Origin of the sequence: Rhodopseudomonas faecalis (assembly GCF_003217325.1) — a bacterium.
Taxonomy (GTDB): domain Bacteria; phylum Pseudomonadota; class Alphaproteobacteria; order Rhizobiales; family Xanthobacteraceae; genus Rhodopseudomonas; species Rhodopseudomonas faecalis.
Genome location: NZ_QJTI01000025.1, coordinates 1 through 56,853, shown reverse-complemented (window position 1 = coordinate 56,853; position 56,853 = coordinate 1). Strand labels below are relative to the sequence as shown.

The 56,853-nt window shown below is 65.4% G+C and carries 51 protein-coding genes, 1 tRNA gene and 1 pseudogene (1 of these 53 only partly in view); 27 read left to right on the top strand and 26 right to left on the bottom strand.

The window, feature by feature from the left end:
* The 3 genes from BJ122_RS16435 to BJ122_RS16425 form a co-directional block, all read right to left on the bottom strand.
* Positions 1-276, bottom strand: the beginning of a protein-coding gene (locus BJ122_RS16435) for a hemolysin family protein (RefSeq protein ID WP_110782281.1). The gene continues 1,077 nt to the left of window position 1, outside the view; the window shows 276 of its 1,353 coding nt (coding positions 1-276); its start codon is at positions 274-276; its stop codon lies off the left edge, out of view.
* Between the two features lie 81 nt (positions 277-357).
* Positions 358-1,503 (bottom strand): 3-dehydroquinate synthase, encoded by a 1,146-nt coding sequence (aroB, locus tag BJ122_RS16430; RefSeq protein WP_110782280.1) that lies wholly within the window; start codon positions 1,501-1,503, stop codon positions 358-360.
* 10 nt (positions 1,504-1,513) lie between these two features.
* Positions 1,514-2,116 (bottom strand): shikimate kinase, encoded by a 603-nt coding sequence (locus BJ122_RS16425; RefSeq protein WP_110782279.1) that lies wholly within the window; start codon positions 2,114-2,116, stop codon positions 1,514-1,516.
* Between the two features lie 203 nt (positions 2,117-2,319).
* Between BJ122_RS16425 and BJ122_RS16420 the strand changes: the two genes are divergently transcribed.
* The 4 genes from BJ122_RS16420 to BJ122_RS16405 all read left to right on the top strand — a co-directional run bounded on the left by BJ122_RS16420 (position 2,320) and on the right by BJ122_RS16405 (position 6,264).
* Entirely contained in the window at positions 2,320-2,466 is a 147-nt protein-coding gene (locus tag BJ122_RS16420; RefSeq protein ID WP_103012058.1) for a histidine kinase, read from the top strand.
* Between the two features lie 4 nt (positions 2,467-2,470).
* The gene (gene xerD / locus BJ122_RS16415) at positions 2,471-3,439 is read left to right on the top strand and encodes a site-specific tyrosine recombinase XerD (RefSeq protein ID WP_110782278.1); all 969 of its coding nucleotides are present in this window, start codon (positions 2,471-2,473) and stop codon (positions 3,437-3,439) included.
* Between the two features lie 137 nt (positions 3,440-3,576).
* Entirely contained in the window at positions 3,577-4,542 is a 966-nt protein-coding gene (locus tag BJ122_RS16410; protein ID WP_110782277.1) for an acetyl-CoA carboxylase carboxyltransferase subunit alpha, read from the top strand.
* 258 nt (positions 4,543-4,800) lie between these two features.
* Positions 4,801-6,264: a L,D-transpeptidase family protein gene (locus tag BJ122_RS16405; protein WP_110782276.1), complete on the top strand. Its 1,464-nt coding sequence runs from the start codon at positions 4,801-4,803 to the stop codon at positions 6,262-6,264.
* A 42-nt stretch (positions 6,265-6,306) separates the two neighbouring features.
* Here BJ122_RS16405 and BJ122_RS16400 read toward each other — a convergent pair whose 3' ends face one another.
* Positions 6,307-6,594 (bottom strand): BolA family protein, encoded by a 288-nt coding sequence (locus BJ122_RS16400; protein WP_110782275.1) that lies wholly within the window; start codon positions 6,592-6,594, stop codon positions 6,307-6,309.
* Between the two features lie 104 nt (positions 6,595-6,698).
* Between BJ122_RS16400 and BJ122_RS16395 the strand changes: the two genes are divergently transcribed.
* The 4 genes from BJ122_RS16395 (at position 6,699) to BJ122_RS16380 (ending at position 11,803) form a co-directional block, all read left to right on the top strand.
* Positions 6,699-7,331 (top strand): J domain-containing protein, encoded by a 633-nt coding sequence (locus BJ122_RS16395; RefSeq protein WP_110782274.1) that lies wholly within the window; start codon positions 6,699-6,701, stop codon positions 7,329-7,331.
* 250 nt (positions 7,332-7,581) lie between these two features.
* On the top strand, positions 7,582-8,577 hold the full coding sequence (cobS, locus tag BJ122_RS16390; RefSeq protein ID WP_110782273.1) for a cobaltochelatase subunit CobS: 996 nt from the start codon (positions 7,582-7,584) through the stop codon (positions 8,575-8,577).
* Positions 8,578-8,816: 239 nt separating this feature from the next.
* Complete coding sequence (cobT, locus tag BJ122_RS16385) at positions 8,817-10,718, top strand: cobaltochelatase subunit CobT (RefSeq protein WP_110782272.1); 1,902 nt, start codon at positions 8,817-8,819, stop codon at positions 10,716-10,718.
* Complete coding sequence (locus tag BJ122_RS16380; RefSeq protein WP_110782271.1) at positions 10,715-11,803, top strand: esterase-like activity of phytase family protein; 1,089 nt, start codon at positions 10,715-10,717, stop codon at positions 11,801-11,803. Before cobT ends, BJ122_RS16380 begins: the two co-directional genes overlap by 4 nt.
* Positions 11,804-12,031: 228 nt before the next feature.
* Here the strand turns inward: BJ122_RS16380 and BJ122_RS16375 are convergent, their stop codons facing one another.
* Together BJ122_RS16375 and rpmB are read right to left on the bottom strand one after the other, a co-directional pair.
* Positions 12,032-15,202, bottom strand: a complete 3,171-nt coding sequence (locus BJ122_RS16375; protein WP_110782270.1) for a PAS domain S-box protein — start codon at positions 15,200-15,202, stop codon at positions 12,032-12,034.
* A 265-nt stretch (positions 15,203-15,467) separates the two neighbouring features.
* Positions 15,468-15,773, bottom strand: a complete 306-nt coding sequence (gene rpmB / locus BJ122_RS16370; RefSeq protein ID WP_103012062.1) for a 50S ribosomal protein L28 — start codon at positions 15,771-15,773, stop codon at positions 15,468-15,470.
* Between the two features lie 401 nt (positions 15,774-16,174).
* Here rpmB and BJ122_RS16365 point away from each other — a divergent pair, with 401 nt between their 5' ends.
* The 4 genes from BJ122_RS16365 (at position 16,175) to fdxA (ending at position 21,366) form a co-directional block, all read left to right on the top strand.
* Positions 16,175-16,984, top strand: a complete 810-nt coding sequence (locus tag BJ122_RS16365; RefSeq protein WP_245407760.1) for a DUF3108 domain-containing protein — start codon at positions 16,175-16,177, stop codon at positions 16,982-16,984.
* 325 nt (positions 16,985-17,309) lie between these two features.
* The gene (locus tag BJ122_RS16360; protein ID WP_110782285.1) at positions 17,310-20,639 is read left to right on the top strand and encodes a helicase-related protein; all 3,330 of its coding nucleotides are present in this window, start codon (positions 17,310-17,312) and stop codon (positions 20,637-20,639) included.
* 46 nt (positions 20,640-20,685) lie between these two features.
* Entirely contained in the window at positions 20,686-20,955 is a 270-nt protein-coding gene (locus BJ122_RS16355; RefSeq protein ID WP_027278678.1) for an RNA-binding S4 domain-containing protein, read from the top strand.
* Between the two features lie 75 nt (positions 20,956-21,030).
* Positions 21,031-21,366, top strand: coding sequence for a ferredoxin FdxA (gene fdxA, locus BJ122_RS16350; RefSeq protein WP_027278677.1), 336 nt, complete (start codon positions 21,031-21,033; stop codon positions 21,364-21,366).
* 63 nt (positions 21,367-21,429) lie between these two features.
* Here the strand turns inward: fdxA and BJ122_RS19845 are convergent, their stop codons facing one another.
* Entirely contained in the window at positions 21,430-21,768 is a 339-nt protein-coding gene (locus BJ122_RS19845) for a hypothetical protein (RefSeq protein ID WP_146227210.1), read from the bottom strand.
* 21 nt (positions 21,769-21,789) lie between these two features.
* The gene (locus tag BJ122_RS19840; RefSeq protein ID WP_027278676.1) at positions 21,790-21,984 is read right to left on the bottom strand and encodes a hypothetical protein; all 195 of its coding nucleotides are present in this window, start codon (positions 21,982-21,984) and stop codon (positions 21,790-21,792) included.
* On the opposite strand from BJ122_RS19840, the gene BJ122_RS16345 reads away from it, so the two are divergent.
* A complete protein-coding gene (locus tag BJ122_RS16345; protein WP_103012066.1) occupies positions 21,950-22,819 on the top strand; it encodes a CarD family transcriptional regulator in 870 nt (289 codons plus the stop codon). The two genes, BJ122_RS19840 and BJ122_RS16345, sit on opposite strands and share 35 nt — an antisense overlap.
* Before the next feature lie 952 nt (positions 22,820-23,771).
* Here the strand turns inward: BJ122_RS16345 and BJ122_RS16340 are convergent.
* Together BJ122_RS16340 and BJ122_RS16335 are read right to left on the bottom strand one after the other, a co-directional pair.
* The gene (locus BJ122_RS16340) at positions 23,772-25,211 is read right to left on the bottom strand and encodes a M48 family metalloprotease (protein ID WP_245407758.1); all 1,440 of its coding nucleotides are present in this window, start codon (positions 25,209-25,211) and stop codon (positions 23,772-23,774) included.
* Between the two features lie 68 nt (positions 25,212-25,279).
* A complete protein-coding gene (locus tag BJ122_RS16335) occupies positions 25,280-26,050 on the bottom strand; it encodes a thermonuclease family protein (RefSeq protein ID WP_110782284.1) in 771 nt (256 codons plus the stop codon).
* Positions 26,051-26,715: 665 nt separating this feature from the next.
* On the opposite strand from BJ122_RS16335, the gene BJ122_RS16330 reads away from it, so the two are divergent.
* Entirely contained in the window at positions 26,716-27,477 is a 762-nt protein-coding gene (locus BJ122_RS16330) for a VOC family protein (RefSeq protein ID WP_110782283.1), read from the top strand.
* Positions 27,478-27,805: 328 nt separating this feature from the next.
* Here the strand turns inward: BJ122_RS16330 and BJ122_RS16325 are convergent, their stop codons facing one another.
* Together BJ122_RS16325 and BJ122_RS19470 are read right to left on the bottom strand one after the other, a co-directional pair.
* The gene (locus BJ122_RS16325; RefSeq protein ID WP_110782268.1) at positions 27,806-28,609 is read right to left on the bottom strand and encodes an enoyl-CoA hydratase/isomerase family protein; all 804 of its coding nucleotides are present in this window, start codon (positions 28,607-28,609) and stop codon (positions 27,806-27,808) included.
* Positions 28,610-28,655: 46 nt separating this feature from the next.
* Entirely contained in the window at positions 28,656-29,126 is a 471-nt protein-coding gene (locus BJ122_RS19470; RefSeq protein WP_210205468.1) for a hypothetical protein, read from the bottom strand.
* Here BJ122_RS19470 and BJ122_RS16320 point away from each other — a divergent pair.
* Complete coding sequence (locus BJ122_RS16320) at positions 29,126-29,908, top strand: SDR family NAD(P)-dependent oxidoreductase (protein WP_110782267.1); 783 nt, start codon at positions 29,126-29,128, stop codon at positions 29,906-29,908. The two genes, BJ122_RS19470 and BJ122_RS16320, sit on opposite strands and share 1 nt — an antisense overlap.
* An 87-nt stretch (positions 29,909-29,995) precedes the next feature.
* Here BJ122_RS16320 and BJ122_RS16315 read toward each other — a convergent pair whose 3' ends face one another.
* Together BJ122_RS16315 and BJ122_RS16310 are read right to left on the bottom strand one after the other, a co-directional pair.
* Positions 29,996-30,280 (bottom strand): GlsB/YeaQ/YmgE family stress response membrane protein, encoded by a 285-nt coding sequence (locus BJ122_RS16315; protein WP_110782266.1) that lies wholly within the window; start codon positions 30,278-30,280, stop codon positions 29,996-29,998.
* 130 nt (positions 30,281-30,410) lie between these two features.
* A complete protein-coding gene (locus tag BJ122_RS16310; RefSeq protein ID WP_110782265.1) occupies positions 30,411-30,998 on the bottom strand; it encodes a YidB family protein in 588 nt (195 codons plus the stop codon).
* Positions 30,999-31,194: 196 nt separating this feature from the next.
* Between BJ122_RS16310 and BJ122_RS16305 the strand changes: the two genes are divergently transcribed.
* Positions 31,195-31,271 (top strand) — tRNA-Arg (locus tag BJ122_RS16305).
* Between the two features lie 58 nt (positions 31,272-31,329).
* Here the strand turns inward: BJ122_RS16305 and BJ122_RS16300 are convergent.
* A complete protein-coding gene (locus BJ122_RS16300; RefSeq protein ID WP_110782264.1) occupies positions 31,330-32,286 on the bottom strand; it encodes an ATP-grasp domain-containing protein in 957 nt (318 codons plus the stop codon).
* 20 nt (positions 32,287-32,306) lie between these two features.
* Entirely contained in the window at positions 32,307-33,119 is an 813-nt protein-coding gene (locus BJ122_RS16295) for a creatininase family protein (protein WP_110782263.1), read from the bottom strand.
* Positions 33,120-33,241: 122 nt separating this feature from the next.
* Here BJ122_RS16295 and BJ122_RS16290 point away from each other — a divergent pair, with 122 nt between their 5' ends.
* Genes BJ122_RS16290 through BJ122_RS16270 form a run of 5 tightly spaced genes read left to right on the top strand, consistent with a single transcriptional unit; the run spans position 33,242 to position 37,580 of the window.
* Entirely contained in the window at positions 33,242-34,261 is a 1,020-nt protein-coding gene (locus BJ122_RS16290) for an ABC transporter substrate-binding protein (RefSeq protein WP_110782262.1), read from the top strand.
* Positions 34,262-34,271: 10 nt separating this feature from the next.
* Positions 34,272-35,087 (top strand): ABC transporter ATP-binding protein, encoded by an 816-nt coding sequence (locus BJ122_RS16285; RefSeq protein WP_110782261.1) that lies wholly within the window; start codon positions 34,272-34,274, stop codon positions 35,085-35,087.
* Positions 35,084-35,869: an ABC transporter permease gene (locus BJ122_RS16280; protein ID WP_110782260.1), complete on the top strand. Its 786-nt coding sequence runs from the start codon at positions 35,084-35,086 to the stop codon at positions 35,867-35,869. Before BJ122_RS16285 ends, BJ122_RS16280 begins: the two co-directional genes overlap by 4 nt.
* Positions 35,869-36,849, top strand: a complete 981-nt coding sequence (locus BJ122_RS16275) for a 2-hydroxyacid dehydrogenase (RefSeq protein WP_110782259.1) — start codon at positions 35,869-35,871, stop codon at positions 36,847-36,849. Before BJ122_RS16280 ends, BJ122_RS16275 begins: the two co-directional genes overlap by 1 nt.
* Positions 36,850-36,863: 14 nt before the next feature.
* Positions 36,864-37,580, top strand: a complete 717-nt coding sequence (locus BJ122_RS16270) for an AprI/Inh family metalloprotease inhibitor (protein ID WP_110782258.1) — start codon at positions 36,864-36,866, stop codon at positions 37,578-37,580.
* A gap of 160 nt (positions 37,581-37,740) precedes the next feature.
* Here the strand turns inward: BJ122_RS16270 and radC are convergent, their stop codons facing one another.
* Together radC and BJ122_RS16260 are read right to left on the bottom strand one after the other, a co-directional pair.
* A complete protein-coding gene (radC, locus tag BJ122_RS16265) occupies positions 37,741-38,457 on the bottom strand; it encodes a RadC family protein (RefSeq protein ID WP_110782257.1) in 717 nt (238 codons plus the stop codon).
* A gap of 74 nt (positions 38,458-38,531) precedes the next feature.
* Entirely contained in the window at positions 38,532-38,798 is a 267-nt protein-coding gene (locus BJ122_RS16260) for a hypothetical protein (RefSeq protein ID WP_110782256.1), read from the bottom strand.
* A gap of 155 nt (positions 38,799-38,953) precedes the next feature.
* On the opposite strand from BJ122_RS16260, the gene ku reads away from it, so the two are divergent.
* A complete protein-coding gene (gene ku / locus BJ122_RS16255; protein ID WP_110782255.1) occupies positions 38,954-39,994 on the top strand; it encodes a non-homologous end joining protein Ku in 1,041 nt (346 codons plus the stop codon).
* Between the two features lie 27 nt (positions 39,995-40,021).
* On the opposite strand, the gene BJ122_RS16250 is transcribed toward ku, so the two are convergent.
* The 5 genes from BJ122_RS16250 to BJ122_RS16230 form a co-directional block, all read right to left on the bottom strand.
* Positions 40,022-40,690 (bottom strand): hypothetical protein, encoded by a 669-nt coding sequence (locus tag BJ122_RS16250; protein ID WP_110782254.1) that lies wholly within the window; start codon positions 40,688-40,690, stop codon positions 40,022-40,024.
* A 12-nt stretch (positions 40,691-40,702) separates the two neighbouring features.
* On the bottom strand, positions 40,703-41,896 hold the full coding sequence (locus tag BJ122_RS16245) for an MFS transporter (protein WP_110782253.1): 1,194 nt from the start codon (positions 41,894-41,896) through the stop codon (positions 40,703-40,705).
* A gap of 24 nt (positions 41,897-41,920) precedes the next feature.
* Positions 41,921-42,310, bottom strand: coding sequence for a MerR family transcriptional regulator (locus BJ122_RS16240; RefSeq protein ID WP_027278655.1), 390 nt, complete (start codon positions 42,308-42,310; stop codon positions 41,921-41,923).
* Positions 42,311-42,740: 430 nt separating this feature from the next.
* Positions 42,741-43,565, bottom strand: coding sequence for a type I methionyl aminopeptidase (gene map, locus BJ122_RS16235; RefSeq protein WP_110782252.1), 825 nt, complete (start codon positions 43,563-43,565; stop codon positions 42,741-42,743).
* A gap of 79 nt (positions 43,566-43,644) precedes the next feature.
* Positions 43,645-44,997, bottom strand: a complete 1,353-nt coding sequence (locus tag BJ122_RS16230) for a mechanosensitive ion channel family protein (RefSeq protein ID WP_110782251.1) — start codon at positions 44,995-44,997, stop codon at positions 43,645-43,647.
* Between the two features lie 171 nt (positions 44,998-45,168).
* On the opposite strand from BJ122_RS16230, the gene BJ122_RS16225 reads away from it, so the two are divergent.
* Positions 45,169-46,965 (top strand): potassium/proton antiporter, encoded by a 1,797-nt coding sequence (locus BJ122_RS16225; RefSeq protein ID WP_110782250.1) that lies wholly within the window; start codon positions 45,169-45,171, stop codon positions 46,963-46,965.
* Between the two features lie 9 nt (positions 46,966-46,974).
* On the opposite strand, the gene mepA is transcribed toward BJ122_RS16225, so the two are convergent.
* On the bottom strand, positions 46,975-47,868 hold the full coding sequence (gene mepA / locus BJ122_RS16220) for a penicillin-insensitive murein endopeptidase (protein WP_181418973.1): 894 nt from the start codon (positions 47,866-47,868) through the stop codon (positions 46,975-46,977).
* Between the two features lie 375 nt (positions 47,869-48,243).
* Here mepA and BJ122_RS16215 point away from each other — a divergent pair, with 375 nt between their 5' ends.
* The gene (locus BJ122_RS16215) at positions 48,244-50,475 is read left to right on the top strand and encodes a putative bifunctional diguanylate cyclase/phosphodiesterase (protein WP_110782249.1); all 2,232 of its coding nucleotides are present in this window, start codon (positions 48,244-48,246) and stop codon (positions 50,473-50,475) included.
* A 70-nt stretch (positions 50,476-50,545) separates the two neighbouring features.
* On the opposite strand, the gene BJ122_RS16210 is transcribed toward BJ122_RS16215, so the two are convergent.
* A complete protein-coding gene (locus BJ122_RS16210) occupies positions 50,546-51,136 on the bottom strand; it encodes a Tll0287-like domain-containing protein (RefSeq protein ID WP_110782248.1) in 591 nt (196 codons plus the stop codon).
* Between the two features lie 298 nt (positions 51,137-51,434).
* Between BJ122_RS16210 and BJ122_RS16205 the strand changes: the two genes are divergently transcribed.
* Genes BJ122_RS16205 through BJ122_RS16195 form a run of 3 tightly spaced genes read left to right on the top strand, consistent with a single transcriptional unit; the run spans position 51,435 to position 56,296 of the window.
* Positions 51,435-53,030: a proton-conducting transporter transmembrane domain-containing protein gene (locus BJ122_RS16205; protein ID WP_110782247.1), complete on the top strand. Its 1,596-nt coding sequence runs from the start codon at positions 51,435-51,437 to the stop codon at positions 53,028-53,030.
* Complete coding sequence (locus tag BJ122_RS16200; RefSeq protein WP_110782246.1) at positions 53,027-55,537, top strand: YbcC family protein; 2,511 nt, start codon at positions 53,027-53,029, stop codon at positions 55,535-55,537. Before BJ122_RS16205 ends, BJ122_RS16200 begins: the two co-directional genes overlap by 4 nt.
* 12 nt (positions 55,538-55,549) lie before the next feature.
* Positions 55,550-56,296: an HAD-IA family hydrolase gene (locus BJ122_RS16195; protein WP_110782245.1), complete on the top strand. Its 747-nt coding sequence runs from the start codon at positions 55,550-55,552 to the stop codon at positions 56,294-56,296.
* A gap of 347 nt (positions 56,297-56,643) precedes the next feature.
* On the opposite strand, the pseudogene BJ122_RS16190 reads toward BJ122_RS16195, so the two are convergent.
* A pseudogene (locus BJ122_RS16190) lies at positions 56,644-56,853 on the bottom strand (IS4 family transposase); the annotation flags it as partial.

The following is a 56,853-nucleotide window of genomic DNA, read 5'->3' as shown; positions in this document are numbered from 1 at the left end:
CACCAGCAGCGGCTCCAGCAGCGCCGACACGGTCGGCTCGCCAACCCAGCCGAGCCCGAGCGAGGCCATGGTGATGCCGAGCTGGCAGCACGCCAGATAGGCTTCGAGATTGCCCATGATCTGCTGCAGCAGCCGCGCGCCGAAGCGGTTCTTCTCGGCCATGGCCTTGATGCGGAAGCCGCGGCTTTTCACCAACGCGAATTCAGCGGCGACGTAGAAGGCGTTGGCTGCCAGCAGCAGCACAGCGATCAAAACACTGGTGGTGGTCGAACTCATCTTGCTCCGGCGGTTGAACTTGGCCGCCCGATCGCCGTCGGCGCAGCCGACTTGGGATCGGGGCTGCGCCTCAAATCGATTTTATCGTTCCGACAATTTACGCTGCAAAAAGTCACGCACCGGCGCGGGATCGACGTCATTGGTAATCACCGCGCGGCCAATCGCTTCCATCAGGATGAAGGTCAGCCGGCCGCGCTTCACTTTCTTGTCCTGGGTCATCAGCGTCAGCAGCGCATCGGCATCGGCCAGGCCCTCCTGGGCGAAGCCGCCGATGTCCTGCATCCTGGTCGGCAAGCCGGCCGCGGCGAGGTGCTTCGCCAGCCGCGCCGCGTCGCTCGCCGGCATCATGCCGCGCTCGGCGGAAAACTCCGCGGCCAGCACCATGCCGATCGCGACGCCTTCGCCATGGAACAGCCGGTCGGAAAAGCCGGTGGCCGCTTCCAGCGCGTGGCCAAAGGTGTGGCCGAGATTGAGCAGCGCGCGCTCGCCGGTCTCGCGCTCGTCGCGCGCCACGATGCCGGCCTTGGCGCGGCAGGAAGTGGCGATCGCGTGTTCGCGGGCGCTGCCGCCATGCGCGATCTCGGCGTGGTTGGCTTCCAGCCAGGCGAAGAACGCTGGATCGCCGAGCGCGCCATATTTCACCACCTCGGCATAGCCGGCGCGGAATTGGCGCGGCGACAGCGTGTCGAGCGCGGCGGTGTCGGCGATCACCAGCACCGGCTGATGAAACACGCCGACCAGATTCTTGCCGTGCGGCGAGTTGATGCCGGTCTTGCCGCCCACCGAGGAATCGACCTGCGCCAAGAGCGAGGTCGGCACCTGCACGAAATCGAGCCCGCGCCGCACCAACGCTGAGGAAAAGCCGGCGAGGTCGCCAATCACGCCGCCGCCGAGCGCGATCACCAGATCGTTGCGTTCGATCTTGGCGGCGATCAGCGCTTCGCAGACCTGCTGTAGCCCGGCATAGCTTTTGGAACTCTCGCCGGGTTCGACCACGATGCAGGCATGGGCGATGCCGGCTTGGTCGAGCGCCGCTTCGGCGCGCGGCAGCCACTGCGCGGCGACGTTGCGGTCGGTGACGATCGCGGTGCGGGCGCCGGGCCGCAGCGCGGCGATGCGCTGCCCGAGCGTGTCGATGCCGCCGCGGCCGATCACGATGTCATAGCTGCGCTCGCCGAGGGCGACCTGCACCGTGATGGGAGCGGAAGAAGGCAACGGTGCGGTCATCGGTACGCGCTCATGGCTGGTGTTGCGGGTCGTGACATAAATAGCCGTGTAGCGCCTCGACGCATTCCTGCACGATCTTGTCGTGCGGCACGTCGCGCGAGGCGATGGTGATGTCGGCGGTCTGGTAGGTCGGGTGACGCTCGTCGATCAGCCGGGCGATGGTGCCCGCCGGATCCGGGGTTTTCAGCAGCGGCCGGTCGGCGCGGCGCTTCACCCGGCGCAGAATCACGTCGGCATCGGCCTGCAGCCACAGCGACACGCCCTGGGCGGCGATCCGCTGCCGGGTTTCGTCGCGCATGAAGGCGCCGCCGCCGGTGGCCAGCACATGGGGGCCACTATCGAGCAGCCGGGCGATCACCCGCGCTTCGCCGTCGCGGAAATGCGGCTCGCCATGGGTCTGGAAAATATCTGGGATCGACATGCCGGCCGCGGCTTCGATCTCGGTGTCGGCATCGACGAACGGCAGATTGAGCCGCACCGCCAGCCGCCGGCCGACCGTGGATTTGCCGGCGCCCATCATGCCCACCAGCACCACCGAGCGCTGTCCGAGCGCGGCGACGATCTCCGCCTCTACAGAGGGGCAGGTCGGGCTGGATGGCGCGCTATCGGACATCAAACATTCCACTTTGCGCCCGGAGCATGGCCTCCGGGGCGCATCGGCCGAAAATACCGCGGTCTGAATGAGCGCGCGGCGCGGTGTCGCGTACCTATACTACCGCGGTTGAGCGCCTTGCCAGAGGCTCTTGCAACCAAGGTGCGAACGTGGTCATCGTCGCTGGCTTCACCCTGCGTTCCACCTCGTTGCCCGAGGCGCCGATGCCCACCCTGTTCCGCTTTCTGACCGTGCTCGCGGTGATCGGCGGCGTGGTGTATGGGACGATTTTCGCCTTGGCCAATTTCGTCGGCCCGCAGACCCGCGATATGTCGGTGACGATCCCGCCCGACCGTTTCCAGAAGCGGTAGCAAAATGCCGCCCGGCAAGGCCAATGATGGCCGCCTGATCGAGCTGTTCCTGGACATGCTGGCGGCCGAGCAGGGCGCCGGCCAAAACACGCTCGACGCCTATCGCAGCGATCTGGAAGACCTCGCCGCGTTTCTAGGCCACGCCCAGACCTCGCTGGCTGGCGCCGATACCCATGTGCTGCGCGCCTATCTGATCGATCTCGATTCGCGCGGCTATAAATCGAGCAGCGTCGCCCGAAAACTGTCGGCGCTGCGCCATCTGTTTCGGTTTCTGCTGGCTGAGCGGATTCGCGCCGATGATCCCGCCGCGATTCTGGCCGGGCCAAAGCGCGGCCGCGGCTTGCCCAAGGTGCTGTCGATCGCCGAGGTCGACCGGCTGCTCACCACCGCCAAGACCATGGCGGACGCGCCGGGCAGCACCGCGCAGCGCATGCGCGCCGCCCGGATCTATTGCCTGCTGGAGGTGCTGTACGCCACCGGGCTGCGGGTGTCCGAGCTGGTGTCGCTGCCGATCGCGGCGGCGCGGCGCGATGCCCGCATGATCGCGGTGCGCGGCAAGGGCAACAAGGAGCGGCTGGTGCCGCTCAACGAATCCGCCAAACAGGCGATGGCGCATTATCTCGCCGCGCTGGCCGCGCATGACGACGGCCGCCAGGGGGAGGCGCCGCGCCGGGCGCCGCCGCCGAAATGGCTGTTTCCCTCGTCCGGGGACAGCGGTCACCTCACCCGTCAGCATTTTGCCCGCGAGCTCAAGGAGTTGGCGGTGGCGGCCGGGCTGTCGCCGCGCCTGATCAGCCCGCACGTGCTGCGTCACGCCTTTGCCAGTCATCTGCTGCATAACGGCGCCGATTTGCGCATTGTGCAGACCCTGCTCGGCCACACCGACATCTCCACCACGCAAATCTATACCCATGTGGTCGAGGAGCGGCTGAAAAGCCTGGTGCGCGATCTGCATCCTTTGGCCGAGAAATAGCGTCATTTCGGGCGATTTTGCCCGTTCTTTCCGCCGGCTCATTTGAATTGCCGCAGTCGCTTGACTTGATGCGACATTTGGCCTGAAAAGCCGCGGTCGCCGCTTCCGGCCCTTTGCCGCAACTCCCCGAAAAGCCCATGCCCGATCCGATGCGCAGCTACCTCGATTTTGAAAAGCCCGTTGCGGAACTCGATTCCAAGATCGACGAGCTGCGTGCGTTGGCCGATGCCGGCAGCAATATTGGCGAAGAGATCGCCAAGATCGAGGAAAAGGCGCAGCAGGCGCTCACCGAACTCTATGCCGCGCTGACGCCCTGGCAGAAAACCCAGGTGGCGCGCCATCCGCAGCGGCCGCACTGCGTCGACTACATTCAGGGGCTGATCACCGAATTCACGCCGCTGGCCGGCGACCGCAAATTCGGCGAAGACGAAGCGCTGATCGCCGGTTTCGGCCGGTTCCGCGGCGAAAGCGTCTGCGTGCTCGGCCAGGAAAAGGGGTTTTCCACCGAGACCCGGCTCAAGCACAATTTCGGCATGGCCCGGCCGGAAGGCTATCGCAAGGCGGTGCGGCTGATGGAAATGGCCGACCGCTTCGGCATTCCGGTGCTGTCGCTGGTCGATACCGCTGGCGCCTATCCCGGCATCGGCGCCGAGGAGCGCGGCCAAGCCGAGGCGATTGCCCGTTCGACCGATGCCTGCCTGCAGCTCGGCGTCATCAATGTCGCCGTGGTGATCGGCGAGGGTGGTTCGGGCGGCGCGATCGCGATCGCCACCGCCAACAAGGTCTTGATGCTCGAACACGCGATTTACAGCGTGATCTCGCCGGAAGCGGCGTCCTCGATCCTGTGGCGCGATTCCGCCAAGGCGCAGGAAGCGGCCACCAGCATGAAGATCACCGCGCAGGACCTGATGAAGTTCGGCATCATCGATCAGATTTTGCCGGAGCCGCGCGGCGGTGCGCATCGTGATCCGGCGATCATGATCACTAAGGCTGGCGACGCGATCGCCAAGGCGTTCGACGATCTGCGCGGCCTCGATGCCGACGAAATCCGCGAGCAGCGCCGCCAGAAGTTCCTGGAAATCGGCCGCAAGCTCGGCGCGTAGCGCGCCGCGCCGCACCCGTATGGCGTGCGGCGCAACGGGGCGCCGTTGCCGCGCTGATCGTGGCTTTTTGACGGCGTTACTTGCTGATTCTGCTCAATAAAAATCTTTAGCTTCTGTTCACCATGGCCGCGCCGGAGCGGGGCCGTGCGGCGGCGTTCAGCTTGCGAGCCATACGGCTTAAGGATAATAATTACTCACCGGCGGCGCATAGAGACGCTTCAATTTGCCTCGGCGTCCCCCTTCGGCTGGAGCTTCACATTGCAGGATCGTCCGCTCGTTCGCGCGTTGCTCACCTCGGTCGTGCTCGCGACCGCAGGCGTGCTCGCTGGCTGCAACAGCGATGAGCTGTCGCTGGCCCGAAACGCCAGGGCGAATAAGCCCATTCCCGAAAAGCTGGTCGCCGAGATGCAGTCCAAGAACATGGACCCGCAATCGCCGATGCTGGTTCGGCTGTTTAAGCAGGAAGCCGAGCTGGAGGTTTGGAAACAGACCCGCGACGGGCAATACGCGCTGCTGAAAACCTATCCGATCTGCCGCTGGTCCGGCGATCTTGGCCCGAAGGTGCGTGAAGGCGATCGTCAGGCGCCGGAAGGATTCTATTCGATCACGCCGGGTCAGATGAACCCGCAGTCGTCGTACTATCTGTCGTTCAACATCGGTTATCCGAATGCGTTCGACCGGGCGCTCGGCCGCACCGGTTCGCAGCTGATGGTGCATGGCGATTGTTCGTCGCGCGGTTGCTACGCGATGACCGACGAGCAGATTTCCGAAATCTATTCGCTCGGCCGCGAATCGTTCTTCGGCGGACAGCGCGCCTTCCAGGTGCAGGCCTATCCGTTCAAGATGACGCCGCTCAACATGGCGCGGCATCGCAACAATCCGAACATGCCGTTCTGGAAGATGATCAAGGAAGGCTATGATCACTTCCAGGTGACGCGCCAGGAGCCGAAGGTCGAGGTCTGCGAGGGCCGCTACGTGTTCAATCCGGCGCCGCCGCCCGGTTCCAACAAATCGCTGACCTTCAATGCCACCGCGAAGTGTCCGACCTATGTGGTGCCTGAGGACATTGCCCAGGCGGTGCGCCAGAAGCAGCACGACGACGAGGTCAAGGTTGCGGACCTGATCGCCAAGGGCACGCCGGTGGCGCAGCGCCGTCCTGATATCGACGGCGGCATGCATAAGGTGTTTGCCTCGAAGATTCCCGATGCGGCGACCGGGCTGTCCGATCCCGACAGCTCAAGCGTCGAAAGCTCGGCGTTCGGCCGCGCGCCGGGCACCATTCCCTCGCACGTCAATCCGCCCAAGGCGGTGGCTTCGCTGGCGCCGGCGCCGGCTGCGATCAATGACGAGCCGTCTGCGGCCGCGAGCGTTGCACTGCCTGGTCCGCGCGTCGCCAATGCGCCGTCGAGCGAGCGCAATTTCCTCAGCAGCCTGGCGCAGCGCGGCAGCGGCACCGATACCACGGCCTCGACGCCGTCGCCCAAGCCGAAGCCGGCAGCAGCCCATCCGGCTGTTGCCAAGCCGGCGGAGACGCCGCGTTCGGTGGTGGCCACGGCCAACGCTAAGCCTGCGGTGCATAAGCCTGCGGACCCGCCGCATGTTGCCACCGTCAAGCCAGCGCCGAAGAACAACGCCGCTGCCACCGCAACCGGCGGCACGCTGTCAGGCGCTGCGCCGGTGGTGTCGGGCTCGTTTGAAAGCCGGTTCTCGGCGATGCGCTGATCCGGATGCGCGGCTGATGCCGCGCGGCTTCGGAACGCAGAGTTAGTTGGAACTCTCGATCTCGATCTCGCTCGGCGCTTGCGCTTTGATTGCCAAAGCGTGAAGACGCCCTGCGAATTCGTCTGCCAGCAGCGCGTTGATCATGCGGTGACGCTCGACGCGGCTCTTGCTCTCGAACGCCTGCGACACGATGTTGATGCGGAAATGCGTCTCGCCGCCGTGCCTGTGTCCGCGGTGGCCCTCGTGCAAATGGGATTCGTCAATCACCTCGAGACGACGGGGCGCGAACGCTTCGTTCAGCTTCCTGGTCATATCGTCCTTGGCGCCCATTGAGCTTCGCCTCTGCTGTTTGTTCGTTGTTGCGTATCAACCTGTCGGGTATTTGCAATGTCAAGACTTGAAGCATTTCGCGCGGCGTTGTCATAGTCCGCGCCATGCCGATCGATTCATCGAAATTCTTCGACAGCATCCGCATCAAGCCGAGAAAAGCCGCGACGCCGCGGCAGGGCCGCGTGCGTGAGGAAGCTGTCGACTGCCAATGGCCGGGCTGTACCGCGCGCGGCTCGCATCGCGCGCCGAAAGGGCGCGGGCTCGAGAAACAGTACTGGCACTTCTGCCTGAACCATGTGCGCGAATACAACCAGAGCTACAACTTCTTCCAGGGCATGGAGCCCGATGCGGTAGCGCGGTTCCAGAAAGATGCGCTCACCGGGCATCGCCCGACCTGGCGGATGGGGGCCAATACCGGGCCGCGCAGCCAATCGACTGCGGATGTCAACGAGGCATTCGATCCGCTCGGCATGTTCAGCGAAATGAACGGCCGCACCTCGTCGCGCCCTGGGCCCGAAGCCCGCGCCGAAGAACGCAAGGTGCTGAATGCCGAGCGCAAGGCGCTGCAGGTGATGGGACTGGAAGCCGGCGCCACGCTGGAAACGGTCAAGGCCAAATACAAGACCCTGGTGAAGCTGCATCATCCCGACGCCAATGGCGGCGACCGCTCCACCGAAGACCGCCTGATCGAGATCATCAAGGCTTACAATTATTTGAAAACGGTGGTGCGCGCCTAAGCGGCACCGCCGCCGGTTCGAGCCATGCGCCTGCGGGTGCCGCGCTGGGCTGATGGCGATCATCCGAAGTGATTCGCTTCTGCCGCCTGGCGAAAAACGTCGCTGCCGCCTATCTTAATGAAATCACATTGGAACTTTGTGGGGTGACGGGCTTCTTCCGGCCGCGGCTCTCTGCTAGGTTCGCAAAACGCACTCAACCGTAGCTAAATGCAAGTCCGGTCCGGGGTGTGCCCTGGGCCACGGAGGATTGATGACCGCCGCCATGACCAATACGCAGGAGTCCGTCGGCCTGCCCGATATGAAAGTGTCGGTTCGCCAGGTCTTCGGTATCGATAGTGACCTTGAAGTTCCGGCTTATTCCGAGGCTGATCCGCATGTGCCGGACGTCGATCCGGATTATCGCTTTGACCGTGCCACCACGCTCGCCATTCTCGCCGGCTTTGCCCGCAATCGCCGTGTGATGGTCACCGGCTATCACGGCACCGGCAAATCGACCCATATCGAGCAGGTTGCGGCTCGGCTCAATTGGCCCTGCGTGCGCGTCAATCTCGACAGCCACATCAGCCGTATCGACCTGGTCGGCAAGGACGCCATCGTGGTGCGCGAAGGCAAGCAGGTCACCGAGTTTCGTGACGGCATTCTGCCCTGGGCTCTGCAGCACAATGTGGCGCTGGTGTTCGACGAATATGACGCCGGCCGTCCGGACGTGATGTTTGTCATTCAGCGCGTGCTGGAAATCTCTGGCCGGCTGACGCTGCTCGATCAGAACAAGGTGATCAAGCCGCATCCGGCGTTCCGCCTGTTCGCGACCGCCAACACCATCGGCCTTGGCGATACGTCGGGCCTCTATCACGGCACCCAGCAGATCAACCAGGGCCAGATGGACCGCTGGTCGATCGTCACCACGCTGAACTACCTGCCGCATGACAACGAGGTCGAGATCGTGCTCGCCAAGGCGGTGCATTATCGCAACCCGCAGGGCCGCGACACCGTCAGCAAGATGGTGCGGCTCGCCGATCTGACCCGTAACGCCTTCGCCAATGGCGATCTGTCGACGGTGATGAGCCCGCGGACCGTGATCACCTGGGCCGAGAACTCGGAGATCTTCGGGGACATCGGCTTTGCGTTCCGCGTCACCTTCCTCAACAAGTGTGACGAGCTGGAGCGGCCGCTGGTGGCCGAGTTCTATCAGCGTTGCTTCAACGCGGAACTGCCGGAGAGCGCGGTCAATATCGCGCTGAGCTGAGCTTTCCCTAACTGACCAGGGAGCGCTCGTGACCGCTGTTCGCCCGCGTGGCGAGCGGCGGCTTGAGCACCCGGAGCGGCGCATCGCGCCGTCCGGGCCAGCTCCGCGGAGGCCGGGGTGGGATTCGGGCACGGCCCTGGCTGGTGCCTGCCGCTCCGGTTTCGCTGCGCTACGCCGGGCCACTCTCCCCTTGCAGGGGGAGGGGCAAGAGGACCGAGGCTGAGAGGTTCGACGCTGCGATGACCACGTCCAATATCAAGTTCAAGGGCAACTCGCGCGAGGCTCCGACCGAGCCGTTCAAGCGCGCGGTGGCCTCCTGTCTGCGCGCCGTTGCCAATGTGCCGGAGCTTGACGTCACTTTCGCCGCCGAGCGCCCGGGCCTCAGCCCGGGCAAGGCGCGGCTGCCGGAGCCGGCGCGCAAGCTGACCAAGCGCGACGCCGCCGTGGTGCGCGGCCACGCCGACTCCATTGCGCTCAAACTCGCCTGTCACGATCCCAAGCTGCATCGCAAGCTGATGCCCGGCAATCCGCAGGCGCGCGGCGTGTTCGAGGCGGTCGAGCAGGCGCGTGTCGAAGCGCTCGGCGCGCGGCGCATGCCGGGTGTGGCCGACAATCTGTCGGCGATGCTCGACGATCATTTCCACCGCGGCAAATTCGACGAAATCACCGACCGTGCCGATGCGCCGCTCGCCGATGCCTTGGCAATGCTGGTGCGCGAGCGTTTGACCGGGCTCGCGCCGCCGGCCGCGGCACGCAAACTGGTCGATCTGTGGCGCCCGGTGCTGGAAACCAAGATCGGGCCGCGGCTCGATCTGCTGGAGCGCTTTGCCGAGGATCAGAACCGCTTTGGCGATGCGATCCACGATCTGTTGGTGGCGCTCGAACTCGGCGAGGATCGCGATTCCGAATCCGAGGAAGAGGACAAGCAGGACGACAACCCGCAGGGCGAGAGCGATCAGTCCGGCGGCGAGGGTAAGCCCGATAGCGAAACCTCGCAGGAGCAGAGCGCCGACCAGGCCGAAGCCAGCTCTGAAGAAGTGTCCGACAGTTCGATGGACGCCGCGCAGAGCACCATGAGCGACGCCTATGACGACGGCGAGCTCGGCGACGACGAAATGCCCGGCGAAACCACGCGGCCCGGCTCCCGCGGCCAGAACGAGCCGCGCGGGCCGGAATATCACGCCTTTGCGCCGAAATTCGACGAGGAAGTCTCTGCCGAAGACCTGTGTGACGGTGAGGAGCTGGAGCGGCTGCGCGCCTATCTCGACAAGCAGCTCGCCCATCTGCAGGGCATCGTCGCGCGCCTGGCCAACCGGCTGCAGCGCCGGCTGATGGCGCAGCAGAACCGTGCCTGGGACTTCGATCTGGAAGAAGGCATTTTGGACCCGGCGCGGCTGTCGCGCGTGGTCACCGACCCGTTCCATCCGCTGTCGTTCATGCACGAGAAGGAAGCCACCTTCCGCGACACCGTGGTGACGCTGCTGCTCGACAATTCCGGCTCGATGCGCGGCCGGCCGATCACGGTGGCGGCGACCTGCGCCGACATTCTGGCGCGCACGCTGGAGCGCTGCGGCGTCAAGGTCGAGATCCTCGGCTTCACCACGCGCGCCTGGAAGGGCGGGCAATCGCGCGAGGCCTGGCTCGCCGCCGGCAAGCCGGCCAATCCGGGCCGGCTCAACGATCTGCGCCACATCGTCTACAAGGCGGCCGATGCGCCCTGGCGGCGCTCGCGCCGCAATCTCGGCCTGATGATGCGCGAGGGCCTGCTCAAGGAGAACATCGACGGCGAGGCGCTCGATTGGGCGCATAAGCGCCTGCTGGCGCGCCCCGAGCAGCGCAAGATCCTGATGATGATCTCGGACGGCGCCCCGGTGGATGACTCCACGCTGTCGGTCAACCCCGGCAATTATCTCGAGCGCCATCTGCGCCATGTGATCGAGGACATCGAGACCCGCTCGCCGGTGGAGCTGATCGCGATCGGCATCGGCCACGACGTCACCCGCTACTATCGGCGCGCGGTGACGATCGTCGATGCCGAGGAACTCGGCGGCGCGATCACTGAAAAGCTCGCCGAGCTGTTCAGCGAGACCCACGCGCCGACGGCGCAGCCCGCGCCGCGTCGCCGGCGACTGCATTCGTGAGCCTCGGCGGCGCCAGCACCCGCCGCGGTTTTCTGGCCGCGGCGGCGTCGATCAGCGCCGCTGCCGGTCTGTCGCTGCTCTCGCCCGCAGCGCAAGCCCAGCTCGGCGTGCAATCACGCCCGCCGCAGCCCGCCGCCGCGGAGCTGCCCGCGGAGCGGCGCGTCGCGATCGAGGTTCATGCGCGGCCGCTGACCTCCTTCGATCTGCGCGACCGGGCGCGCACCCGCTTTGGCGCGCTCCAGTTCCGTAGCGGCCTGGTGCTGACCTCTTCGTTCCGTGGTTTCGGCGGCCTGTCGGCGCTGCGGCTCGACAGCGCCGGCGAGCGTTTTGTGGCGATCAGCGACAAGGCCACCTGGTTCACCGGCAAGATCGTCTATCGCGGCCGCGATATGGTCGGGCTCGCGGATGTTGAAGCCGCCCCGGTGCTCGGCCCCGATGGCCGCTCGATCATGGCGTCGCGGCGCTGGTACGACACCGAGGCGCTGGCCGTTGATGGCGGCACGGCCTATATCGGCCTCGAGCGCGTGCATCAGATTCTGAAATATGATTTCGGCCGCGACGGCGTGCTGGCGCGCGGCGAAGTGCTGGCGGTGCCGCCCGCGCTGCGGCGGCTGCCCTCCAACAAGGGCGTGGAAGCGCTGGTGGCGATTCCGAAAGGCGTACGGCTTGGCGGCACGCTGCTGGCGATCTCCGAGCGCGGCCTTGATGCCAATGGCCATATCATCGGCTTCATGCTCGGCGCCCACACCGGCAGTTTCGCGATCCGCCGCAGCGACGATTATGATATCAGCGATGCCGCGCTGCTGCCGGGCGGCGATCTATTGCTGCTGGAGCGGAAATTCTCGCTGTTCAGGGGCGCCGGCATCCGCATTCGCCGGCTGCCGCTCAACAAGCTTGGCCCCGGCGCGCTGCTCGATGGCGATGAGATCTTTAGCGCCGACCTCGGCTATGAGATCGACAATCTCGAAGGCATTGCCGTGCATCGCGATGCCGAGGGCCACACCATCCTGACCCTGGTGTCGGACGATAATTTCTCGATGATCCAGCGCAACCTGCTGCTGCAATTCGCGCTGATCGAGGATTGATTGCGCGGCCCGCGCGCGGTGAACGCCGTGGACATCGATGCCAACTATCCACGCGTCATGGCCGGGCTTGTCCCGGCCATCCACGTTTTTGCTGCTACACGGGCTGTAAGACGTGGATGCCCGCGACAAGCGCGGGCATGACGGGGGTGAAATTGAGGGCGGTTGCTATCAATCGCGGTTGGTATCAAGCGACACGGTGTCCGCCCAGGATCCCCGCAAATCGGATGATCAAGAACTCTGCGCCTCGGCAGCGCGGCGTTCAGTTGGCGCGGCGGTCGCCAGGGCCAGGCGGATCATGCGCGCCAGTTCGCTGCGGCGATACGGCTTGGTGAGCAGCAAAATATCCGGATCGAGCCGGTTGCCGTGGATCACCGCGTTCTCAGAATAGCCCGAAGTGTACAGCACTTTCAGGCCAGGGCGGCGCTTGGCCATCTCGGCGGCGAGCTGCACGCCATTGACCTTGCCCGGCATCACGATGTCGGTGAACAACAGATCGAACGCCTCGCCGCGGTCGCATAGTTCCAGCGCCGCAGCGGCGTTGGCGGCGGAGATCGTGGTGTATCCAAGCGCTTTCAGCTGCGCGGTCACGTAGTTGCGCACCATGGCGTCGTCTTCGACGATCAAAATGGTTTCGTCGCCGCGCAGATCATTGCCCGCGTACGGTTCGTTGGACTGTAATAGCGGCGCTTCGGATTTGGCGCGCGGCAGATAGATCCGGAACGCTGTGCCATGGTCGACCTCGCTATACAGCGTGATGTGACCGCCCGACTGCTTGATGAAGCCATACACCATGCTGAGCCCAAGCCCGGTGCCCTTGCCGACTTCCTTGGTGGTGAAGAACGGATCGAACACCCGCGCCCTGATCGATTCCGGAATGCCGCAGCCGGTATCGGTCACCGTGATCATCACATAAGGACCAGGCTCGCCCTCGCCATAGCGGCGTGCGAAATCCTGGTCGATCATCACATTGCTGGTTTCCAGCGTCAGCGTGCCGCCTTCGGGCATGGCGTCGCGGGCATTGACCGCAAGATTGACCAGCGCGGCTTCGAGCTGGCCGCGGTCCACGAAGATCGGCCAGACGTCGTCGGCCAGCACCTGCTTCAATTCGATATGCTCGCCGAGCGTCGGCCGCAGCAAAATCTGCAATTCGCTGAGCACCAGATTGGGATCGGTCTCGCAGGGTTGCAGCGGCTGCTTGCGGGCGAAGGCGAGCAGATGGCGGGTCAATTCGGCGCCGCGTTCGGCGGCCTCGCTGATCAGCCGGGTGATCGCCGCGCATTCCGGACGGTCGGCCACCGAGGCTGCCAGAATATCGATGGTGCCGGTGATCACCGTCAGCATGTTGTTGAAGTCGTGCGCAATGCCGCCGGTGAGCTGCCCGATCGACTCCATCTTCTGCGCTTGGCGCAGCTGCTGTTCCGCGATGGTCTTGTCGGACAGGTCGCGGAAGAACGCATTCATCACATAGCCGTCGCTGAGCGGCATCGCGGTCATCGCGACTTCCACCAAAATCGCCGAGCCATCGCGGTGATTGGCTTCGACCTCGATCCGGTAGCCGTCGCCGCCATGGTCGATCGATTCGATGAAGCGCCGGTAGCGTTCGGTGACACTGGGTTGCTTGTCGGAGCTGAAGATCAGCTGAGCGAGATTGTGGCCGATCGCCTGGTCGTGCGGCCAGCCGAACAGCGTCTCGGCCTGCGGGCTCCATTCGGTGATGTTGCCGGCCGGATCGATCTGCACGAATGCGTCGAGCGCGGTGTCGATGATGGCGCGCGCCATCCGCTCGCTCTCGCGCAGTTCGCGCTCGGCCTTCTTGGTTAGCGTGACGTCGTGATAAACCATCACCACGCCCTGCAGCACGCCATTGTCGTCGCGTAGCGGCCGGCCATTGGCGATCAGATAGGCACTGCGATCGGTGTCGTGCGGGCGCACCACGAACTCGAAATTCTCAACGGTCTCGCCGCGAAGCGCGCGCAGCAGCGGCGCTTCGTCAAACGGCAGCGGCGTTACGCCGTCCGGATAGAAACGCGCGAAGCTGCGATAGGCCTGCGGATTGCCGATGTCGGTCGGCGTGCCGAACAGTTTGGTGGCGGCGATATTGGCGAGCACCACCCGGCCATTGGCGTCGGTGATCATCACCGGGTCAGCCATGTTGTGAATGGTGTTGTTCAGCATCTCGGCAATGCGGCTGCGCGCGCCGATTTCATCGTTGAGCGCCGAGGTTTTGCGCTGCGCTTCCGCCGTCATGCGCTGCAAAGCCTCGGTCAGCACCGCGATCTCGCTGCTGCCGCCAGGCCGCACCTTGACCAGTTCGCCGCGTTCAAATCCTTCGAGCGCCCGGGTGATCTCCACCAGCGGCCGGCTCAGCGAGCGCGACAGCACGATCGCCATCAAGATCGCGCACAGAATCGCGGTGGCGCCACCGAGCAGCGTGGACGTACTGACCGCGCTACGCACGCTCATCAACACGTCATAGGAACGCGCCTCGATCACCGCGACCCGCGGGCCGTCGGCGAGCCGGGTCCAGGACCAGCCGAGTCCGAACCGTTCGCCGTTGCTATCGGTCATCACCTGGGCGTTGGCCTGTGCGGTGGCCAGCACCGATGCGAATTGCGGAAAATCATCCTGGATACGCCGGCGCTGGCCGCGCTCAAATCCGAACTCCTTGGATTTGTCGGGATGCACCAGATAGTCGCCGTCCTCATTGACGACGTAGAGTTCGCTGTCGCTATCGACGCTGTCGCGAATCCGGGTGATCGCGGCGCGCAGATCGACATTGATGACCAGCACGCCAAAAGTCTTGCCGTCCTCGGTCTGCAGTGGAGCCGCTGCGCGGATCACCGGGGCAGCCCGCGGCGCCAGCCCGTTATCGGTCCGGCCGACCTCGACCTTGGTGATATGCACGCTATTGGGCGGCGTCGCCATGCCTGCCGAGTAGCAGACCTGATCGCCGCGTCCGGTCAGCTCGGCGCGTGGCACGATCCGGATCGTGCCGCTCGGGCCGAGACGGTCGACCCGGATCAGCTCCGTGCCGTCATTGGTCGCGGCGATGATGCGGATCAGTGCATAGTCCGGTTTGGCGGTGAGCTCCGAGGCGAGCTGATTTTCAATCTGAGCCCGCAGTTCAGCGCTGCCGGTTGGGTCTTCGCCATTTGCGGTGAGCTGATCGCCGAGGCTGCGGATTTCGGGGGAGGACTGCAGGCTGAGCGTCTCGGCACGCAGTCCTTTCAGCGAGGCGTTCAGCACCATCGCGGAGACGCGCGAATGGGTCTCCAGCCGGTCAAGGACCCGCGGTAGCAGCAGCGACATGACGTTGTAGTAGGTGAGAGCTGCCAGCACACCCGTGGTCAGCAGCACCAGCACAACCATCGCTAGCGCCATACGGGTGGAAAGCTTCATGGCAAGATCCTGCCATCAGGTGGCTTGAAGATTCCGGCAGGCCTCTGCCCCGAACCTCGTCAAGCTACGCGATTCGCGCGGCGCTTGCGGCAACTCCCAGCCTAGGAGCATTACGAGGTCAGCACGTGGCCCATGCAGGTCATGATGCATCGGTCATGATGCTGCGGCCTGCTGCGGGACAGCGGGCTGGCGAACACCAAACGAAAACGGCCGGGTGAAGCCCGGCCGTCCCAAATTTATTTGCCTTGAAGGCGAAGCGCTGCGATCAGGCCTGAGCGGCCATCTCGGCGGTCAGCTTCTTCTTCTCGATCTGGCGCTTGATCTCGATCGCCTTCGGCGACAGTTCAGCGTCCTTGGCCTTGAGCAGGAAGCCGTCGAGACCACCGCGGTGATCGACCGACTTCAGCGCATTGGCCGAGACCCGCAGCCGCACCGAGCGACCGAGCGAGTCCGAGATGAAGGTGACGTTGACCAGGTTCGGCAGAAACCGGCGCTTGGTCTTGATATTCGAGTGGCTGACGCTGTGGCCGACTTGGGCACCCTTGGCGGTCAGTTCGCAACGCCGGGACATGGCGAAAATCCTCTGTCATCCCCGCCTCGCCGCGAGGCCGCGGGGGTTGAATATAATGTCCATTTCAGGAACCGCGGACCTATAGGGGGGAAGCCGGCTATCGTCAAGCGCAGCGCGCCAGGAACCTGCAATTTGTGACCGCAAGGCAGGGCGACGGCGCTGCGTTCGGCTTGAACTTCGCTCGGAATTGCAACCATATACACGGCGCGATTGCTTCCGAAACGATTGGCTGCTCACGCGGCCCCCCTCTGCAGGAGTTGTTCAACCGGATGACGCATCATGACGTCAAGCCAACTAGGCTTCCGCGTGAAGCGGTCCGCCCTTCGGTAGCAGCGCTCCTTTGGAAACAGCCCGTGCGCACGGCAAAGTTCAAGGCTCGGTGCAAAACCTGCCTGCTGAGTGTGAGCACGGCCCTGCTGGCGGCGCTCGCCGCCGCGCCGCCGCCGGCCGCGGCGCAGGGAAGGCTTGATGCGCAATATGAAGCCTCGCTGGCCGGCATTCTGATCGGGCGCGGCGCCTGGCGCATCGACATCGCCGACGATCAATATGCCGCCGCCGCCCAGGGCGGCTCCTCGGGAATATTGAAGGCGTTTTCCGGGGGCTCGGGTTCGGGCAGCTCCGCCGGCAAGGTCGTGAACGGCCAGTTGCAGCCGAGCGGCTACACCGCCACCACCTCCACCTCGCGCAAATCCGAGACCATCCGCATCACGCTGGCCGGCGGCGTCATCAAGGATTCCAGCATCACCCCGGAACCGCCCCCGGACAACGACCGCATTCCGATCACGGAAGCTCATCGCCGCGGCGTGGTCGATCCGATGACCGGCTCGATGATGCGCGTGTCCGGCACCGGCGATCTGATGAGCGCCGAAGTCTGCCGCACCGCCACCGCGATTTTTGACGGACGGATGCGCTACGATCTGAAATTCGATTTCAAGCGCATCGAGAACGTCAAGGCCGAGAAGGGCTATCGCGGCCCGGCGCTGGTCTGCGCCGTCTATTTCACGCCGATCTCGGGCTACATCGCCGACCGCGCCGCGATCAAATATCTGATGGCGCAGCGCGACATGGAGGTCTGGCTGGTGCCGATCCCCGGAACGCGGGTGCTGGTGCCGTTCAAGATGAAAATCCCGACGCCGCTCGGCAATGCGGTGCTCGAAGCCACCCAGTTCGTTGCCGCCGCCACGCCGCGCGCGGCGTCCAAAGGGCAGTGACCGGCCTTTGTCGTGGCACGCAACTAACAGGAGGCTGGAATCATGTTGACTCGGCACCGTTGCGGCGCATGGATCAAATTAACGTTTGGGGCCGGGTCGCGGCGCCCGCGAGCCGCGGTAAGGCTCGATCTGGTGGTGGATTTTCAGAGTCGGATCAATATGTTGGGGTGATCGCAGCCAAGGCGGCCGGAGTCAGCGATTCGGCCGCGATTCGTTCCGGACTCGTTCCAAGTCTGAAAAGAGCCGGTCGCTGGCCCGGCAAGCCGGCGTCACATTTTGCGACACATCGGTCTCTGCAGCTCAACCTCCTGACATGATTGGTGCCATGGTAGCTTTCCCGACCACGTTCGCATCGGCGTCGTCCTTCGAACGCGCCGCTGGCGCTGGCGTCACTGCGGTGCTCGGACCGACCAACACCGGCAAGACCCATCTGGCGATCGAGCGGATGCTGGCCCATTCCAGCGGCATGATCGGGCTGCCGCTGCGGCTGCTCGCGCGCGAGGTCTACAACAAGATTGTCGACCGGGTCGGCGCGGACGCGGTGGCGTTGATCACCGGCGAAGAGAAGATCAAGCCGGCCAGACCGCGCTATTGGGTGTCGACCGTCGAGGCGATGCCGCGCGATCTCGACGTGTCCTTCATGGCGGTCGATGAAATCCAGCTCGCGGCCGATCTCGAGCGCGGCCACGTGTTCACCGACCGCATTTTGCAGCGCCGTGGTCGCGATGAGACGCTGCTGCTCGGCGCCGCCACCATGCGGCCGATCATCGAGCGGCTGTTGCCGGGCGCGGCGATCATCACCCGGCCGCGGCTGTCGCAGCTCGAATATGCCGGCGACCGCAAGATCACCCGGCAGCCGCGCCGTACCGCGATCGTGGCGTTCTCCGCCGACGAGGTTTATGCGATCGCCGAGCTGATCCGGCGCCAGCATGGCGGCGCCGCGGTGGTGCTCGGCTCGCTGTCGCCGCGTACCCGCAACGCCCAGGTGGCGATGTATCAATCCGGCGACGTCGATTATCTGGTGGCCACCGACGCGATCGGCATGGGCCTCAATCTCGACGTCGATCACGTCGCGTTCGCGTCCGATCGTAAATTCGATGGATATCAATACCGCCGGCTTAATCCCGCGGAATTTGCCCAGATCGCCGGCCGGGCCGGCCGCGCCACCCGCAACGGCACGTTCGGCACCACCGGCCGCTGCGCGCCGTTTGAGCCGGAACTGGTGAACGCGCTACAAAATCATACCTTTGACAACGTCAAAATGCTGCAATGGCGCAATTCCAGGTTGGATTTTTCCTCGCTGGCCGCCTTGCAGGTGTCGTTGTCGGTGCCGCCGCCCCATGAGGCGCTGACCCGCGCGCCGATCGCCGAAGACCTCCGGGTGCTTGATCACGCCGCCCGCGATGGCGATGTGCGCGATATGGCCCATGGCGCTGCGGCCGTCGAACGTCTATGGGACGCCTGCCAGATTCCAGACTATCGGAAGCTCGCGCCGTCAGCGCACGCCGAATTGGTGATGACGGTGTTCGGCTACTTGATGCGAAAAGGCAGAATTCCTGATGCATGGTTTGCGGCCCAGATCGCCCAGGCGGACCGAACCGATGGTGACATCGACACGTTGTCTGCGCGCATTGCGCAGATCAGAACTTGGACCTTCGTGGCCAACCGGCCTGACTGGTTGCGCGACCCTGATCACTGGCAGGGCATCTCGCGCGAGCTGGAAAATAAATTGTCAGATGCGCTCCACGAACGCCTTACAGAGCGTTTCGTTGATCGTCGTACCAGTGTATTGATGCGCCGCCTGCGGGAAAATGCGATGCTGAATACCGAAATTGGAAAGACCGGCGAAGTGATCGTCGAGGGCCACGCAATCGGTCGGCTCGACGGCTTTACATTCGTTCCGGATGCCGCCGAGGCGGGCTCCGAAGCCAAGGCGCTGCAGGCTGCAGCGCTCAAGGCGCTGGCCGGCGAGATCGAAGCGCGCGCCGGCAAGCTCGCCGCTGCGCCTGACGAACAATTCGTGCTGACCTCGGATGGCACCATTCGCTGGACCGGCGACGCCGTGGCCAAGCTGGTGGCGGCCGACGACGCGATGCAGCCGCGGCTGCGCATCATTGCTGATGACCGGCTGGCCGGCGCGGCGCGCGAGGCGGTGCAGGCCCGGCTGGAACTCTGGCTCAAAACCCATCTGGAAAAGCTGCTCGGTCCGCTGTTCGAGCTGTCGAAGGCCGAAGACGTCAGCGGCATCGCGCGCGGCATCGCTTTTCAGCTGATCGAGGCGCTCGGCGTGCTGGAGCGCTCCAAGATCGCCGCCGAGATGAAGGATCTCGATCAGACTTCGCGCGCCACCCTGCGCAAATACGGCGTGCGTTTTGGCGCCTATCACATCTACTTCCCGTCGCTGCTCAAGCCGGCGGCGCGCTCGCTGGCCTCGCTGCTGTGGGCGCAGAAGCGCGACAATGTCGATCTGTCGGCGCTGTCCAATGCCCAGCATCTGGCGAGCAGCGGCCGCACCTCGTTCCCGGTCGACAAGTCGCTCGATCGCGAGGCCTATCGCACGCTCGGCTATCGGCAGTGCGGCGAACGCGCGGTGCGCGTCGATATTTTGGAGCGGCTCGCCGATCTGATCCGTCCGGCGCTTTCCTGGCGCGAAAACGCGCCGGGCGAAAAGCCGGCTGGTGCGTTTGACGGCCGCGGCTTCACCGTGACCCAGGCGATGACCTCGCTGACCGGCTCGGCCGGTGAGGATTTTGCCTCGATCCTGCGCGCGCTCGGCTATCGCATGGAGAAGCGGCCGCCGCTGCCGGCGCCGGCCGTTACCGCGCCCGCTGCGGAGCAAGCTGCCCCCGCGGAAGCCGTTGCTGCCGAGGGCGCTGCCGACGTCACTGAACTGGTCCAGGAGGCGGTCACCGAAGCGCCGCCTCTCGACGCCGCGACCGAGGCTGCTGAAGCACCTGCCGAGACCCCGGCCGCCGAGACCCCAGCCGCCGAGACGCCCGCTGAAGCGCCGGCTGCTGAAGTGGCTGCTGAGCCGGTGGCTGAAATTGCCGCCGAAGTGCCTGCCACTGAGGCGCCTGCCACTGAGGCGCCTGCCACTGAGGCGCCTGTCACTGAGGCGCCTGCCGCGGATGGCGTTGAGCCGGTCGCCGCCGAGGGCGAGCAGCCCGCGCCGGCTGCCGCCGCTGCGCCCGCTGAGCCGGAATTTGTTGAAGTGTGGCGTCCGGGCGGTCGCTCGGATGACCGGCCGCGCCAGGATCGTCAGCGTCATCGCCATGGCCAGCATGGCCGCGGCGGCGCGGCTGCCGCCGGTGGTGAGGCGGGGGCTGAGGGCGCCGAGGCGCGCGACAAGGGCGAGCGCCATGGTGGCCGCCGCGACCGCGACCGTAAGCCGGAATTCCGTCGTCCGCGCGACGAAGCCGGCGAGGGCGAGGGGCAGAAGGGCCGCGAGGGCCATCGGTTCCAGGGCAAGGGCCGCAAGGATCACAAGGGCCCGAAGGGCGGACGTCAGGGGCGCGAGGGCCGCGAAGGCGGCGATCGCGCGCCGCGGGTGTTCTCGTCGTCGCAGCCGCCGCGTGAACGCGCCGCCGATCCCAATTCGCCGTTCGCCAAACTGGCCGCGCTGAAAGAACAACTGACCGCAACCCGCAAGGATTGAGTTTTGGCGCGGGCCGCGTGCCCGCGCCCGCAACGATTGGTGACCGTTGGAGCGCCAGCGACTCGACAAGTGGCTGTGGCATGCGCGCGTGGTCAAGGCGCGCAGCAGCGCCGCCGCGCTGGTCGAATCCGGACATGTCCGGATCAATGGCGGCCGGCAGACCTCGCCGGGGCACGCGATCAAGATCGGCGACGTGGTGACGATTGCGCTGGATCGTGGCGTGCGGGTGCTGAAGGTGATTGGATTCGCCGACCGCCGCGGCGATGCGGCCTCGGTTACTGGACTTTATGCCGATCTCGGGCTGCCCCCGAAGTAGGCATCTTCACTTGCGGCTGCGGGGCTCCTGCGGTACGCAAACACTCAAAATTTAGAACCGTTCCGGAGCGTTTGGATGACTTACGTCGTCACTGAAAACTGCATCAAGTGCAAATATACCGACTGCGTGGAGGTTTGCCCGGTAGATTGCTTCTACGAGGGCGAGAACATGCTGGTCATCAATCCGGACGAGTGCATCGACTGCGGCGTGTGCGAACCGGAATGCCCGGCCGACGCCATCAAGCCGGACACCGAGCCGGGCCTTGAGAAGTGGCTGTCGCTGAACGCCGAATATTCGAAGACCTGGCCGAATCTCACCCAGAAGAAGGATGCGATGCCGGAAGCGAAGGAATTCGACGGCGCCGCCGACAAGGCCAAGCTGTTCTCGGCGCAGCCGGGTACTGGCGACTGATTTTTGCCGGCTTTCGCCGGTACGGTCGAACCGATTCGATCGCCTGAACTTAACCCTGTTCGATCATCCTGCCGCGTTAGCGGCGGGATGATGTTGCACTTTCGCATAAATCATTGATTTTTGCGGAAAATGTGCTATTTTTAGCGCATTCTTGAGCGGGCTCCAGCCACGCCGTTGTGTCTCGAGGAGTCCGCCGTAACATCGAACAGGGGCGTGGCTGTTCCACGCGCAGGCTGTGCCACAGAAAACGCGTAAGAAGAGTGTTTCTAAGGGTGTGAAAGCCGCTGCGGCCAGCCGCAGTGCCAAAACGTCTCGTTCAGCGGCCACGGCCCGGGCCGCCACCAAGACCAGTTCGAAGCCAAGTTCGGCGGCCGCCGCGAAGGCCAGCCCCAAATCCGTCACCAGTGCCGGTCAAGGTAGCCATCACGGTGCCAAGGCTAGCGCCAAGACCAGTGCGAAGTCCAGTTCCAAGACCAGTTCGAAGACCAGTTCCACACCCACGAAGTCAGGTTCTAAGGCCAGCTCGCATACCAGTACCAAGTCGAGTTCAAACGCGGGTTCAAAGTCGAGCGCCAAGACTGCGGTGAAATCGGCTGCGCCCGCGAAAACGGTTGCCAAAGCTGCTCACGCGGCCCCGGCAGCCACCTCCCCCAAGAACAAAAGAAGTGAAATGCAGAAAACCTCCGTAAAGACCGCTGCGAAGCCATCTGCTGCTGCTGTGAAAGCGCCTGCCAAGCCTGCTGCCGCCGCTCCCGCGGCGACCAAGCCGGCCAGCAAGCCCGCTGTCGCGGCCAAGCCGGCGGCTGCCAGCAAGCCCGTCACGGCCCCTGCTGCAGCGCGCGTTGAGGAGGCGAAGAAGCCGCTGACCCAGCGTCAGGGCTTCAAGACCCATGAATTCGTGGTGTACCCGGCTCATGGCGTCGGCCAGATTCTGGCGATCGAGGAGCAGGAGATTGCGGGGGCTCGTCTGGAGCTGTTCGTCATCAACTTCATCAAGGACAAGATGACGCTGCGGGTGCCGACCGCCAAGGTCGCCAATGTCGGCATGCGCAAGCTGTCGGAGCCGGCGCTGGTCAAGAAGGCGCTGGAAACCCTCAAGGGCCGCGCCCGCGTCAAGCGCACCATGTGGTCGCGCCGCGCCCAGGAATACGAAGCGAAGATCAACTCCGGCGACATCGTTGCGATCGCCGAGGTGGTGCGCGACCTGTATCGCTCGGAATCGCAGCCCGAACAGTCCTACAGCGAACGCCAGCTCTACGAAGCGGCGCTCGACCGGCTGTCGCGCGAAATCGCGGTGGTGCAGCAGATCACCGAGACCGAAGCGGTCAAGGAAGTCGAGGCGCAGCTGGTCAAGAGCCCGCGCCGCGGTTCCAAGGCTGAGGCCGAGTCTGACGCCGAGGGCGACAGCGATGCCGATGCCGATGACGATCTCGCCGCGGACGAAGCGGCGTAAGATCGACCAACGATCGTGCGATTATTGCAAAAGCCCGGCCTTGCGGCCGGGCTTTTTGCTGCGTGGCGGCTGATCAGCGCCTTGGGCTAATCGGTGTTGTCTGCTGAACGGGTCGACTTGCTGACCAGGGCCTTTTGCTGGTCCGTGCCCCCAATTGGGATGGGTTATGCCAGCGGCTCCTACCATTGACACGTCATGCCCGCGCTTGTCGCTGGCATCCACGTCGTGAAAGCGCTGCAAGATCAGAGACGTGGATGGCCGGGACGGAGCCCGGCCATGACGTGCGGCTAGGTCGGTATCAATCACCGTTGGTATTATGCCCTCGCTTGTCGCTGCTTCATGGCCCGGCGAAGCTGCAGGCAAAGACCTGAATGGTCGGGCCGAGCCCGGCCAAGACGGGCAGAGACGTTGGTGTTGCGGCGAGCTTACCGGCTATCGCAACCCAACGATTATCAGCCGCGAATCCTCCCTCCCCCCGCGTAGCGGTGGGGAGGGTCGGCGCGCAGCGCCGGGGTGGGGGGCTCTATCATTGAAGTTTGACTGCTGACGTTCTTGAGGCAATCTGTTTGTCATGGCTCGCGCAGACGCAGCTACCCCCACCCGTCCGGCCTTACGGCCGGCCACCCTCCCCGCAAGGGGACGATACCATCGGGTCGTGTCAATGATCGTCATGCCCGCGCTTGTCGCGGGTATCCACGTCTTAAAATCGCTGCAAGATCAGAGACGTGGATGGCCGGGACGAGCCCGGCCATGACGTGCGGATAGGTCGGTATCAATCGCCGTTGGTATGAGAACGCGTTGAGCGGCCCTGCGGGGCAAATCGCTTGGGTGCGCTTGGTAGCAATGCCAAAGCTGAGCGAACGACCTGATGCCGTAGCGCATTCATCAATGCCGGATGTGTTGCCATCACGAGCAAAGCGCTTTGGCCGCAAAGAGCACAGCTGGCCGTGCGTCAGTCGACGACGATCTTGACCCGTTCGCGCACCTTGACCTCACCGCGCGGCTCGATGCCGTTCAGCACCCGGAACCGCTCGGCCGGGCGATCGACGCCGGCCATGCGATGCGACAGCGATTCCACGGTGTCGCCCGGCTGCACGGTGATGACCTTGATGCGCAGCGGCCGCGCCGCCTGAATCTCTTCCAGTGTCAGCCGCCGGAATGAGCCGACCGTCTCGCGGGCGTTGCGCTCGCTTTCGGTCGATTTGTGTTTGGCCGCGAAGATGAAGCGATAGACGTCGCTGCCGAACCGCAGCGCGTAGGCGCGGAACTGCCATTGATCGCCGCGCGCTTCGACGGTCGCCGCCGGCAGGCCGTTGATGGTCAGCTCCTCGGTGGTGCTGCGATCGACATGGTCCATCCAGCCGGAATTGAGATAGTCGCCGAGCGACTGTTCGGCTGCGACCCGCACCACGTCAAAGCGCATCGCCTGGTTGCCGCCGTCGCGCACGCCGATCACCGCCTGCGCGGTGTTGTCGAGCGTAAATGATTCCGGCGCGGTGAAGGTGAAGCCGAGCTTGGGATGCAGGAAGCGCCGGCCGCGCACAAAACCCTCGCTCGGGTCTTCGCCATAGACGATGCCGTCGATGATCGACAGATAGTCCTCGCGGTCGCGCTCGCCGCCCTCGGGCACGCTATATTGCCGGGCATTGGCCTGCGCGTTCTGCACGCGCTCGGGCGTCGCTGGATGCGACGACACGAAATCCTGCGAGCGCGGATCGGGCGACGACGCCCGTCCGGCCTTCAGTGCGGCATTGCGTTCCATCGAGGCCAGGAACCGCGACGCCCCGAACGGGTCGAACCGCGCGCGCGCCGAAATGCCGACGCCGATGCCGTCCGCTTCCAGTTCCTGCGCGCGCGAAAAGCTCGCCAGCGACAATTTGGTTTTGGCGAGCGCCAGCGCGGTCATGTCGGGATCATTGCCCATGTCGGTGACCACGCGCGTCACCAGCGCCGCCTGCTTGGCCTGGTCCTCGCGAATCGTGGCGTGCCTCGCGAGCACATGCGCCATTTCATGCGACAGCACCGAGGACAGTTCGGAGGTATCGTTGGCGAGCGCCAGCAGGCCGCGCGTCACATAGAGCTGGCCGGTCGGCAGCGCGAACGCATTGACCGCGCCGGAGTTCAGGATCGTGACCCGGTATGCCATTTCCGGCCGATCGGACGCCGCCACCAGCCGGTCGACGGTTTTGCTGATCAGCGCTTCCAGCTTGGGATCGCTATAGCTGCCGCCATAGGTCGCCAAAATGCGCTCATGCTCGCGTTCCGCTGCAGCGGGCGAGGGCGCAGGGCGCGGCGGCTTGGCGGGCGCGGTGGTCGGGGGAGCTGCCGTCTGGAACCGGCTGGCATCGCCGCAGCCACTGAGCGACAGGCATAGCACGGCCGTCGCCGCCAACAGGCCGCGGCTCGTCCTGAATGTCCCCCGCTGTTCCGTCCTCGCCACGTCCTGATTCCCACCGGCGATTACCGATCGCCGATTACTTCGATCTGCCCAACATGGCGGACCGCGATTTGCGGACCGTTCCTGTTTCCGATGAAGCCGCGGACCCGCACCCAACGCTTGTCCAGCGCCTTGGGTAACAACCCCACACTCTCCAAGGCGGTGACTTGCTGCCTTGAAATAGTCACGGCGAAGTCCTGTGTCCAGCGACGGCCAAAATTGACATATACCGTCGCGCCCACGCTGCGCACCGTCAGGACGCGCCCCTCGACCACCGTGAACTGCCCCATCCTCGACATGATGTCGCCAGGGTTTTCCGGGTTTTTTATGGCGGTGGGATCGCTCCAGAACCCGGCGCGGGCTTTTCTCGCCATGTTTTCAGCGCTCAGCAACTGCGCGCGGCAGGCCGAATCATCGAGTTCCCCGGAGGCGACTGCGGCGCCCTGCTGCAACAGCTGCGCCTGCACCGGCACAAGCTCGCCGGCGCGATAGACCAGCGCGCTTTGCCGGCCATAGCGATCGGGGTCAGCAGTGTGGCCGTGCAACGTCACCTCACGCCCGAGCAGTAACTGTGTCAGCGCTGCCTGATCGGCCGCGCGCGGCGGCGGCAATCGCGCGAGGCCGCCCAATTTCACCTCGCTGCCGTCGTGCAGCCGAATGGTGATCGCATCAATGATCGCCGCGACCTGACCCTCGCCAAGCCGCGGTAACTGACAGGCTGCGGCGCTATTAACTGTGAGCGCGGTGGTGGCTGCTGCAATCAGCAGCGCCCACCTGCGACGTTGTTGCGTCATGGCTCTCTTTCGCGCCCCGCTTAGCATCGCCTTCGTCGATCAGTCCGGTCGATTGAGTTGTATCGTAGCAAACATGCGCGCGTCGGCAATGTTTGAGCAACCATCTCGACGTTGCTGCGCTTGCCGAGGTCGGTCGGTTGCGGCATGATCCGACCACAAGATCAGCGCGCATAAGCTGATCACGATCGGAGGGGCCATGGGGAATAACAGCTCGGCGCAACACGCGCCGATGCGGCCGGTATTAGCCATCACCGCGCGATGCGCACTCCGACCAGATCAACGCGGACCAGGCTTCGCTGGTACGACACCGACCATCACCTCATTAGCATCGGGCTTGTCGATCTCGCTGCGATGTTAGTTGCCGCATCGCGACGGTGCCTCACAACGACTGCGCGTCTGCCGCGCGGCTGACACGCAAGCTGATGCCGTTGCGCTCACGATGGCGCGAGCCGCCATCGCGCCGGTGCAACTTTGCGCCGGCTCACAACTTCTGAAATCCTGCGGGCTGCTGCAACAGCGCGCGCGATTATCCGCCATCAATCGATGACTGTTGCTGCCACCGTGCGCCAAGTGAATGAACATCAATGCTCGCTGACGTCCTGTACCCGGTTCCGCCGTATGATCGATATCGCGCGTTCGCGCCGCCGGCACCAGCGGTGGTGGCGATGAGCGACGATCTGTATCTGCGCCAGGTGTGCCTGGCGGTGTCGCACCTCGAACCAACGGTCGGCGATATCGCCGATATCATGGGGCTGAAGGTGTGTTTTCACGATCGCTCGGTGGCGCGCTACGGCCTGGAGAACGCCGTGCTGCCGGTCGGCACCACGCTGCTCGAAGTGGTAGCACCGATCCAAGGCGAAACGGCGGTCGGCCGGTTTCTCGGCCGCAGTGCTGGCCGCGGCGGCTACATGATGATTTTCGGCTGCGACGATCCCGGTGCGCGCGCCAAGCACGCCGAACGGATCGGCGTGCGGGTCGCCGACGTGATTGAGCAGGACGGTTATCATGGCGTGCAGCTGCATCCGCGCGATTGCCGCGGCGCGTTGATCGAATTCAATCATACCGAACACGGTCACGATTTGCGCGGCCCTTATCCACCGGCGGGACCGAACTGGACGCGCGCGATCGATACCAGCGTCACCGAGAGCCTGCAGGCCGTGGAGATTCAAAGTCCCGACGCGCAGGATCTGGCGCAGCATTGGGGCCGGATTCTGCAATGCGAGCTGCGCGGCACCGCGGCGGGCGCCGATATCGAACTGCCGAACTGCACGCTGAATTTTGTCAAAGGCGGCATCGAAGCGTTCACCGCGCTGACGTTCAAAGTCCATGACGTCAACGACGTCTGTCAGAGCGCGCGTGACAAAGGCATCGAAGTCTATGGCAACGCCTTTTTGCTCGGCGGCGTCCATTTTCGCCTGGTCGATTGAGCGGCGTAGCGCTCAGCAATCAGCGCCGGCGCGCATTCGCTGATACCAACGGCGATTGATACCAACCACTCCGCACGTCATGGCCGGGCTCGTCCCGGCCATCCACGTCTTTGATCTCGCACCGATTTTAAGACGTGGATACCCGCGACAAGCGCGGGTATGACGGTTATTGATACGACCCGATGGTATGAGAGGTCATGGCCGGTCTTGTCCCGGCCGTTGCCGTCTCTCGCACTGCTGCTGATACGACAATGCCCGCGACCAGCGCGGGCATTGCGAGTTGGTCGAGCTGACGACGCGGGCCGCAAGATCGCGGCCCGCTTGGTTGTTACCGGCCCTTGAAGTCGGCCAGGCGCCGTTCCTCGGTGGCGCGGATGCCTTCCTTGAAGTCTTCGGTGGCGCGCAGCCGGATCTGCTCGGCCAGCTCGTGCCGGGTCGCCGCCAGCACGCGGTCGGCAAGACCGGCGCGCATGGTCGCGCGGGTGGCCAGCACGCCGAGCGGCGAACATTCGGCGATTTCGCGCGCCAGCTTCAATGCCGCGCCGCGCAATTCGTTGTGCGGCACCAGCACATTGGCAAGCCCTATCTTGTAGGCCTCTTCGCCGGTGACACGCCGGCTGGTGTAGAACATCAGCTCGGCGTTGTTGCGGCCGATCAGTTCCGGCAGCGTCACGGTCAGGCCAAAGCCGGGATGGAAGCCGAGCTTGGTGAAGTTGGCGGCGAACCGCGCGTCCGGGCAGGTGACGCGGAAATCGGCAGCGAGTGCCAGACCAAGACCGCCGCCGATCGCCGCGCCGTGCACCGCAGCCACGATCGGTTTCTTGTTACGGAAGATGCGCACCGCCTCGATGTAGAGATGACTGACATCACCAAGGCTGGCGGACGGGTCGTGCTGCTCGCCCGGTTCGATCGGGGTGCGGGCCGGATCGTTGAAATCGGCACCGGCGCAAAATGCCTTGCCCTGCGCTGCCAGCACCACGGCGCGAATCTGCGGGTTCTCGTCGAACTCGGTCAGCGCGTCGGCGATCTGGTTGATCAGCGAAATGTCGAAATAGTTGTGCGGAGGACGCTGGATCTCGATGGTGGCGACGTAGCCGGTCGTCTCGATTCCAATGTCGGTGTAGCTCGTCATAAGGTCCTCTATCATTGAATCGAATCATCTCTTGTCGGCAACACGCTTAGCGCAGAGCGGCGCACGGCGCGATGACGCTGCGCAACCGCCGGCACCGGCTCCCTGAATTGTGAGACCCGCGGGGCGACGGGCGGCAAACGCTGATCCATAACGGCACGATCAGCACCGGCGGCTGCGATGCAAGCTGCAAATCGGCGGACGGCTTCCAATTGGTGAACGGCGTGCGATCGGTGCGCGAACTCTGGCGGCGGACCACCGATTGCGGGGCGCATCGCCGTCGCAGGGACGATATCGTCGGTTTCCGGCACGGCGCTTCCTCGACCATCGTTACCGTGGCGTCGATCGCCATCGGGCTGTCATTGTAGTTGGTGGCATGATGAGCGTAGCGCGCGGCAATGACAAGCGCGCCGAAGTGCGGGTATCTCCATGCTGCGCCGCAGGTGATGCTTGCCGCGGTTCCGGCAGCGGCTAAGCTTGCGGCACGTAGCCAATAACCAGTCAAATGGGGGAACGCCAATGTCGACCGAAATGCTGAATGCCATTGTCACCGGAGCGTCATCCGGGCTCGGAGCGGCGACCGCGATCCGATTGGCCAAGCCGGGCGCCAAAATCCTGATCAACTATGCTTCCAACCATGCCGATGCCCAAGCCACGGCAGACCAGTGCCGGGCCGCCGGCGCTGACGTGATCGTGATGCAAGGCGATGTGTCCCGCGATGAGGATTGTCGCGCGCTGGCCGCGGCGGCGGCGCCCTGGGGCCATCTCGATGCGCTGATCAACAATGCCGGCACCACCAAGCACGTCGCCCATAGCGATCTCGATGGACTGTCGGCAGAGGATTTTCAGCGGCTCTATGGCATCAACACCATTGGGCCATACCAGATGGTGCGGGCGGCGCGTGCGTTGCTGGAAGCGGGCGCCAAGGCCAAGGGCCGTCCCGCGGCGGTGGTCAATGTGTCGTCGGTCGCCGGGCTGAGCGGTATCGGCTCCTCGGTGGCCTATGCCGCCAGCAAGGGCGCGCTCAACACCATGACGCTGTCGCTGGCGCGCGCGCTGGCGCCGCTGATCCGCGTCAACGCCATTTGTCCGGGCTATATCGATACGCCGTGGTTCACCAAGGGGCGCGGCGCGGAAGCGGCCAAGCAGGTGCGCGATTTCATCACCGCGAAAGTGCCGCTGAAAGTGGCCTCCAGCGCCGATGATATTGCCGCGCTGGTGTGTTTTCTGGCGTCACCGCAATCGGGCCATATGAGCGGCGAGTTGGTGCGGATGGATGCCGGCCTGCACCTCGTTAATTGAGGCACGATCGAACGATCAAGCCGATGCAATGAGATCGAGCGCAGTCAACTCAGCTGAGTGCTGCGCTCGCTCAAGTGCAAACGCACGCTAGTTAGGCCAGCGCCGCTCGTCGGAAATAGCGCGCCGCGCCGCCATCCGGTTCCAGACAAACAGCACCACGATCGCGCCGATCGTTGCGGTGATGAAGCCGGCGCCCTGGTTGGGGCCGTAATGGCCGATCATCTGCCCGATCATGGTGGCGACGAACGCGCCGCCGACGCCGAGCGCGGTGGTCAGCACAAAGCCCTGCGGGTTGTTCGGTCCGGGAGACAGCAATTTGGCAATCACGCCGGCAACGAAACCCACCACAATAATCCAAAATATGCCGCTCATAGCTTGGTCCTCTTCCAGCAGGGTGGCTTGCAGCAATCACCACCCCGGCGCTTACCGAAGCGCCCGTAGGTGACTGAGCCTGGTTCCTGGCACGGAACCGCAGCGGGTAACGCGCCAGAGCCGCGCTGGTTCACACCCAGCGCGACGCTTCGTCGTCGGTCGGCAGGCGGCCGTCCGGCGTCAGCTGATCGACCACATCGGGCAAATAACGGCTCAAGCCATCGAGCAGTTCATCGCGCGACAACCCGGTCTGCGATGACAGCGCGTCGAGCTGATCAGCGCCGAGCGCGCTGGCGAGATCGTTGGGTGAAATCTGCTGGTTCGGGCCGCGCCGCACCCAGGAATCGGCATCGTCGCCATGGCCGCTCTGCTGGAACTGGCGCAGCAGATCATTGAGTCCGCCGCTGAGAATGCTGCCGGCCGCGCCGCCGGCCAGCAGGCCGCCGAGGCCGCCTTTCAGCAAATCGCTGAGGCCGCCAGACGAACCCGTGTTGACCGGACTACCGGAATGCGGAACCGAGGTGCGGTTGCCCTGCTGCGGGTAGGGGGGCGGATAGGGCGGCGGGGCGTCCGGCCGGTCAGTGAGATGCTTGTAGGCCTTGTAGGCCAGCAGAGCGAGGATCGCCATGGTGATCGGCGAGGTGCCGCCCTTGGCTTGCGGATCGGATGGCCCGCGCGGGCCATTCTGCATACCGTTCAGGATATCCATCAGACCCATGGTCGCCTCCCGTCGCGTATCCCTGCAGGGACATAGAGAACCATTTGTCCAATACAAGACGGCAACAAGGCGGCGGTTCAACAGCGGGACGCCGTGCGCCGGCGCTGGGACGGCAGCGCGCCGCCGCCCCGCCGGGGCTGGCGAGCCGCCATCCGCTCTGCTATGAAGCCGCGCGTGCCCGCAATTCGCGGGCTTCGGTCCCGTAGCTCAGCCGGATAGAGCGGCGGTTTCCTAAACCGTAGGTCGGAAGTTCGAGTCTTCCCGGGATCGCCAGCCCGCGCCGCCGCTGCGGCGCCGGGGACCGCATTTTCGAGTGTAGAAAACGTGGCGCCTAGTTCTGGCGGGCTGATGCCGCCAACACCTGATCGAGCGCGGCGCGATACACGGCTTCCACGATGTCCGGATAGCGGCCGTGCAGCGACTCCATCATCACCCCCGAATTGATTTCGAGAATGCGCGGCGCGCCCTGTTCAAAGATCACGTCGACCGCGCCGAACCGCAGTCCGATCGCGGCGGCGGCGCGGCTGGCGAGTTCAACGCTGGCGGTGCGCACCGGGCCGTCGCTGAGCAGTTCGGGCTGCGCGCCGAGATCAAGATTATGGCGCCAGTCGAGCACCAGCTTCTGCCCCTGCGGCAGCACGGCGTCGAGCGCGGTGCCGCTTTGCGCCAGCGCCGGCAGTAGCACGGCAAGCCGTTCCAGCGGCAGCCTGGCGCGTAGCAGCTCCAGCACCGAGCGTTCGCCGTCGCCGGCAATCGTCGGCCGCATCTTTTCGTAAACCACCTGCGGCTGCCGATCGAGCAGCACCACGCGCACCTCGCGCTCAATGTCGAGATAGGGCGCGATCGCCAGATTCTGCTGCACGGCGAAGATCGCGCTGGCGGCCTGTTCCAGCTCAAGCTCGCTGGTGGCTTTGGCGACCAGATAGCCGCAAGTGCCCTCATTGGGTTTCAGCACCACGCCGCTCGGGTGCTCGGCGAGCAGCGCCAGCATCGGCGCCCAGTTGCCTGCGGTCGGCGTGTATTTGAACTGCTTTGGATTCATGAACAGCGTGTGCGGCACGCAGGCGACGCCCTCGGCGCTCAAAAGCTCGGCGGTCGCGGATTTGTCATTGGCGATGCGATGCACCACCGCGCTGTTCAGGCCGATGTCATAGCCATAGACGAAGTGCTTGAACCCGCCGCCATGCAGCACCACCAGCCAGCCGTCGAGCCGCTGCTCGACCTTGATGCCGCGCTGCTGGCAATAATCCTTGATGACCCTGACGATCACGCGCTCAGTGTAAGGCATGGCGAATATTCCGGTGCGGCTCAGACCTGCGGCGCGCGATCGAGCGCTGCAAGATCGAAGCGCGCCACATCTTCAAGCAGTTCGCAAAACGCCCGCGCGCCATGATCGATCAACTGCCGGCCCTTGTCGGCGCTGGCCTCTCTGGCATCGCCGACCGCGCCGCTCTCATGTAGATCCTGAGTCTGCCAGGCCATCGGCGCCGGCCGCTGCGTCGATAGCCAGCGATAGTCCTGCGCCATCGTCTGCCCGGCCGATTGGAAATTATCGATGCGCTCCAGGTCAACGAGCTGCGGCGCATGGGCCAGCATGATCGAGGTCTCGATCGCGCCGCCATGAATGCCGTGGCGCAGTTCGTCGGCGCTGAACAAACCGTCCGGCACGCCGAACCGTGCCCATGAGGTGGTGACCGCCAGCATGCCGTGCCGGGCGCGCAGCTCCTGCGCCGCCAGCGTCATCGCCGCGCTGTTGCCGCCATGGCTGGTGACCAGCACCATCTTGCGCAGGCCCGCGGCGGCGACGCTGTCGCCAATCGCCAGCCAGCTATTGATCACGACATCGGGCGGCAGCGTCAGCGTGCCGGGAAAGTCGCCGTGCTCGCTGGACAGGCCGATGTTTTGCAGCGGCAGGAAACTCGCCGGCACGCTCGGCGCCAAGAGCTGCTTTACCCGCGCCAGATAGGCTTCCGCGATCAGGATATCGGTGCCGAGCGGCAGATGCGGGCCATGCTGCTCGGTGGCGGCGAGCGGCAGCACCGCGATCCAATTGGCGGTGTCGGCGGCGGCGAGGTCCGGCCAGCGCAGCGCGGTCCAGTCGCGAGGGGGAGTTGCGGTCATCGGTCGGCCTGATCTCTGCTGACGTTTGCGGGCACGGCAGCCAGTCCGCTACAATGCCCGCGAAGCGCCAGCAAGCCCATCTTGGGCCGATTGTGGGCGCCCATCATCAATGGAGTGGCAATATGAGTTCGGCAGTCCTGTGGCGCACGCTCACCGCGGGTTGGCTGCTGCTGGCGTCGGTGCTGCCGGGCGCGGCCGACGACAAGCTCGACAAGGTGTCGTTCGGCACCAATTGGGTGGCCGAGGCCGAGCATGGCGGTTTCTTCCAGGCGCTCGCTGACGGCACCTACAAGCGCTATGGCCTGGATGTCACCATCGTGCCCGGTGGGCCGAGCGTCAACAACCGCACGCTGCTGATCGCCGGCAAGCTCGATTTCTTCATGTGCGCCAACACGCTGCAATCGTTCGACGCGGTTGCCAACAACGTGCCGGTGGTGACGGTGGCGGCGATGTTCCAGAAAGACCCGCAGGTGCTGCTCGCGCATCCGGACAGCAATGTCACCAAGCTCGCTGACCTCAAGCCGATGACGCTGTTCATCTCCAAGGAAGGTATCGCCAGCTACTTTCAGTGGCTGAAGTCGGAGCATGGCTTTAGCGCTGAGCGCGTGAAACCCTACACCTTCAATCCGCAGCCGTTCCTCTATGATCGCAACAGCGCGATGCAGGGCTACGTCACGTCCGAGCCGTTCGCGATCGAGAAGCAGGCCGGCTTCAAGCCGACCGTGCTGCTGCTCGCCGATTATGGCTTGAGCGGCTACTCCACCCTGATCGAAACCCGCCGCGAGCTGACCGAAACCAAGCCCGATCTGGTGCAGCGCTTTGTCGATGCCTCGGTGATCGGCTGGTACACGTATCTGTACGGCGACAACAAAGCCGGCAATGACATGATCAAGCAGCTCAATCCGGAAATGACCGATGAGCAGCTCGCCTATTCGATCGACAAGATGAAGCAGCACGGCATCGTCGATTCCGGCGATACGCTGCGCAACGGCATCGGCGCGATGTCGGACACCCGGATTGCCGAGTTCTTCGACAAGATGTCGCGCGCCGGCGCGATTCGCCGCGACCTCGATTTCCGCAAATCCTACACGCTGCAATTCACCAACAAGGCCGTCGGCATCGACCTGCGTCCCCGGCAGTAGGCGGCACGCGATGGCCGGGTCCGCAGCCTCGAACGTGACTGACGATGCGGCGGCCGAGGCTGTGGTGCGGCTCCAGGCCGTTACCAAGCGCTATCGCAATGGCGTGCTGGCGCTCGGGCCGTTCGATCTCACCGTTAAGCGCGGCGAGTTCGTCGCGCTGGTCGGGCCGTCGGGCTGCGGCAAATCGACCGCGCTGCGCCTGGTCGCGGGCCTTGCCGAGCCGAGCAGCGGCACGGTGCGGATCGCGTCCCGCCGTGCGCGTTCCGGCAGCGGCCATGCGATCGGCGTGGTGTTTCAGGAGCCGACCTTGATGCCGTGGGCGAGCGTGCGCGGCAATGTCGGCCTGCCGCTGAAGCTTAGCCATGTGCCGCGCGCGGAGATCGAGCCGCGGGTGATGGCCGTGCTGGCCCAGGTCGGGCTGCGCGATTTTGCGGGGGCCATGCCGCGCGAATTGTCCGGTGGCATGAAGATGCGCGCCGCGCTGGCGCGAGCGCTGGTCACCGATCCCGACATTCTGCTGCTCGATGAGCCATTCGCCGCGCTTGATGAGATCACGCGGTTTCGGCTCAACAACGACCTGCTCATGCTGTGGCGCGAGCTCGGCAAGACCGTGATCTTCGTGACCCACTCGGTCTATGAGTCGGTCTATCTCGCGCAGCGCGTTTTGGTGATGACACCGCGTCCCGGCAAGATCGCCGACGAATTTGGCATCAACGCCGCCGAGCCGCGCGGCGAAGCGTTCCGGATGACGGCGGATTATGCCGCCCATTGCCGCGTGGTCGCTGAGGCGCTGGCCCGCACCGCCGATCCCACGGAGGGCCGATGACCGGGGTGCGGCTGCTGCGGATCGCGCTGCCGGTGGTGGTGTTCGCCGGCGCGATCGCCGCTTGGCATGCGGTCGTGACCATCAACGCCATTCCGCCCTATGTGCTGCCCGGGCCCGGCCTGGTGCTGACGACGCTGGTCAATGATTGGCCGGTGCTGTCGCAATCGCTGGCGGTGACGCTGCTCACCACATTGCAGGGCTTTGTCGCCGCGGCGCTCGGCGGCACGGCGCTGGCGATCCTGTTCAATCAGTCGCGCTGGCTGGAATTCGCGCTATTGCCTTACGCCATCATCTTGCAGGTGACGCCGGTGATCGCGATCGCGCCGCTGTTGCTGATCTATCTGCCGCAGCCGACCGCGGTGGTGGTGTGCGCGTTCATCGTGGCGTTCTTTCCGGTGCTGGCCAATACCACGCTCGGGCTGGCCTCGGTCGATCGCAATCTGGTTGGGCTGTTTCGGCTCTATGGCGCCTCGCGATTGCAGACGCTGCTCTATCTGAAATTGCCGGCCGCGCTGCCGCAGATGCTGGGCGGGCTGCGCATCGCCGGCGGGCTGTCGCTGATCGGCGCGGTGGTGGCCGAGATCGCGGCCGGCTCGGCCGGCGCCGGCTCCGGACTTGCCTACCGCATCGCCGAGTCGAGCTACCGGCTCAACATTCCGCGGATGTTCGCCGCCTTGCTGTTGCTCTCGGCCGCGGGCATTGTCATTTATGCGGGTCTCGCCTGGGCGTCGCATTTGGCGCTGCGACGCTGGCATGAGAGCGCGTTGGGGAAAGACAATTGATGGCAATTGGACCATCGCAGAAAACCGATCTGCTGCTGTTCGGCCCGCGCAAGCGGCTGATTGAGAATGGATTTTCAGACAGTTTCCGGCTGCACAGCGCGGTCGATGACACGTCGCTGGCGCAGTTGCCGGCCGAGGTCGCCGAGCGTGTGCGCGGCATCGGCGTCACCAGCCTGGTACCACTGCGCGCGGCGCAGCTGGCGCGCTTTCCGCGGCTGGAAATCATCGCCACCTTCGGGGTCGGCTACGACCATATCGACCTTGGCTATGCGCGCGAACATCGCATCGTGGTCACCAACACCCCGGACGTGCTGACCGAAGAGGTCGCCGATACCGCGCTCGGGCTGTTGATCGCCACGCTGCGCGAATTCATCCAGGCCGACCGCTATGTGCGCTGCGGGCTGTGGCAGACTCAGAATTATCCGCTCAGCGTCGGCTCGCTGCGCGACCGCAAGGTCGGCATGGTCGGCATGGGCCGGATCGGCCAGGCGATCGCGCGTCGGCTCGATGCCTCGCGGGTGCCGGTGGTCTATCACTGCCGCAACCGCGTCGCCGGCATGCTCTATCCGTACTATGCCGATCTGGTGGCGATGGCGCGCGACGTCGATACGCTGATGGTGATCACGCCGGGCGGTGCCAGCACCGCCAAGCTGATCAACGCCGAGGTGCTGCAGGCGCTCGGCCCGCGCGGCGTGCTGATCAATGTCGCGCGCGGCTCGGTGGTCGATGAGCCGGCGCTGATCCAGGCGCTGCGCTCGGGAACGATCCTGGCCGCCGGGCTTGATGTGTTCGCCGATGAGCCGAACGTGCCCGAGGAATTGCGCGCGATGTCCAATGTCGTGCTGCTGCCGCATATCGGCTCAGCCTCGGTGGTGACGCGCAATGCCATGGACCAGCTGGTGGTCGATAATCTCAAGGCGTGGTTCGCCGGCAAGCCGCCTTTGACGCCGGTGGTGGAAACGCCGGTGTGGAGCCGTTGATCGGGGGCGATCGAATGTCCAAGCGCGCGTGCCGGAGAACTCAAGCCGCAGGAGTGCTAGTCGCGCTGCTGGCGGCGATATTGATGCCCGGCGCGGCCCGGGCTGATGATGGCTCCAAGCTCACCAAGGCGATGGTCGGGCAGTGGGAGCTGTCCACCACCGAGCGCAGCAAGACCTGTGTGGTGACGCTGAAGCCGGACACCACGCCGCAAGGGTTGAAGCTGGAGTTCGAACCAGGCTGCACCGCGGCGCTGCCATTCACCAAGGACATCGCGTCCTGGTCGGTGAAAGGGCTCGACATCGTGCGGCTGCAAGATGCCGCCGGCCAGTCGGTGATCGATCTCACCGAAGTCGAGAGCGGCATTTTTGAGGGTATGCGCAGCGGCGAAGGCATCTACATTCTGCAGAACCTCGCGGCGGCGCGCTCGCTCGCCAAGTCGATGGATCAGATGATCGGCGACTGGTCGATGGTGCGCGGCAGCGGCCGCGCGATTTGCGGGCTGACGCTGACCAACACCGAAGCGGCGACGCCCGACAATTTCGCGGCGTTCCTGAAACCGCGTTGCGACCCGATGGTCACCAGCTTTGCGCCGACCATGTGGCGGCTGGAACGCGGCGTGTTGGTGCTGATGTCCGATCGCGGCGAGGTCTGGCGCTTTGAGGCCGACGACAACGCGCAGTGGCGCAAGACGCCCGACAGCGCCGACCCGTTGCTGATGATGCGGCAGTAATCGAGGCCGCTGCGGATTGATAGTAACGGATGGGAAGTGATCCTCTCCACGCGTCATGGCCGGGCTCGTCCCGGCCATCCACGTCTTTGAACGTGCTCCGCTGTTAAGACGTGGATACCCGCGACAAGCGCGGGCATGACGAGTCTCGATTGAGTTACGATCAAATCAGCCGCAGCCCTTTCAGGCTGGCATGGCCATTCTTGCCGACGATGATGTGGTCATGCACCGCGATGCCGAGCGGGCCGGCGATCGCCACGATCGATTGCGTGAGCTGGATGTCGGCGGCCGACGGCGTCGGATCACCCGACGGGTGATTGTGCACCAGGATGATCGCCGAGGCTGACAGCTCGAGCGCGCGCTTGACGATCTCGCGCGGATAGACCGGGGTGTGATCGACCGTGCCGATCTGCTGCAATTCGTCGGCGATCAGCTGGTTGCGCTTGTCGAGAAACAGAATCCGGAACTGCTCCTTGTCGGCGAACGCCATCGCAGTGCGGCAATAATCCAGCACCGCGGTCCAGGACGACAGCACCGCGCGGCTTTTCAGCTTGCCCTTGGCGACCCGGGCCGAGGTCGCGGCGATCAGCCTGATCTCGATGATCGCGGCATCGCCAAGGCCGCGCACCTCGCGCAGCCGCGCTTCCGAGGCGTGCACGGTCTCGGCGAAGGAGCCGAATTTGGTGATCAGCTCCTTGGCCAGCGGTTTGACGTCGCGTCGCGGCAGCGCGCGAAACAGCACCAGCTCCAATAATTCATAGTCGGACAGCGCGTCGGCGCCGGCCGAGCGGAAACGCTCGCGCAGCCGCTCGCGATGGCCATGATAGTGCGGCGCGTCGGCAAAGCCCGGCCGGCCGCCCTCGTCGCTTTCGGTTGCCATCGGGCACCCATCCCCGGATCTTGCCTAGAGCATGCCGTGGCTGTCGGTATTTGCAACCGGGAATTGCGGGCACGCTAATCTGCGCTCGGCAGCCGGCGCACGGTGAATTCGATGCGGTCGCCGGGCAGTTCGCGCCAGCTTTCGACGGCGCTCATATAGGCGGCTTTCGGATAGGCGGTGAGGAAGGCGCGCGCCTGATCGCGGGCCTGGTCACGCGGCAGCGTCCAGGTCTGGCGCACAAAGCCGTCGGCTGGCGGCCGGCGCGGCGCCGCCCGGTCTGCCAAGCGATCAGCCAGACGATCTGCCAAACGATCAGCCAAGTCGCGCGGTCGATCGGCCATGTTGAGACTCCTGTCTCACGCCCTCTGCCCCTCAATATAGCAACCTGCGGAACGAATCCGAGAGCCGTTGCTTGAATCGCCGCCGGTTCCCGAAGGGCAGGGCCGTGGCCGGCACCATCCGGCGCCTTGCGTGTGCGAGTAGGGAGTAACGGGCCATGGCCCCGCGCGCCAATTGGAAGGGGTTTTTGCGGCTGTCGCTGGTGACCTGCCCGGTGGCGCTGTATCCGGCAACCTCCGAGGCCGAGAAAATCAGTTTTAATCAGATCAACCGTGCCACCGGCCACCGCATCAAATACCTCAAGGTCGATGCCGAGACCGGCGAGGAAGTGGCGCCGGAAGACATCGCCAAAGGTTATCAGGTCGATACCGACAGTTTTGTCGAGATCAGCAAGGACGAACTCGAGGCGATCGCGCTGGAATCGACCCGCACCATCGAGATCGACCGCTTTGTGCCGAAAGATGAGATCGACGACCTGTATTACATGCGGCCCTATTACATCGTGCCGGACGGCAAGGTCGGCCATGACGCCTATGCGGTGATCCGCGAGACCATTCGCGAGCTGGATCGGGTGGCGCTGGCGCGGGTGGTGCTGACCAACCGCGAACACGTGATCGCGCTGCAGCCGCGCGACAATGGGCTGATGGGCATGCTGCTGCGCTATCCCTATGAGGTGCGCAGTGCCGCCGATTATTTCGACGGCATTCAGGAGGTCAAAGTCACCAAGGATATGCTCGACCTCGCCCGCCACATCGTCGAGCAGAAATCCGGGCCGTTCGAGCCGGACAGTTTTGAGGATCACTATGAGGCGGCGCTGACCGAGCTGATCAACAAGAAGCGCAACGGTCAGCCGATCGCCGCCAAGGCGCGGCCGAAGGGCGACAATGTCATCGATCTGATGGAGGCGCTGCGCCGCAGCCTCGGCAGCGATGCTCAGGTTGCCAAACCCGCCGCTGCCGACAAGGCTTCCGCCAAGCCGGCCAAGGGCAGGAAGCGCAAGACCGCGGCCGGGCAAAAGGAAATGCTGCTGCCGATCAGCGGTTCGGGTTCCAAGGGCAGCAGCGCCAAGGCGGATAGTAACAAGGCGGATAGTAACAAGGCGGATAGTAGCAAGGCCGACGAGCCGAAAACGGCCGGCCCCAAGCCGAAAAAGACCGCCCGCGGCGCGGCGGGCGGCAAGGCTCGTAAAGCGGGCTGATCGACGGCCTGCCGATCAGGCAGGATATTAGCTGCGTTCGGCCAGCCAGGAATCGTGCAGCCATTTTTCGGTGCCGCGCTTGCCGGGCATGGTGATCCAGACGATATCGCGCTCGAACACCATCACCTTGCGATCGGCGCCGACGATCACCCACATCCAGCGGCCATCGGCGGTGTTGCGCATCTTCACCTTCATGCCGGTCAGCGTCAGTTCTTCGCTGCGGCCGTCGCGGGTGACGCGCAGCGGTTCGTCATGCGGCTCGATCCAGCTGATCTTCAGCGAGCGCAGCAGATCGGGCGCGGCCTGCGCCAAAAACTCCATCGCGATCGCCTGCGCCTGGTCGCGGCTCGGCAGCGCGCCGCCGACCAGATCGAGGTCGATGCGGGCGAAGCCTTTGAGCCGGCCATTGGCGGCGATCACGGTGCTGAAATGCTCGCCGCCGAGCGCGGCGTTGCGGCCGTCCGTGCGCTGATAGCGCACCAGTTCGGCGGCTTCGCCATCGACGGTGACGGCGCGGCGGGCGGCCTCGCGGTAGCCAGCCGGCAGATAGCTGTCGATAATCGCGGCGGCGGGGCGGGCGGTGATAGTGGTTGCGGTCATGCTGGTTCCCTTAACTGCGTCGGCGGAGGCGACATTGGTGGCGCTGGCGATCGCGCCAAGTGCGGCGAGAACGCGGGAGAGAGCGGGGCGGGGCATCGGCAGGTCCTTTCAGCTTGGCTGTGCGGTGCGGCGAGTGGTGATGATCAGGCCGAGAGCGGCCACGAGCAGCAGAGCTGCGGGCACGAGCCACAGCGCCGCGGCGGCGAGCGTGGCCAGCCGCTGCGCCAGTGGCGGCGCGAGGCTGGCGCCCAGGAACAGCGCAAAGGTGTAGATCGCGAGCGCCCGGGCGCGATTGCAAGCACTGGCGCGGTTGGCGACCGTTGCGATCAGCCCCGGCACCGCCAGTGCCACGCCGGCCGAGAGCAGCGCGCTTGCGACCAACAGCAGGGTCGGCAGTGCCAAGGCGGCGAGGCCAAGCGCCAGCGCCGCCACCACCAGGCCAAAACTGGCGGTGATCGCCGGGCCATAGCTGCGCGCCAGCGGCGCGGCCGCAAAGGCGAACGCCAGCGCCGGCAGCCCGAACAGGCGCACGGCCTGCGGATCGACGCCGAGCTGCGGCGCGGTCGCTTGCACTCCGCTGAAGAAGCAGACAAAGCCGAACAGCACGGTCAGCGCCGCGGCCCAGGCGGCAATAATGCCGCCATCGCGCAGCAGGCTCGTCGCAGGAGCCGCAGCCGGTGCCGCGCCGGGAAGGTTGGTGGGGCCGGGCGCCGCAGCGGCAAACCATAGCCCGAGCGCGCCGAGCAGATAGCCGGGCGCCAGCGCCAGCATCAGCGCGGCCAGCGACAGGCCGCTCGACGCCGCCAGTAATTGCGCCGCCGGCGCCGCCACCAGAAACGCAAAGCTCATCAGCGACACGCCGAGCGGGCGATGCGGCGGCGGCAATTCCTCGGTCACCAGCGACAGCGCCGCGGGCGGAAAGATCGACGCGCATAGTCCCTGCAGCGCGCGCGCCGCCAACAGCCAGCCGAAGCTCGGCATCAGCCCGACCAGCAGCGTGGCCAGCGCGGTCGCGGCCAGTCCCAGCACAATGACGCGCTTGCGGCCGAAACGATCGGACAGCCCGCCAAAGATCAGGAAGCCAGCGGCATAGGCGATGCCGAACGCGGTGCCGCTCAACGCCGCCTCACCCGGCTCGACGCCGAATTGCGCGCCGATCGCGGCGACCAGCGGGATGGTCAGATAGAGCTGCCCGACCACGGTGAGGCCGCAGACCATCAGCAGCGCCAGCAGCGCGCCGTGCCGGCCGGTCAGGTTGTTTGATTGAAAGCTGACGTTAACTGTAGATTTAGGGCGTGGCATGGCTGTTGGTTCCGGTTGAGGACGTTATTTGCGCTTCGCGTCGGCGATCAGCGCGTGCATACGGGCGATATTGGCGGTGAGGTCGTGCTTGAACGCCGTCAGTTCCTGAAGCTGGGTCTCGGTGCGGCTGAGCTGCGCCTGCAGGATCTCCAGCACCTTTTCCTTGCCTTTGATGCCGGTGGCGTCGGCGAAATACAGGTCGATCACCGCGGCGATATCGTCGAGGCTGAGACCGAGCCGTTTCAGCGCGGCGATCTTCTCAAGCCGCTTCAGCGCGCTCTCGTCGTAATAGCGATAGCCCGAGCCCTCGCGCTCGGCCGGTCGCACCAGGCCGAGCCGCTCATAATAGTGGATGGTGCGGTGGGTGACCCCGGCCCGTTCCGACAACTCCCCGATCTGCATTAGCGACGACAAGACTGACCTCATGTAAACCTGACGTTGGGTGTAGATTGTCGAGAGGCGAGCGCGTTGTCAATGGCGCCGGCGCCGCCAAAGCTGCCCGCGGCAAGGCTGACAGTGGCACGGGGGCAAGCGGCAGGGCTTAAAGCGGCAGGGCTGAAAGCGGCAAGGCTGACGGCGCGAAGGCGAAAAGGCCGGCCCGCGGCGCGGCCCGCGGCGCGGCGGGCGGCAAGGCGCGCTGGCCCAAGCCTGTCATTCCGGGGCGCGCGCATAGCGCGCGAACCTGGAATCTCCCGGCTTTGCGGCGGTCTTTGTCACAAGGTCTGGATTCCAGGTTCGCGCTGCGCGTGCCCCGGAATGACGTGGCGAGGGTGCGCGCCCCGGAATGACGTGGCAAGGGTGCGCGCCCCGGATGTGGTGAGGCGCAGGTGGGCGAGCGGCCCGCTCAGCCCTGCAGCGGCGGCTTGTCGAGGCCCTTCGGCGACAGCGTGAAGATTTCGCAGCCGGTTTCGGTGACGCCGATCGAATGCTCGAACTGCGCCGACAGCGAGCGGTCGCGGGTCACCGCGGTCCAGCCGTCGGACAGCACCTTCACATAGGGTTTGCCGAGATTGATCATCGGCTCGATGGTGAAGAACATGCCCGGCTTGAGCGTGACGCCCTGGCCCGGATTGCCGATGTGAATGATGTTCGGCTCGTCATGGAACAGCCGGCCGAGGCCATGGCCGCAGAAATCGCGCACCACGCTCATCTGCTGCGGTTCGACAAAGCTCTGAATGGCGTGGCCGATATCGCCGGTGGTGGCGCCGGGTTTCACGGCGGCAATACCGCGCAGCAGCGACTCATAGGTGACGTCGATCAGCCGCTCGGCTTTGCGGGCGATCGCGCCGACCGGATACATCCGGCTGGAATCGCCATACCAGCCGTCGACGATCAAGGTGACGTCGACATTGACGATGTCGCCTTCCTTGAGCGGCCGGTCATTGGGCATGCCGTGGCAGACCACGTGGTTGATCGAGGTGCAGCAGCAATAGCGATAGCCGCGATACATCAGCGTCGCCGGGAATGCGCCGTGGCTGAACGCGAAATCGCGCACCAGATCGTCGATATGGGCGGTGGTCACGCCCGGCTTGATCACATCCACCAGCGCGTCCAGGCATTGCGCCACCAGGGCGCCAGCCTTGCGCATTCCGGCAAAGCCGCTCGGACCATGCAGCTTGATTTGTCCGGTTTTACGCAATGCGGTTTCTGAAGCCTCGACATAGCTCATGGATTGGAACGCCTTGAGATGGGAATGTGACGGTCAATCTAGTGATCGTGCCGGTTCGCGCAAGCCAAAGGGGCCGGGGTCATGCCAGCCCAGCGCTAGGAACCGGGCCGCCATGCGGACCGTCGATCGTGGCCTCCACCGCCAGCGCGCCGTCGCGTACCCGGATTTCGCGGATCGGGGTCGGCACCTTGATGCCTTCGCGCTTGAAGGCGTCCCACAGCGCCAACATCACGTCGCTGCGCACGCCGTCCATGCCATCCGGCTCCGAAATCCAGAAAGTCAGGGTGAATTTCATCCCGGCTTCGGCGAATTCGGTCAAAAGGCAGGTCGGGGTCTTGCCCTTGGTGGCGCGCGGCGATTTCGCGGCGATCCCGACCGCCAATTGGCACACCAGCCGCGGGTCGGCCTCGTAATTGGTGCCGAAATTGACCTTCACCAGGGTATTTTTGTCGGTGTAGGTCCAGTTCACCACCTTCTGGGTCACCAGATCCTCGTTCGGGATCAGGAACTCGCGGCCATCGCCCGCCGCCACCGAGATGTAGCGGGTGTTCATCGCGCTGATCCGGCCGGAACTGTCGCCGATCGTGACCAGATCACCCGGTTTCACCGATTTGTCGGCCAGCAGGATCACGCCGCTGATGAAATTGGCGACGATCTTCTGCAAGCCAAGACCGATACCGACGCCGATCGCGCCGGAGAAGATTGCCAGCGCCGACAGGTTGATGCCGACCGAACTCAGCACCACCGCGACCGCGACCACCATCAGGCCGACCCGCACGAGCTTGATCAGCAGCACTTGAATCGACGGCGTCAGGTCGCGCGACTGCGCGATCCGGCCTTCCAGGAACCGGCTGGCGACATTGGTCAGCCACAGCGCGACGCCGAGCAGCACCGTCAGCTTGATCACGAGCAGCGGCGTCAGCCGCAGCCCGCTGATCATGATCGCCACTGAATCGAGCGCATCCACGGTGGCTTCGAGCTGGCCGAGAATGCTGAGCGCGGCGACCAGCCAGGCCGACAGCGACACCAGCCGCACCAGGAAGCCGTTGCGGATCATGCTGGTGGCGAGCCGGATCACCAGCCAAGCCAGCGCCAGCTTGGCAGCGACGGCGAGCAGATAACTGCGGCTGGGCCAGGTCCAGGCGATCATGCCGGCGCGCGCCGCGATCATCACGATCGCGAACACCGCGGTCGAGGCGCTGCCGACCAGCACCCGGCCGAACAGCCGCAGCGGCGCCGGCCAGCCCATGGTCATGTGGCCGAGATCGACGCGCGAGCGCACCACGGCGCCGACTGCATAGCTGATGCCCGTGCCGATCATGATCAGGCCGAGCTGGAAGTAGAACCACGGCGAGGTCACTTCCGCGCCGACGGAGCGCGCTCCGGCGAGCAGGGCCTCGTAAATCGCGGTCAGGTTCAGATCCAGGTCCATCGGTCATCCATCATGCATGCGGGGCAGGGCGGTCGGCTGTGGTGCATACCGAATGCGGGCATTTTAGGCCAGATTGAGAGAAAGACCGGCATTTGCCGGGTGACAGCGGATTGGCGCCACCCCAAGCTACCGATATTGAACATTAAGCGATTCCCGCGCTAGCGAAGGACCATGGCCTCACTCGACGCAGTCAGCATAGCCATTCTGCTCGGTGCGGCGCTGGTGATGGCGGGAATCCTGTCCAGCCTGCTGGCGCTGCGCTTTGGCGCGCCGTTGCTGCTGGTGTTCCTCGGCATCGGTATGTTTGCCGGCGACGCCGGCCCCGGCGGGCTGCGCTTTGACGATCTGCAGACCACCTATCTGGTCGGCTCGGTGGCGCTGGCGCTGATTCTGTTCGACGGCGGCCTGAAAACCCGGTTCCAGACCATTCAGACCGTGTGGGGCCCGGCCTCGATCCTGGCGACGGTCGGCGTGCTGCTGACCGCGCTGATCACCGCGCCGGTGGCGCGCTATGCGCTGGATTTGAACTGGACCGAATCGCTGCTGATCGGCGCGGTGGTGGCCTCGACCGACGCCGCGGCGGTGTTTCTGCTGATCCATGCCCAGGGCTTGCGGCTGCGGCCAAGGGTCGGTGCCACGCTCGAGGTCGAATCCGGCACCAACGATCCGTTCGCGGTGTTCCTGACTTTGATGCTGGTCGAGCTGATCTCAGTCGGCGACGGTTCGCTGTCGCGGGTGCTCATGCATCTGGCCTGGGACGCGCTGTTCGGCGCGGTGTTCGGCATCGTCGGCGGGCTTTTGGTGGTGATGGCGCTCAACCGGGTGGCGCTGCCGCAGGGCCTGCACGCGCCGTTCGTGACCACCGCGGCGCTGGTGATTTTCGGCGCCACCCAGATCGCGCACGCCTCCGGCTTTTTGGCGGTCTATCTCGCCGGCATCGTGATCGGCAACCGGCCGACCCGCGCCCATAATTCGGTGGTGACCTTTCTCGACGCCGCCACCTGGCTGGCGCAGATCGTGATGTTCGTGCTGCTCGGGCTGCTGGCCTCGCCGCAGCGGCTGCTGAGCAGCGCGTTGCCGGCCGTAGCAGTCGCGATGGCCTTGATGCTGGTGGCGCGGCCGCTGGCGGTGTTCATCTGCCTGGCGCCGTTCCGGTTCAGCTGGCGCGAACGGCTGTTCATCGCCTGGGTCGGGCTGCGCGGCGCGGTCGGCATCTTCCTGGCCTCGATCCCGATGCTGGTCGGGCTGTCGCACGCTTATCTGTATTTCGACGTCGCGTTCGTGGTGGTGCTGATCTCGCTGCTGTTGCAAGGCTGGACGCTCGGCTTTGCGGCGCGCAAGCTGCACGTCGCGTTGCCGCGCGCCGATCGCGGACCGCGCCGGGTCGAGCTCGATCTACCAGGACAGCTCGAACAGCAGCTGGTCGGCTACGCGGTGCGGCCGAAAAGCCTGTATCTGAAGCGCGGCCTGATCCCGTCCTGGTCGAAGCCGACGCTGGTGATCCGCGACGAGCGCATTCTCATGCCGGACGAAGCCGCGCCGATCGTGGCCGGCGATTATCTCTATCTGCTGGCGCCGCCGGAAAAGGCCCAGGCGCTCGATCGGTTTTTCACCGACATGGTGCCGAGCGCCATGCCCGACCCGCATCTGCTCGGCGATTTCATGGTGGCCGGCGATGTCACGCTCGGCGACATCGCGGTCGCCTATGGCCTCAGCGTCGATCCCAGCGACGCCCATCTCACCGCGGCCGATTATTTCGACATCCATCTCGATCATGCGCCCAAGCAGGGCGCGACGCTGCCGCTCGATTCGATCGTGCTGGTGGCGCGCAGCATCGGCGGCGGCCGCGTCAATGTGGTGGGCTTGCGGCTGCCGGAGGATGAAGAGGCGCCGCCGCCGCCATTGTCGCCGTTCGGGCGAGTCAAGCGCACCGCGGCGCGCGCCTGGTCGCTGCTCACCGAGCCCTGATCGGCGCACTCACGGCGCCTGCAACACCTGGCGGCAAGCCGGCGGCAGATCGCTGAGCGTCATCGGCGGCCGGGGTGGCGGCGGGGTTTTCGGCGGTTTGGGATGCAGCACCGAGTCGCTGAACCAATAGGCGAAATCCTCGGCCGCGCAGCCTTCGCCGGGCGGCGGCGGCACCTGCGCTTCGCAATCGGTGGCCGAAGCCGGGCACTTGATGCGGATATGGAAGTGATAATCGTGGCCATACATCGGCCGCACCTTGCCGAGCCAGCTGCGGTCGCCCTTGGCCTCGCGGCAGAGCGCCTTCTTGATCGCGGCATTGACGAAGATGCGGTCGACCTCCGGCTGCCTTGCGGCAGCGCGGATCACCGGCAGATGGCTCGGCGTCCAGCTCGCCGGGTCGATATCGAGCCGGTCGGAACGCACCATCATCACCGCCGACATCTCCTCGCGCTCGTTGCGCGACAGCAGGTAGTTCGGCGCCGGCGTCAGCCAGATATCGGCATCGAGGCCGACCTGATGGCTGGCATGGCCGGTCAGCATCGGCCCGCCGCGCGGCTGCGACAGATCGCCGATCAGCAGCCCCGGCCAGCCGGCGTCGCGATGCGCGACGTTTGCCAGCCGTTTCAGCATCGCGATCAGATCGGGATGGCCCCAATTGCGGTTGCGCGACAGCCGCATCACCTGCCAGTGCTCGCCATTGATCGGCAGCGCTTCGCCGCCCGCGAGGCACCCTTTGGCATAGAAGCCGATCGGCTGCGGCGGCAACGCCGCCGCGCTCAGCTTGCGCGCAAACAGCTCTTTGGCGGCCAGCGCCGGATCGGTGGGATTGGCGAGTGCCGGCAGCGGCTTGGGCGTGACGCTGCCTTTGTCCTGCGCGGCCGCGATCGCCATCGTCAGCAGCATGACGAGCGGCACCGTGCAGCAGCGAATCGCAAGCTGGAACATGTCTGCCCATAGCACATCGGCGCGGGTGACTTCACCGCTGCCGCCCGCCGTTTCCGGCAAGCATTGGCTAACCATGCGCGCAGAAAACAGCGGGGAAGCACGGTTCGCGCAATGACTATTTCGTGTGCGACGCGATGATCCAATGCAGCTCACGATTGCTGCAACCGTGGGTTTCATTAGGAAAAACAGCCACGGGTTGTGATCGTTGCTGCTCAATCAGTGAGCAGTGGTAAATCGATCTTCCCGGGCAGCGGCGCCGTTGGCGTTGGCGCGATACCGATTCTTCAGAGACTTCGTGACTCTACTAGGCGGCCACTGAGAGCGAGGCCTGCAATGCCGCCTGATCGGCCGAATAAGAAACGACAACTACCGAGCCACCCCGGCCGCACCTTCAAGCCGATTCGCAAGCCTGCGCCGCAAGCCAAGTGGAAGGGGAAGGACCGGCGGATCGCCGCTGACATCACCGAGGTGGTGCGCAAGCGCGCCGCGGCAGAAGCGGCGATGGCCGAGGCCCGCAAATCGCACGAGCGGCTGCGCGAGGCGATCGATCTGCTGCCGCAGGGCATCGTGTTTCTGGACGCCGAAGGCCGCTACATCCTCTGGAACAAGAAATACGCAGAAATCTACAGCCGCAGCGCCGACCTGTTCAAACCGGGCGTGCGCATGGCCGATACGCTGCGGGCCGGTGTTGCGCGCGGCGACTATCCGGAAGCGGTCGGCCGCGAGGAGGAGTGGATCGCCGAGCGCATGGCCAAGCTCCATCAGCCCGGCGAGTGCCACGAGCAACTGATCTCCGACGGCCGCTGCATTCAGATCGAAGAACGCAAGACCGCCGATGGCGGCATCATCGGCCTGCGCATCGACATCACCGAGCTGAAGCGGCGCGAATCCTCGTTCCGGCTGTTGTTCGACAGCAACCCCGTGCCGATGATCGTCTGCGCGATCGACGGCGAACGCATCATCGGCGTCAATGATGCCGCGGTCGAGCATTACGGCTATTCGCCGGCCGAGTTCCGCTCGCTGACCCTCCGCGACCTGCAAGCCTTCGAGGCCGATCGGCCCTGGGACGGCGATCCGCGCGCCGATGAGCGCGCCGCGCGCACCTGGAAACACGTCCGCGCCGACGGTACGCTGATCGATCTTGCGGTCTATTCGCGCCAGCTGACCTATGACGGCGAGCCTGCGGTGCTGCTGGCGCTGATGGATATCACCGAGCGCAAGCGCGCCGAGATGCGGCTCGCCTTCATGGCGCAGCACGACGGCCTCACCGGGCTGCCGAACCGCAATTCGCTGCGCAAGCGGCTCGATGACATGCTGACGCATACTCGGCGCAGCGACGGCAAGGTCGCGGTGCATTTCCTCGGCATCGACAATTTCAAGGCGGTCAATGACAGCCTCGGCCACGCGATCGGCGACAAGCTGCTGCGCAGCATTTCCCGCCGGCTGCGTTCGACGCTGCGCGACGACGACGTGATCGGCCGGCTGAACTCCGATGAGTTCGCGGTGCTGCAAAGCGGCGTCGAGCGCACCGAAGATATCGTGCTGCTGGCCAAGCGGCTGCTGCATGCGATCGGCGAGCCGTTTCTGGTCGATGGCCATTCGGTGGTGGTCAGCGCCAGCATCGGCATTGCGGTGGCGCCGGGCGACGGCGACGAGTCCGATAAGCTGTTCATGAGCGCCGATATGGCGCTCACCAAAGCCAAGGTGGAAGCGCGCGGCGGCTATTCATTCTTCGAGACCGGCATGGATGCGCGCGCCCAGACCCGCCGCAAGATCGAGTTCGAGCTGCGGCAGGCGTTGCAGCATGAAGTGCTGCGGCCGCATTATCAGCCGCTGATCGGGCTCAGCACCGGCACGATTTCCGGCTGCGAGGCGCTGGTGCGCTGGCCGCATCCGGAGCGCGGCATGGTGTCGCCGGCCGATTTCATTCCGGTGGCGGAAGAGACCGGGCTGATCAATCCGCTCGGCTTGCAGGTGCTGCGCCGCGCCTGCCTCGATGCTGCGGCCTGGCCCGATCCGGTGCGGGTCGCGGTCAATCTGTCGCCGTTGCAATTCCGGGTCGGCAATCTCTTGACCACGGTGATGGACGCGCTGAAACATTCCGGCCTGCCGCCCAAGCGGCTGGAACTGGAAATCACCGAAACGCTGCTGCTCGAAAAGAGCAGTCAGGTAATCGCGACGCTGCATGCGCTGCGCGCGCTCGGCGTGCGCATCTCGATGGACGATTTCGGCACCGGCTATTCCAGCTTGAGCTATCTGCGCAGCTTCCCGTTCGACAAGATCAAGATCGATCAGTCGTTCGTGCGCGGTCTGTGCGCCAATCATGAATTGCAGGCGATCGTGCGCTCGATCATCAGCCTCGGCCGCGGCCTTGGGGTGACGATCACCGCCGAAGGCGTCGAGACCGAAGCCGAGCTGAACTGGCTGCGCTCCGAAGGCTGCCATGAAGCGCAGGGCTTCCTGTTCAGCCCGGGCCGGCCCAACGACGAAATCGCCGCGATGCTGGCCGCGCAGTGCGAGTCGGCGGATGCCGCCGCGCTGCGGATGGCCTCGCGGGTCGCCTGACCGCTTGTAGATGAGCTGGTCCGCGGCAACGCCGCGGACCCTGAACGGTTTTCTCAAAAACGCGATCGCGTTACAGCGTCTTGCTGAGCGTGAACACGCCGCGCAGTTCGCCGGGCTTGAAGCCGGTGGCCTGATCGGCCGGATACAGCTCCTGAATTTTGGCACGGACATTGGCCTTGATGTCGCTGCCATGGCAGTTCAGGCACAATTCGCCGGTCGGGATTGCCTGGATGTGGCGGAACACGCGCTCGCCATTGTGCTCGACGATCTCGGCGCGCTTCAGCGAGGCGGCCGGCTCGCCGGCGGCAATCCTGTTGACGAACTCGGTCATCACCTGCCGTTCGTAATCATCCGGCGCCGACTGCGGATTGCGCACCTTCAGGCTGGTGCGGGCGATATGCCAGCCGCTGCGCTGCGAGGCTTCGGTGGCGAGTTCGGGCGCTTCCTTGTTGCAGAACGTCACCGCGCCGACCGGGCCGGAACTTTCCATCGCGCCCTTCAGCACGCCGAGCAGCCCGCCGCCATAATCCTTGACCAGCGCCGCCGCCTTGGTCTGCAACGCGGCGACATCCTCATTCGCCGTCTGCCGCTGCCGCTCTGAGATCAGCACCAGCGCCACAGCGGCTGCGGCCGCAAGGGCCAGAATGTTCTTACTCTGCATGAGGTGGTTTCCCCTGATCGGTGGCGGAGCGCAACGAGCTTAAGCTAGCGGCCGCCGCGCCGCGAGGTCTGTGATGATGTCACGATCAGCTTGCGGCGGAGCGCGCGCATTGCCGGCCGCCCGGCGCTGCGCCATCGCGCGCACGCGCGCGCCACACCCCGCAGTTTCGGGGTGAGGTCAGGGTGAGGGCGAGCGGTATCGTTCTGTTTTATGCAACGGAACCGAGAAATATTTGTATTTTTTCAATTAGCAGCGGCCTGCTATCCCGGCGCTATCACCATTGCCTTGTGAGGATTGCATGTCTTCCACCGCCGCGACGGTCTTGTTGGCCGCGCCGCTCGCGCTCGCGAGCGTCGCGCTGATAGCGATATTCGAACCCGGATCAAAACCACGGCGCGTTCTGCTCGCCGCGCGTCTCACGTCCCTTGTGCTGCTGGCCGCGGCCGTGGCCGCCACCATCGACGTGGCGCTGCACGGCGCGGTGACGTCGCCGCTGCTCGGCTTCGCCGGGATTGGCCTGTCGGTGCGGCTCGATGCCGTCAGCGTCACCATGCTGACGCTGGTGGCGTTCATCGGCGCGATCATCGTGCAGTTCAGCCGCAACTATCTTGACGGCGATCCACGCCAGGGCGTGTTCATCGGCCGGCTGTGTCTGACGCTCGCCACCGTGATCCTGATGGTGATCGCCGGCAATCTCGCGCAGTTCGTGCTGTTCTGGATCGCGACCAGCTTCGCGCTGCATGGGCTGCTGGTGTTCTATCCGGAGCGGCGCAAGGCACAGATCGCGGCGCGCAAGAAGTTCATCTTCGCCCGGATCGGCGATGTCAGCATCGTCATCGCGGCGATCCTGCTGGCCTCGACCTTCGCCACCACCGATATCGCCACGCTGCTGGCGAGGGCGCAGACCGCGGCGGCCGGCGGCGCCATCCCGGGCAGCGTCGGCATCGCCGCGCTGCTGATTGCGCTCGCGGCGCTGCTGAAATCCGCGCAGTTTCCAACCCATGGCTGGCTGGTCGAGGTGATGGAAACCCCGACGCCGGTGTCGGCGCTGCTCCATGCCGGCATCATCAATGCCGGCGGCTTCCTGGTGGTGCGGTTCGCTGATGTGATGCTGCTGGCGCCGCCTTCGATGCTGGTGCTGGCGATCGTCGGCGGCTTCACCGCGCTGTTCGCCAGCGTGGTGATGATGACCCAGACCAACGTCAAGGGCGCGCTCGCCTGGTCGACGCTGGCGCAGATGGGCTTCATGCTGCTGGAAAGCGGGCTCGGCCTGTTCGCGCTCACCATGCTCCATATCGTGGCACACTCGCTCTACAAGGCGCACGCCTTCCTGTCGGCCGGCAGCGTGGTCGAGAATGCGCGCGCGTCCTGGGTGCCGAGCGCGGCGCGGCCCGGCGCTGCCCGCGCGGTGATGGCGCTGGTGGTGGCGCTGACGCTCTATCTCGCCGCCTCCTGGATGTTCGGCGTCTTCAATCAGCCCTCGGTGCAGGCGCTGGTGCTGGGCTCGATCTTCGCGATGGCGCTGGCGATGTATCTGGCGCAGGCCGGCATCGGCGGACTGTCGCTGGGATCAGCGCTGAGCATGATGCTGGTTGCGGCGGTCACCACCACCGCTTTCGTCGCCCTGCATGTCGGCGCCACCGAATGGCTCGGCGTGGTGCTGCCTTCGCCGCCGCCGGTCGATCCGATCTCGCTGGCGGTGATGCTGATCGCACTCGCGCTGTTCGGCGCGGTCTGGGTGATGCAGCTGGTCGCGCCCTCGCGGCTGGAGAGCCGCCGCTGGCGTGCGGCGCGCGTCCACCTCGCCAATGGGCTCTACGTCAATGCCGCCTGCGATCGCCTGATCGGTGCGCTCGCCCTTCCTTCGACCAAAACTGTGAGGAACCAGCCATGAAGCCGTCACTCTGCTCGACCGCACCGTCTTCTGTGATCAATGGCGAGGGCGTGATGCGCGCGGCGCAATCGGCCGCCTCGCGGATTGCTCCGATCTGGCCGCTGAAAACCTTCGTCGCGGTCAACCCGTTCGTCGGCCTCACCAAGCACGGCTTCTTCGAAAGTGCTGAGCTGATGGCGCGGGCCGCTGGTGCGCGCATGACCATGCCGCGCAGCTTCTATCTCGACGCGCTCGCCAAGGGCGAGCTGCGGCTGTCGGATGTTGCCGAGGCGCTGGCGGCGACGCCGCAGGCGCGCGGGAATTTCGTCGATCCGCAGCAATTGCTGCGGGCCGCGCAGCAGGAGCAGCAGCAACCGATCGCGGTGACGCCGACCATCGCCGATCTCGCCGCGCAGCACAGCGGCGTCGATTGGCCGGCCTTGGTGACGGAACGGATCGCGCTGTTTGCCGCCGATTATTTTGACCAGGGGCAGGCGACCTGGAACATGGTCTCGTATCAAATCGGCCTGTACGCGCAATGGCGCGAGATCGCGCTGATCGATCGCGCCCCGGAGGTCGCCGGGCTGCGCGGCTTCCGCAGCGCCGTCGCCGCGCTGCCGGAAACCGCCGAGCTGCTGCTGCTGAGTGCCAGCAAGCAGCTCGGCGTGCCGGCCGCGGCGCTGGATGGCTATTATCACCGGCTGCTGATGTCGATCGGCGGCTTTGCCGGCCATGCCCGCTACCGGCAATGGCAGCAACAGCTCTATGGCCGGAACGATACCGCGCTGGTGGAATTACTCGCGCTGCGGCTGGCCTGGGATGCGGTGCTGGCGCAGGTGCTGCCCCAGCTCGCCGATCAGCTGCCGTCCTGGCGCGAGGCGCTGACGGCGCCGCTTGGCGAGGCGCAGCGGCGCTCGCTGCTGATCGATGTGGTGTTGCAAACCGCGTTCGATGCCGCCTGGCAGCGGCAATTGGCAACGCAGATCCAGCGGCCGGCACCGCCGCCGCGGCTGCGCGCGCCCAAGGTGCTGGCGGCATTCTGCATCGACGTGCGCTCGGAGCGGTTTCGGCGCGCGCTGGAATCGGTGACGCCGCAGGTCGAAACCATCGGCTTTGGCGGCTTCTTCGGCGTGCCGATCGAATATGTGCCGATCGGCCATCGCCATGGCGGCGCGCAATGCCCGGTGCTGCTGAAACCGAGCCATGTGGTGCATGAGACCGTGCGCGATGCTGCGCCGCTCGAGCCGGCACGGATCGCGGCGCGGCGGCTGGTGCGGCGCTGGGCCGCCAAGGCCTGGCATTCATTCCGGCTCGCGGCGGTGTCGTCCTTTGCCTATGTCGAAACGCTCGGCCTGATGTACGCCGCCAAACTGCTCGGCAATAGTTTTGGTCTGTCGCGCGCCGCGCCGCAGCCGGCGCTGGTCGGACTAAGCCGGTCGGTGCGGCGGCGGCTCAAGCCCGGCATCGATCCGTCGCAAGCCAATGGCCGGCATTCCGGCTTTGCGCTCGGTGACCGGGTCGCGATGGCGGAGACCATTTTGCGCGGCATGTCGCTGACCACCAGCTTTGCGCGGCTGGTGGTGCTGGTCGGGCACGGCGCCACCACGGTCAACAATCCGCACGCCTCGGGCCTCGATTGCGGCGCCTGCGGCGGCCATAGCGGCGAGGCCAATGCGCGGGTCGCGGTCGAGATTTTGGCCGATCCGCAGGTGCGGGCGCAGCTGCGCACGCGCGGCATCGTCATCCCCGAGGACACCGTGTTCCTGGCGGCGCTGCACGACACCACCACCGATGAGGTGCATGTGTTCGAGACCGATCTGGTGCCGGACAACCACAGCGCCGAGCTGGCGGCGTTCCAGCACGCGCTGGCGCTGGCCGGCCGGGTCGCCCGGGCTGAACGGATGCTGCAGTTCGAGCCGTGCGCGCGGGTGCGGGTCGATGCCAAGATCGTCGAGCGCAGCCGCGACTGGAGCCAGGTGCGGCCGGAATGGGGGCTCGCGGGCTGCGCCGCCTTCATTGCCGCGCCGCGCGAGCGCACCGCGGGTCTTGATCTCGCCGGCAAGTCGTTCCTGCACAGCTACGATTGGCGGCAGGACCAGGACTTTGCGACGCTGCACACCATCATGACCGCGCCGATGATCGTCGCGAGCTGGATCAGCCTGCAATATTACGGCTCGACGGTCGACAATGCCGTGTTCGGCTCCGGCAACAAGGTGCTGCACAATGTGGTCGGCACGATCGGCGTGCTCGAAGGCAATGGTGGCGATCTGCGGCCCGGCCTGCCTTGGCAGTCGCTGCATGACGGCGAGCGGCTGGTGCATCAGCCGCTGCGGCTGCCGGTGGTGATCGAGGCGCCGACCGCCGCGATCGAAGGCGTGATCGCCGCTCATGCCGGGGTGCGCGAGCTGGTCGAGGGCGGATGGATCGCGCTGTTTGCCATCGACGACCACGGCGCGCTGACGCGCCGTCCCGCCCGCTCTGCGACCTGGGTGTCGATGAGCCCCGCTTTGATCGATCAAGCCGCCTGACAGGAGGATAGCATGCCGGCCGCGCTGATCTTCGATATCGATGGCACCTTCGCTGAAACGGAGGAACTGCACCGCCTCGCCTTCAACCAGACCTTTTCCGCCTTCGGGCTGCACTGGCACTGGGACCGTCCGCTGTACCGCAAGCTGCTTGCGGTGGCGGGTGGCAAGGAGCGGCTTGCTCACTACGTCACCAATTATGTGCCGCAGGATGCCGGGCGCGTCGATATCGCCGCGCTTCATGCTGCCAAAACCTCGCGCTATGCGGAGATGGTCGCGGAAGGCTCGCTCTGTCTGCGACCGGGGATCGCGCGGCTGCTCGGCGAGGCCGAGCGGCTCAAAATCCCGGTGGCGATCGCCACCACCACCAGCCTGCCCAATGTCGAGACCTTGTTGCAGGCGACGCTCGGCGGTGAGGTGATCGAGGTGTTTGCGGTGATCGGTGCCGGCGATATGGTTTCGGCCAAGAAACCGGCACCGGACGTGTACAGCTACGTTCTCGATCGGTTGGGATGCGAGGGCCGCGACTGCATCGCTTTCGAGGATTCCTACAACGGTCTGTCGGCGGCGCGTGGCGCCGGCATCCCGACCGTGGTGACGCCGAGCTACTACACCGACACTGAGGATTTTGACGGCGCGCTGGCGGTGCTCAGCGATCTCGGCGAGCCGGGCGCGCCCTACCGGCACTTCGCCGGCATCGGTGACGATGACCGCATGGTGACGATCGAGACCTTGGCGCGCTGGCGCGAGCAGCGCGCGTAGTCGCGCGGCATCGTCGCAGTGAGCAGCAGGCCTGACACACACGCGGCCTGCTCCCTCTCCCCGCGTGCGGGGAGAGGGGGGCGAGGGGGCGTTCGCTCAGATCGCAGCTGTTCGGCTACGTCGCTACGTCCCCGCGATTGCAACGGCTCGGCAGCGTCGAAAAGCCCCCTCACCCGGATCATCGCTGCGCGCTGATCCGACCTCTCCCCGCACGCGGGGAGAGGTGACCGCGAGCTCGGTGCTAAGTTGCAGCAGGGATCGTGCAGGCCGTCAGGTGACAGTAGCCCGCTCGATTAGCCGCTGCTTGCTCCCTCTCCCCGCGCGCGGGCACGGCTGTCCGGGGAATGTCATACATAGCAGAAGCTCATCTGGTCGGGCGAGACACGCGGGCGGGCGGCGGAAGGGTTGACTTTGGGAGGCCGGTCGATCTCGGCGAGCTGTTTTCGCGTGAACAGGGATGCAGCGACCAGACCGGCGAAGCGTATCGCGGGCATGACGAGGCGGCTTTCGCGCGCGGCGATCCGCAGCAGCAGATAGGCGATCATGGCAGCCAGGAT

Coding starts and splice junctions, on each gene's coding strand:
- aroB (WP_110782280.1), bottom strand. CDS start 1,503: ATGACCGCACCGTTGCCTTCTTCCGCTCCCATCACGGTGCAGGTCGCC.
- BJ122_RS16425 (WP_110782279.1), bottom strand. CDS start 2,116: ATGTCCGATAGCGCGCCATCCAGCCCGACCTGCCCCTCTGTAGAGGCG.
- BJ122_RS16420 (WP_103012058.1), top strand. CDS start 2,320: ATGCCCACCCTGTTCCGCTTTCTGACCGTGCTCGCGGTGATCGGCGGC.
- xerD (WP_110782278.1), top strand. CDS start 2,471: ATGCCGCCCGGCAAGGCCAATGATGGCCGCCTGATCGAGCTGTTCCTG.
- BJ122_RS16410 (WP_110782277.1), top strand. CDS start 3,577: ATGCCCGATCCGATGCGCAGCTACCTCGATTTTGAAAAGCCCGTTGCG.
- BJ122_RS16400 (WP_110782275.1), bottom strand. CDS start 6,594: ATGGGCGCCAAGGACGATATGACCAGGAAGCTGAACGAAGCGTTCGCG.
- BJ122_RS16395 (WP_110782274.1), top strand. CDS start 6,699: ATGCCGATCGATTCATCGAAATTCTTCGACAGCATCCGCATCAAGCCG.
- cobS (WP_110782273.1), top strand. CDS start 7,582: ATGACCGCCGCCATGACCAATACGCAGGAGTCCGTCGGCCTGCCCGAT.
- cobT (WP_110782272.1), top strand. CDS start 8,817: ATGACCACGTCCAATATCAAGTTCAAGGGCAACTCGCGCGAGGCTCCG.
- BJ122_RS16375 (WP_110782270.1), bottom strand. CDS start 15,202: ATGAAGCTTTCCACCCGTATGGCGCTAGCGATGGTTGTGCTGGTGCTG.
- rpmB (WP_103012062.1), bottom strand. CDS start 15,773: ATGTCCCGGCGTTGCGAACTGACCGCCAAGGGTGCCCAAGTCGGCCAC.
- BJ122_RS16360 (WP_110782285.1), top strand. CDS start 17,310: ATGGTAGCTTTCCCGACCACGTTCGCATCGGCGTCGTCCTTCGAACGC.
- fdxA (WP_027278677.1), top strand. CDS start 21,031: ATGACTTACGTCGTCACTGAAAACTGCATCAAGTGCAAATATACCGAC.
- BJ122_RS16335 (WP_110782284.1), bottom strand. CDS start 26,050: ATGACGCAACAACGTCGCAGGTGGGCGCTGCTGATTGCAGCAGCCACC.
- BJ122_RS16330 (WP_110782283.1), top strand. CDS start 26,716: ATGAGCGACGATCTGTATCTGCGCCAGGTGTGCCTGGCGGTGTCGCAC.
- BJ122_RS16325 (WP_110782268.1), bottom strand. CDS start 28,609: ATGACGAGCTACACCGACATTGGAATCGAGACGACCGGCTACGTCGCC.
- BJ122_RS16320 (WP_110782267.1), top strand. CDS start 29,126: ATGTCGACCGAAATGCTGAATGCCATTGTCACCGGAGCGTCATCCGGG.
- BJ122_RS16315 (WP_110782266.1), bottom strand. CDS start 30,280: ATGAGCGGCATATTTTGGATTATTGTGGTGGGTTTCGTTGCCGGCGTG.
- BJ122_RS16310 (WP_110782265.1), bottom strand. CDS start 30,998: ATGGGTCTGATGGATATCCTGAACGGTATGCAGAATGGCCCGCGCGGG.
- BJ122_RS16300 (WP_110782264.1), bottom strand. CDS start 32,286: ATGCCTTACACTGAGCGCGTGATCGTCAGGGTCATCAAGGATTATTGC.
- BJ122_RS16295 (WP_110782263.1), bottom strand. CDS start 33,119: ATGACCGCAACTCCCCCTCGCGACTGGACCGCGCTGCGCTGGCCGGAC.
- BJ122_RS16290 (WP_110782262.1), top strand. CDS start 33,242: ATGAGTTCGGCAGTCCTGTGGCGCACGCTCACCGCGGGTTGGCTGCTG.
- BJ122_RS16285 (WP_110782261.1), top strand. CDS start 34,272: ATGGCCGGGTCCGCAGCCTCGAACGTGACTGACGATGCGGCGGCCGAG.
- BJ122_RS16280 (WP_110782260.1), top strand. CDS start 35,084: ATGACCGGGGTGCGGCTGCTGCGGATCGCGCTGCCGGTGGTGGTGTTC.
- BJ122_RS16275 (WP_110782259.1), top strand. CDS start 35,869: ATGGCAATTGGACCATCGCAGAAAACCGATCTGCTGCTGTTCGGCCCG.
- BJ122_RS16270 (WP_110782258.1), top strand. CDS start 36,864: ATGTCCAAGCGCGCGTGCCGGAGAACTCAAGCCGCAGGAGTGCTAGTC.
- radC (WP_110782257.1), bottom strand. CDS start 38,457: ATGGCAACCGAAAGCGACGAGGGCGGCCGGCCGGGCTTTGCCGACGCG.
- BJ122_RS16260 (WP_110782256.1), bottom strand. CDS start 38,798: ATGGCCGATCGACCGCGCGACTTGGCTGATCGTTTGGCAGATCGTCTG.
- ku (WP_110782255.1), top strand. CDS start 38,954: ATGGCCCCGCGCGCCAATTGGAAGGGGTTTTTGCGGCTGTCGCTGGTG.
- BJ122_RS16250 (WP_110782254.1), bottom strand. CDS start 40,690: ATGCCCCGCCCCGCTCTCTCCCGCGTTCTCGCCGCACTTGGCGCGATC.
- BJ122_RS16245 (WP_110782253.1), bottom strand. CDS start 41,896: ATGCCACGCCCTAAATCTACAGTTAACGTCAGCTTTCAATCAAACAAC.
- map (WP_110782252.1), bottom strand. CDS start 43,565: ATGAGCTATGTCGAGGCTTCAGAAACCGCATTGCGTAAAACCGGACAA.
- BJ122_RS16230 (WP_110782251.1), bottom strand. CDS start 44,997: ATGGACCTGGATCTGAACCTGACCGCGATTTACGAGGCCCTGCTCGCC.
- BJ122_RS16225 (WP_110782250.1), top strand. CDS start 45,169: ATGGCCTCACTCGACGCAGTCAGCATAGCCATTCTGCTCGGTGCGGCG.
- mepA (WP_181418973.1), bottom strand. CDS start 47,868: ATGCTGCTGACGATGGCGATCGCGGCCGCGCAGGACAAAGGCAGCGTC.
- BJ122_RS16215 (WP_110782249.1), top strand. CDS start 48,244: ATGCCGCCTGATCGGCCGAATAAGAAACGACAACTACCGAGCCACCCC.
- BJ122_RS16210 (WP_110782248.1), bottom strand. CDS start 51,136: ATGCAGAGTAAGAACATTCTGGCCCTTGCGGCCGCAGCCGCTGTGGCG.
- BJ122_RS16205 (WP_110782247.1), top strand. CDS start 51,435: ATGTCTTCCACCGCCGCGACGGTCTTGTTGGCCGCGCCGCTCGCGCTC.
- BJ122_RS16200 (WP_110782246.1), top strand. CDS start 53,027: ATGAAGCCGTCACTCTGCTCGACCGCACCGTCTTCTGTGATCAATGGC.
- BJ122_RS16195 (WP_110782245.1), top strand. CDS start 55,550: ATGCCGGCCGCGCTGATCTTCGATATCGATGGCACCTTCGCTGAAACG.